A 56313-nucleotide genomic window follows, 5' to 3' on the forward strand; every position below is an offset into this window, starting at 1 on the left:
GCCATTTCACCGGCGCCAAGAGGCTGCCGGGCAAGGCCGAGGGCAACATCACCGTCTTCTGGTTCGACCATGGCTGGTTCTGGTTCATCCCGCTGGCGGACGGCACCACCAGCGTCGGCGCGGTCTGCTGGCCCTATTACTTCAAGACGCGCAAGACCGACCAGACCCGCTTCTTCCTGGACACGGTGGCGCTGTGCCCGGCGCTGGCGGAACGGCTGGAAGGGGCGGAGCTGACCGGCCCGGTGACGGGGACCGGCAACTTCTCCTATCAGGCGGACCGCATGTCGGGGCCGGGATACGTCATGCTGGGCGACGCCTTCGCCTTCATCGATCCGGTCTTTTCCACCGGCGTCTATCTGGCGATGACCAGCGCCTTCGAAGGGGCCGAGGCGGTCGACGCCTGCCTGCGCGAACCGGCGCGGCAGGAGCAGGTGCTGAAGCGCTTCGAGCAGACCGTCCGGCAGGGAATCGGCACCTTCTCCTGGTACATCTACCGGGTGACGACGCCGGCCTTGCGAAACCTGTTCATGGGGCCGCGCAACGTCTTCCGGGTGGAGGAGGCGCTGCTGTCGCTTCTGGCCGGCGACGTCTTCCGTCCGTCGCCGATCAAGGCCCGGCTGAAGATATTCAAGGCGATCTACTACATGAACGCCCTGCTGGACTTCAAAAGGAACTATATGGCATGGCGGAAACGGCGACAGAACGTGCGAACGCCGCTGGGCGACGCCGTCTGACCTTAACGGGTGCGCTCCGGCAGGTCTGGGAACATGTCCTGTTCTACGGCCTGCTGTTCCTGTTCGGGCTGATGTCGCTGGCCTGGAGCCTGACGGCGGCTCTGATCGGCCCGCTGCTGCCGCGCCGCTTCGCCGGTCCGCTCGGCCGGCTGGCGATCAAGACCGGCTTCCGCCTCTATCTCGGCACGCTGCGGGCCTGCGGGGTGCTCAAGACCGATCTGTCGGCGTTGGACGGGCTGAAGGGCGACGGCGGATTGCTGATCTGCCCGAATCATCCGTCGATCCTGGATGCCGTGCTGCTGATCTCGCACCTGCCGGACGTGGTCTGCATCGCCAAGGCCAAGGTCTACGACAATCTCTTCCTCGGCGGCGGGGCGCGGATGGCCGGCTACATCCGCAACGACGCGCCCAATTCGCTGGTCAAGTTGGCGGCGCAGCAGGTCCGCGCCGGCCACCATCTGCTGATCTTCCCCGAAGGCACCCGCACCGAACGCGCGCCGGTCAACGCGCTGAAGGGCGGCTTCGCGCTGATCGCCAAGACGGCGGAGGCGCCGGTGCAGGCCGTGTTCATCGACAGCAACACCAATTTCCTCGGCAAGGGCTGGCCACTGTTCCGCAAGCCCGAGTTTCCGCTGGTCTACACCGTCCGTCTCGGCCGCCGGTTCGATCCGGTCACGGACATGCGCGGCCTCGTCGCCGAACTGGAACACCACTACAGGTCCGAATTGTGATTACCGACGCGTCAACCAGCCATCTCGTCCTGATTCCCAGCTACAACACCGGGCCGAAACTGTTCGAGACGGTGCGGGCGGCGCGCCTGCATTGGGCCCCGGTCTGGGTCGTGGTGGACGGCAGCACCGACGGAACGGTGGAGGAGCTTCGGGCGATGGCCGCCGACGACCCCCATCTGCGCGTGCTGGAACTGCCGGCCAACCGCGGCAAGGGGGCCGCGGTGCTCCATGGGCTGGAGGAGGCGGAGCGCTGCGGCTTCACCCATGCGCTGACCATGGATGCCGACGGCCAGCACCCGGCCGACCGCATTCCGCAATTCCAGGGCGTTTCGCAGGCCAATCCCGACGCCCTGGTGCTGGGCAAGCCGGTGTTCGACGCCAGCGCCCCGCGGCTGCGTGTCGGTGGGCGCAGGATTTCCAACTGGTGGGCCAATCTGGAGACACTGTGGGGCGGGATCGGCGATTCGCTGTTCGGCTTCCGCGTCTATCCGATCAAGCCGCTGCGGAAGGTGATGCGGCGCAATCCCTGGATGCGCCGCTTCGACTTCGATCCTGAGGCGGCGGTGCGGCTGTGCTGGCTCGGCGTTCCCACCATCAACGTGGCGGCGCCCGTCCGCTACTTCAAACCGGAGGACGGCGGGGTTTCCCATTTCAACTATGTCCGGGACAACGCCCTGCTGACCTGGATGCATACGAGGTTGATGCTGGGCTTCATCGGCCGGTTGCCGATGCTGACGATCCGCCGGGTCCGCTCCCGGTCCCTCAGATCATCCCCCCATTGATCGAGATGATCTGGCCGGAGATGTAGGCGGCGCGGTCGGACGCCAGGAAGCCGACGAGGTCCGCCACTTCCTCCGGCCGGCCGGCGCGCTTCATCGGCACCATCCGCTTGACCATGTCGGCGTCGAAGGCGGCATCCGCCATCGGCGAGGCGATGATGCCCGGCGCCACCGCGTTGACGGTGATGCCGCGCGGCGCCAGTTCCAGCGCCAGCGACTTCGTCGCGCCATGCAGCCCGGCCTTGGCGGCGGCATAATTGGTCTGGCCGCGGTTGCCGGCGACGGCCGCCACCGACGACAGCGTGACGATGCGGCCCCAGCGCGTGCCGATCATCGGCATCAGCAGCGGTTGCGTCACGTTGAAGAAGCCGTTGAGCGAGACGTCCACCACGCGGCTCCACTGCTCCCGCCGCATCGCCGGCATCACTGCATCGTCATGGATGCCGGCATTGTTGACCAGGATCTGGATGGGACCGGCCTCCAGCACGCGTTCCAGCGCGGCAGAGGTCGCATCGGCGTCTGTGACGTCGAAGGCCAGCGGCTCCGCCGACCCGCCTGCCGCGGCGATCTCCGCCGCCAGCGCCGCGGCGCGGTCGGTCGCGCCATTGGCGTGGACCAGCACATGGCAGCCATCCGCCGCCAGCGTCCGGCAGATCGCAGCCCCCAGCGCCCCGCTGCCGCCGGTGACGAGTGCCCGTCTCATGCCGCCCCCAAATCCGCGATTCCGGCGTCGATCACCACCGCAGCCCGGCCGTTCAGCAATTCGCGGCCCGCCGCCGTGACGGAAAAGGCGTAGATCACGCGGCTGCCTTCGCCGGTCAGGTTCTCGGCCTCGATGATCAGGTCGTCCACCAGATCGTCCAGCCGTTCGACCCGGCAGGCGAGGTCGCGCAGGCTGGCGAGATACCCCGCAGCCGGGCGCGTTCCGCCGCCGGTCAGCCCGCCATGCACCGCCATGGCCTGTGACGCATATTCCACCCCGCACAAGGCGGCGAGCCGCCCGGCATGGCGCAGCGGATTGTCCGGATCGCGATGGCTGCGGGCGATGCAGCGGATGCGGTTTCGATCCCAGGACAGCACGCCGTCCAGCAGGCACATGGTGCCGGCATGGGGAATGAGGTCCGTCAGCGCCCCGCGCGTCATCAGCATGGCGCGGCAACCCGGATCACCAGCCGTCCGCCCGGCGGCAGATCCAGCACCACCGTCTCGGTGCCGCCGTCCGCACAGACGCGCGCCAGCGCCGACAGCAGCGGCAGGGCGCGGGCGGCCGGGTTGCCGGTCCGCAGCGCCTCCAGCCCGAGATCGGCCATGCGGGTGACCGGCTCGTCCCCCCGCGTGAGTTCGATGTCCAGCCAGGCGAGGCAGCGAGCGGTTGGGGCCGGCGTCAGGACCAGCGCGGTGCCGAAGCTCCCGGCGATGGGGCGGGCCTTGTTCAGCGGCTCCGGGTAGGGCAGGTCGTAGGCGATCAGCCCGACGGTCCAGCCGTCGGCCACGACCTCCGCCGCCGCCTCCAGCAGGCCGGCCTGGAAGCTCTCGTCATGGGCCGACAGGCTGGTTGAGGGTTCGCGCGAGCGGGTGGCGATGCTCCAATAGCCGGCCGGCGCATTGTGGACCGAGTTGTGGAAGCGCGTCGGTGAGATGTCGCGCTCCTCCGTCGCCAGCGTTTCCAGGATCTGGTGCAGGGTGTCGGGATCGCCGCTGGAGGAGGCGAAGACGGTGGCGATCGTCGCCGGATCGCGGCCGGCCTGCTCCATCGCCTCCGCGCCCACCGCCATGGCGAGCTTGACCGTCGGGACGCTGCGCCGCCGTTCGGCCGGCGGCAGAAGCGGGCTGGCGCTCAGCATGGTCGCCATGGCCACATAGGCGCTGTCGCCGGTGAGGATGGAGCGCGCCGCCGCCCAGCCGGCCAATCCGGGACCGAGCAGGCCGATGCCCTCGACATGGACCCGCATCAGGCGGCCCACCCGAAGATCAGGCTGCTGTTGCTGCCGCCGAAGCCGAAGGAATTGGTCATCACGCGGTCCATCCGTCCGGTTTCGTTGGCCTGGAGATAGCGGCTGCGCAGGGCGGGATCGAGAGTGCGGGTCTGCGGGCTGCCGGGGATCAGCCCGTTGCGCAGGGCCAGAACGCTGACGATCGCCTCGACGATGCCGGCGGCGCCCAGCGTGTGCCCGGTATAGCCCTTGGTCGAACTGACCGGGGTGCGGGTGCCGAGCAGCTCCGTGATGGCACGGTCCTCCGCCGCGTCGCCATAGGTGGTCGCGGTGCCGTGCAGGTTGACGTAGTCGATGTCTCGAGGCTGCAGGCCGGCATCGGCCAGCGCCCGCTCCATCGCCAGCCGCGCGCCCAGCCCCTCCGGGTGCGGGGTCGACATGTGGTGGGCGTCGTTGCTTTCGCCGGCCCCCAGCAGATGGACGCTCCCCGGCACCGGTCTGAACGCCGCGCGCTCCAGCAGGGCGAAGCCGGCGCCTTCACCCAGCGAGACGCCGCTGCGCTGCGCGTCGAACGGCCGGCAGGGGGTGGGAGAGACCAGTTCGAGCGAATGGAAACCATAGAGCGTGGTCAGGCACAGGCTGTCGGCCCCGCCGACCACCGCCGCATCGCACAGGCTGGCCGCGATCATGCGGGCGGCATTGGCGAAGACCTTCGACGTGGTGGCGCAGGCCGACGAGACGACGAAGGCCGGTCCCTCCAGCCCCAGGCGGCGGCGAACGAAATCGGCAAGGGAGCCGGTGCTGTGGGTGGTTGCGAAGCTGAAGTCGGCGGGGAGGGCGCCGGTCTGCGGGTCGCGCGCTCGGAAGGCCAGTTCCGCCGACAGGATGCCGGAGGTGCTGGTGCCGAGGAAGACGCCGATCCGGTGCGCGCCGTAGCGTTCCCGTGCCGCAGCGACCGCTTCGGCGAAGCCGTCCTGGCGTAACGCCAAGTCGGCCAGCCGGTTGTTGCGGCATTCATAGCCGGCAAGCTCCATCGGCAGACGGATATCGTCCAGCCCCTCCACCTCGCCGATGTGGGTGTCGAGCGTGACCGTCTCGAAACTGCAAGGCTTCAAGCCGCCACGGCCATTGCGCAGAGCATCCAGTGTGGCCTCCAGCCCGGCTCCGAGGCTGCTGACGATGCTCATATGGCTTACGGCAAGTGACTGCACGATGAAATTCTTATGAATGTTGAGCGGGTCTATGGTCGGGCTGCGGTTTCATTGTGGATCGAATGCTAACATCCGCAATTTAACGCGAGGAAGGGCAAAAATGGTCTGGATCGCTGCTTCGGCGGGCTATGAACAAGGTGTTGGCGAAGGGTGTGCCCTGGCTCATCGGCAGGGCCGTGGCGGTCAGACCCAGCCCGTTCAACAGCAATAGCCACTCAGCCGAAGGGCGGTAGGTCAGGATTTGCCGCCATTGGCCACGTGCGGTGCAGGCCGCCTGCTCGGCCCAGCGGGTGACATGGAAAGGCAGGCCGCCGCCGGCATCCGCCTCCCTCAACAGCAGAAGGCCGCCCGGCGCCAGCGCCTCGGCGCAGCGGGCCAGCACAGCCGCCTGCTCCGCCGGGTTCAGATAGAGAAGCACGTCCAGGATGACGATGGCGTCGCTGGGCGGCAGTTCGGTCTCGCGGATGTCACCGTGGCTGACGGCATCCGCGCCCAGCGCCGTGCTGGCGATCCGGACCCGCCGGGGCGACAGTTCCACCCCCCTCGTGGCGAGGTCGGTGGGCGGGGTCGGCCAGTCCGCCGGCCAGTCGCCGGAGGCGTGCCGCTCGGCCGCCGCGCGCAGCAGCGCCGTAAGCACCCCCTGTCCGCAGCCGAGGTCGAGCAGCCGGCCTTGGGCGGGGAGCAGCGGTCGGCTCAGGAGATGGCGGAAGACGGGGTCGCCTGCGAGCTTGCCCTTGGCGAAATGCCAGGCGTAGCGGTCACAGGCGCGGTAGGGCCGGGCGGCGGCGGTCACCAGTTCCCGGAAGACGGCGTCAGACATCTTCCCCTCCATCGGGGGCCACCCCCTCCAGCGATACGGCCGTCAATCCCTGCGCGGCCAGACGGGCGAGCAGGCGCGGCAGCACCGTCAGAACCACCGGCCGGCCGGCACGGTCGCGGGCGGCGGAGCCGTCATGCAGCATCAGCAGGTCGCCGGGCCCGAGCCCGCGGAGCAGGCGCCGTTCAACCGCCGCCGGATCGCGCCGCACCGCATCGAAGCCGCGCCGGGTCCAGGTCGCCAGACGCAGGCCGAACCCGGCGAGGACGGGGTCGAGCAGGGGATTGCGCAGCCCGGCCGGCGGCTTGAAGAAGCGTGGCGGCCGGCCGGCGAGACCGGTCAGGAGCCGCTGCGCCTCCCCCACCTCGCGGCGGATCCCGCGCATGCCCATGGCGGCGAAGCGGTGGGAATGGTGCCAGCTGTGGTTCTCCACCGTGTGGCCGCGACCGATGATGGCCTCGATCAGGGCGGGGTGGCGGGCGGCGCGGTCGGCGATGCAGAAGAAGCTGGCGCGGACGCCCGCACGGTCGAGCAGGTCGAGGACGGCGGGCGTCACTTCCGGGTCGGGGCCGTCGTCGAAGCAGAGGCCGACCTGACCAAGCCGGGCATTGGCCTCCGGCAGACGGCGCAGGTTGGGGCCTAGCAGGCTGCTGCGCGGCCAGAGCCCGATGGCTCCCAGCAGGGCGTGGTTGCCCGCCACCGCGCCCAGCGCCCAGGGCCAGGATGCCGGTGCCGCCGCGAAGCTGGCCGCGGCGGCGGCATGCAGAAGGGCGGAGGCCCGCAGCAAAGGGGCCGGGCGCCAGCGCATCCGGTCAGGCATGTCCCTCCGCCTCCCGTGCGGCGGCGGTGTCCTGCCGGCTCAGCACCGCGGCGAAGGCGAGGCTGAGGAAGGCGCCGATGGCGACGGTCATGCCGATGCCCTGCAGGACGGGGATGCCGGAAAAGGCGAGCGTACCGAAGCCGATTACGGTGCAGAGATTGGCGATCGCGACCGACGCGACCGTGCGCTCGCGCAAGGCCGCGGACGGTTCCCGCCGCTCGAAGAGCAGCGAATAATTGGACCCCACCCCGACCACCAGCAGCAGCCCGACCAGATGGAAGATCGACAGCGCCTGCCCCAACGCCGTCAGAATCGCCATGGTGACGACCACCGCCGCCGCCAGCGGCATCACCGCCATCACCAGCGACCGCAGGGAGCGGAGCGCCGCCGCCAGCAGCAGTGTGATGGCGGCCGCACCCAGCACCGCCAGTGTCAGCGCCTCCTGCCGGTAAGTGCGGTAAAGGTGGTCGGATTCCTCCTTCAGGTTCAGCAGGACGGCTCCGCGCGCTGCCACCTCGCCGGCGACCCGGGCGGCGAGGGCCTGCGGGTCGGACACGCCGCGCAAGGGCAGCATGGCCGTCCAGCCGTCTCCATTGCGGACCAGAAGGGAGTCGAGCTTCAGTTTCATGCTGGTGCCGTCCAGGCTGGCCGGGGTCAGCAGCGGCATGGTCCTGGCCTTTTCGACATCGGTCAGGAAGGGGGCGAAGGCGTCGGGACGGAAGGGCAGGCCCTGCAGCGCCTCGTTCAGCGCCGCGCGCAGGGTGTCGGGCGGCGGCAGGGCGGCTTGGCGCGCACGCTGGGTCGCCTGGCTCGGCAGCGTCAGTGCGGGAGAGTCGTAGCCGGCGATCAGACGGTCGCGGGCCAGGGCCTCCAGCGGGGCGGCCAGCCGCTCGGCGGCGACCAAGGCCTCGTCCGCCGTGGCGCCGCCGGTGACCAGCAGATGGCCGGCGTCGGGCGCGCCGAGATCGCGGCGCAGCGCCTCGTCCAGCGTCTGGTCGGCTTCCGCCACCGGGCTCAGGCTCGACAGCTCCGCCGACCAGACGGCCGGACCCTGGTGGACCAGCCACGCCAGCGAAAGCAGCGTTGCGGCGGCGAGGGGCAGGCGCAGGGCCGGGGCCGCGCCGGTCAGCGCGGTCAGTACCGGCGCCAGCCGCGCCGGCCGCTCCGTCGAATAGCCCTCCGGCAAGAGGGCCGGCAGCACCCAGCGGGTGACGGCCAGCGCCACCAGCAGCCCGGTGATGGAGAAGAGGCCGAGCTGCGCCAGCCCGCTGAAGCTGGAGACCAGCATCGCTCCGAAACCGACGATGGAGGTCGCCACCCCGAGCAGAAGCGTCGGCCAGATGCGCAGCAGCGTCCGCCGCGCCGGGCTGCCCGGCTGGGTCTGGGTGAAGAGATAGATGGCGTAATCGACGCTCTCGCCCAGCAGGGTGACGCCGAAGCCCAGCGTGATGCCATGCACCGTGCCGAAGCCCAGCCCGACCGCCGCCACGCCGGCCAGCGCGCCGGTCGCCGCCGGCAGCAGCGACAGCGCCAGCACGCGCAGGGACCGGTAGACCAGCAGCATCACCCCGGCGACCAGCAGCGTCGCGGTGATGGAGGCGCGGGTCGCATCCGCTTCGATCCGGTCGCGCGTCTGGACCGAGAACACGCCCGGCCCGGTCATCACCAGCCGCGCGGCGTCGTCGGTTCCCCGGACCTGATCGAACGCGCCCTGGATCAGGTCCAGCGTCTTCTGCTGGGCGTCGAGGTCGAAGCCGGGGGCGGTCGTCTGCACCAGCAGCAGGGCCCGCGCCCCGTCCGGCGAAACCCATACCCCGTCGCGGCTGGCCGGGCCGGCGGCGCCGTCCAGCATCCGGTCGGTCAGGCGCAGGATTTCGGCGGTGGGATCGGCGGGCAGGGCCTGCTTCAGGAACATCCCCGCAGGGGATTGCAGCAGGCGCAGGTCGTTCTCCAAGGCCTGCCGCAGCCCGTCGGCAGTGAAGCGGTCGGGGGTGACGGCGGGGCTGAGCAGATAGCGGTTGCTCCAGAGATAGGCGCCGTCGGCGCCGCGCCCGGTCCGCTCGCCGTTCTCCACCGTGGCTACCAGCGGGTTGCCGCGCAGCCGGGCGGCGAGGCCTCGGCTGAGGCCGGTCAGCCGGTCGGGGGCGTCGCCCTCTATCGCAACCAGGATCAGCCGCGAGACGACGCCGTCACGCAGCTGATCGACCAGCAATTGCTGGGCCGGGGACGGCGAGCGGGGCAGGAAGGCGGAAAGGTCGGCGGTGACGGGCGTGCGCGCCACCAGCAGCCCGCAGGCGATCAGCCCGGCCAGCCACAGCGCGATGCCCCATCCGGCGCCCCGCCCGGCCCACCATCGGCTCCGTCGCACCGCACCGGTCATGCGGGGCCCGGCTGGATGGTCATGACCGAGCGGTCGCCGTCGGCCTGCAGGATCTCGATCCGGCGGATCGCGGCCTCCCGCCCGGCGATGACGATGCGCTGCACCGTCGCGCGCGCCTCATCCGCCCGAGGGGTCAGCTGCATGCGCCAGTCCTGCGCCGTGCCCTCCAGCACCACCTCGTAGAAGCGCATGATGGTCGGCACGTCGCCGCGCAGGGTCGCGCGGATGCTCTCCACATAGGTTTGGATTTCCGGCATGGCGGATACCGCCAGCGTGCGCGACGCCCCGTCGGCCTGGGTCAGCGTCAGCCGGTCGCCGTCCAGCCGCAGGCTTTCCGCCTGGGGCTGCAGCGTGCGCTTTTCCAGAAAGTCCGGCCGCCGGTAGGTCAGCGTGCCGCTGCTCTCCATCGGGGCATTCAGCAGGCTGAACTCGCGCGTCTCGACGAAGCGGGCGTTGGAACTGCCGATGGCGGCGAAACGGGCGAACAGATCCTCCAGGCCCCAGGGCTCCGCCGCCATGGCGGAAAGGGCGGAGCCGGCAAGCAGGATCGCGGCCAGCCCTGCGGAGATCAGGCGCCGGCCCGCTCTATTTCCAGAAATCATAGAAGTTGAACCAGTTGTAGGGGGCGGAGCGGGCGTAATGCTCCAGCCGGTCGGCGAATCGGCCGGCGGCCCAGCGTACCAGACCCGGACGGTCCTGCACCGGCCAGTCCTGCACCCGCGTGTCGGAGAAATCGGCGACCCGCTCGAAATGGACGTCGTAGCGCCGGCCGCCCCGGTAGATGCCGACCATCAGCACCACCGGCCGTTTCAGCATCGCCGCCAGTTGGAACGGACCCAGGGCGAAGCCGGCCGGCTGGCCCAGGAAGGGCAGGCGGACCTCCTCCTCCCCATCCAGTGTGCGGTCGGCCAGCATGCCGACGAAATGGCCCTGGTCCAGCCGCTCGCGCACCCGCAGCATCGAATCCGGCCGGCCGAGCCCGATCACCTCCATCGACAGCGCCGGGTTGATGGCGTTGAGGACCGAATTGATCTTGCGCGCATTCTCCTCGTACATCACCAGACTGACGCGTAGGTTCTTCTGGCGGTGGCCCAGCATGCGGATCGCCTCGAAGCTGCCCATGTGGGCGCCGAGCAGCAGGCAGCCCTCGCCCCGCTCCATCAGGTCGATGAGGATGTCCTCGCCATGGACGCGGATGTCGAAACCGTCGGTCTGGTCGTTCAGGAAGAAGACCCGGTCGAGCAGGCAGGCGGCGAAGACGTGATAATGGCGGAACAGGTCGCCGAAGCCGGGTGGCCGTCCCAGCGCCTTGGACAGGAACAGCGCCGAGGCGACGCGCGGCTTGCGCGAGAACAGCACGAAATAGAGGCAGATCGGGTAGAGCAGCAGCCTTGCCGCCCGCCGGCCGAGCCGCAGGGCCACCCAGACGATGAACTTGATCGCCGCCGTCGTGCTGCGCTCCGGCCGGTTCATCCACTCCTTGCGGCGGCGCGGCGACGGCGGGGCGATGGGGGAGGCCGTGGCGTCCGCTGCCGGCTTCGCGCGCAGGGGAAGCTTCATGAGGCCACGCTTTCCAGTGCCTCGCTGCCCATCGCCACGCTGCCGGTCATGACAGGGCTGCCCGCGACGCAGCCGGTGAAGGCGATGCCGCCGGCGGTTGCGGCTTGCCATTCGACCAGCATCCGGTCGCCCGGCCGGACCGGGCGCAGGAACTTGGCCGAGCGCAGCCGGAAGGGGCCGGGCCGGCGTCCCTCCGCCGCCGCGATGGCGGTCAGGGCAGCGTCGAGTAGCACGGCGCCCGGAATGACCGGATTGCCGGGGAAATGCCCGGCGGCGGTGGGATGGTCGGCGGGGAAGCCGATGTCGGTCTGTCGAGGCACGGTGGCGGCACCTAGTCGCGTTGGGGGGTGGCGAGCATCCGCAGCAGCGCCTCCCGCGGCAGCTTGCCGGTCGGGTTGCGCGGCAGGGCGTCGACGAAGCGCAGCGGGCGCGGCAGGAAGACCGGGTCGATCCGCTCGCGCAGGCGGGCCAGCAGCGTCTCGGCGGTCAGACCCGGCGCCACCACCAGCGCGGCGAGGCGGGTGGTTCCGCTCCCCCCCTCGTTCGGCATGAAGAAGACGCCGTCCCTCACCCCCTCCACCGAGTTCAGATGGTGGTTGAGGAAGGCGAGCGAGCTGCGCTTGCCGGCGATGTTGACCTGATCGGCGGAGCGGCCGTGCAGGATGAAGCGGGTATCGCTCTTCAGCTCGATCACGTCGGCCAGCAGGGTCTCGCCGTCCAGGAAGTCGCCCGATGCCCAGCTGCCCTGTTCGTCCTGGCGCAGGCGGATGCCGTCGATGCACAACCACTCCGCCGTGGCGCTGGTGCGGCGGACGGCGACCTGGCCGGTTTCCGAGCAGCCGTAGATCTCGTGCAGCGGCGCGCCCAACCTGGCCTCCGCGTCGATGGCCAGCTGCGGGGCGAGCGGCGCGGTGGCGCAGAGGATCAGGTCGAGCGGCGGCAGGGCGGTGCCGTCGGCGAGCAGGGCCTGCAGATGCACCGGCGTGGTCACCAGGATGCGGCGGCCGGGGAAGTCGCCGAGGCAGGCGGCGATGTCGGCCGGGAACAGCGGGCGGTTGGCGTGGAGGACCAGCCCATGCTGCATGGCCAGCAGGGCGACCGATTCCAGCCCGTACATGTGCTGGTGCGGCACGGTGCCGACCAGACCGGCGGCGCCCAGCCCGGCGATCCCGAGCGCGGTGCCGGCGCCATGGACGCTGCGCACCAGCGTTCCCCAGCTCTTGACCTGGGGCATCGGCCGGCCGGTGGAACCGGAGGTGAAGGCGATGGCCGCAACCTGATCGGCCGGGAAGGCGAGATCCCCGTCGAAGGGCGAGACGGCGGCGGACAGGCGGTCGAGGCCGCCTTGCGGCAGCGCTTCGATGCAGGTCATGCCGGGATAGCCGGCCCCCGCATCGGTCAGGCAGACGAGGCCGGGATAGCTGTCCTCCAGCTGGCGCAGGGTGGCCGGCGTGTCGTTCGGCGGCAGCAGGCTGACCTGACGGCGCAGCAGCGCGGCCCCCAGCCCGACGGCGAAGCCCAGCCGGTCGGCGCACAGGTTCAGCACGAAGCCGCCCTCGGGCAGGCGCCGGGCCAGATCGCGCACCGCGGCGAGATAGCCCCGCACCGTCACCGGCCGGCCGTCGTGCCAGGCGAACAGGTCGTCGGGACCGCCGTGCCGGATCAGGGGCAGGCGGGTGGTGGTCAGCATCGTCATGGCAGGACCGTCATCATTGGGCCGTCATGGATTTGGCCGCTCCGAGAAGACGCGGACGACATCCGCGATGGAGCTGTGGGAATGGTGCCGGAATTTCCGCAGCCGGTAGGCGTATTCGGCCAGGAACATCGCGGCCACCAGCGGCAGGTCCAGCACGTTGATGAAGAAGGACCAGACGGTGTCGGGGGCGAGGCGGAACAGCAGGGCGGACATCGCCAGCTGTCCGGCGAAGAACAGGCACCAGGCGATGGTGACGCGGCGGGTGTAGACCAGCATCTCGTCGGTCAGGGTGCCGCGGATGCGCCGCGCGATCCAGGTGATCAGCGGTTCCCGCCCGGCCAGCAGGGTTCGGCCGAACAGGACCAGCAGGCCGACATAGATGGTGGCGTGGCTGACCGCCGAGGCCGCCAGCAGCCCATCGCGGGCGGAGCGCCAGGACAGGAAGAGCAGGGCGATGCCGGCGGCCAGCGCCAGCCAGCGGAAACGGGGTGCGGCGCGGCTGACCGCCACGCCGGTCACAGCGGCTTGGACCAGCGCCAGGGCCATGGCGGTTTCGGCGTCCAGCTCGGCGACGATGGCGCCATGGAGCAGCAGGGGGTAGAGGGCGACCAGCGACAGGACGGCACCGACCGCGAGCGTGCTTCTGGCACCTCTTCCGGCTCCTCTGCCGCCTCCCCTGGCCTCTGCCGCGACCTCCGGCATCAGGCGGCTTTGAGCTGTTGAATGTGATCGTTCAACGTGCGCAGCGAGGTGAAGATCCTGGTGTTGTTCTCGTCGTCCGCTCGGAGCTTCACCCCATAGGTCTTGGAAACGGCGAGCGCCACCTCCAGGATGTCGATCGAGTCGAGCCCCAGCCCTTCGCCGTAGAGGGCGGCGTCCGGGTCGATGTCCTCCGGGGCGGTTTCCAGCGTCAGGGTATTCACGATCAGGGTCGCCAGATCGAGTTCGGCGGGAGACATGGTCTTCAAGTCACTCATTATGCCTCGCTAAAGCAACGCCTGTGACTGTTGATGTATTCTACCCATTTCGATATAACCCGATGGTGTAGAAAACCGTATTCGAGTCCCAGGATTCGCATTTTCAGGAGTTACGATAGCTACGCGCCGGGGTCGATTCCATCATTATTTCGGAGTGATCAGTTTGTTTTGCTCAAGATTGGCTTTCTTTGCAGAGATATGATGCCGGAGCCGCCCGGTACGGTTGCCGGTGGCGGATCGGGGCTGCGGATGGAAAACGGGCCAATTGAACGTTTGAAACACCATGGAACGGTTTTCCCGCCCCTGTTCACTGTTTCATCCCGCGGGATGGCGATCCCCAGGCACGGACCTCACGGCAGGGCCGGCGGCAGGCCGGACGGAGGCGGGCCGGCTGCGGACGGAATTGTGGAGGGTGACGGCGAAGTCTAGTGCCGGGCGCCGCCGCCGGCCATGGAAAGCTTCAAAGAATGGTTCTCAGATCACGATGCCGGCAAGGGCGGGGCTTTGTTCCAGCGTGTCGGCCAGGATCTCCAGCATGTGGCGGCAGTCGGCGCGGGTGACCGGGGCGCCGAGGCAGATGCGCAGGGCCTCCGGGGCGGGGCCGGCGGTGAGGAAGGTGTCGCTGGCGGCGGCAGAGATGCCGCGGATGCGCAGATGGGCGGCGAACTCCCCGCGCGTCCAGGCCGGCGGCAGGCGGAGCCACAGGTGGAAGCCCTCCGGGTGGGCGGTCATCGCGGAGGACGGCAGCAGGTCGCGGGCCATGCGCTGGCGGAGCGTCGCCTCGGCCCGGATGGCGGCGAGAAGCGCGTCGGCGGTGCCGTCGGCGATCCATCGGCTGGCGACCGCGGTGGGAATCGGCGGGGTGCCGAGCATGGTCGCCCGCTGGGCGGCGGCCAGCCGCATCGCCTGACGGGTATCCGGTGCGGCGACATAGGTGACGCGCAGGCCCGGCGCCACGCATTTCGCCAGCCCGGTGACATGGAAGGTGATGTCCGGCGCCAGCGCCGCGATGGGCGGCGGCGCATCCTGCGGCAGCACGCCGTAGATGTCGTCCTCGATGACCGGGATGCCGTGTTCGCGGGCGATGGCGGCGATGGCGGCGCGCCGGTCCGCCGGCAGGGTCGCCGTCGTCGGGTTGTGCAGGGTGGGGATGCAGTAGAGCGCCTTCGGCGCATGAGTTTCGACGGCGGCGCGCAGGGCGTCGGGATCGAGCCCGTCTCCGTCCATCGCCACGCCGACCACCCGCAGCCCCAGCTGTCCGGCGATGGCCCTGAAGCCGGGATAGGTCAGCGCCTCCGTACAGATGGTATCGCCGGGGCGGGCCAGCATGCTGAGCAGGGCCAGCAGCGCGCTCTGCGTGCCGGGGCAGACGACGATCCGGCCGGCGTCCGGGGCGCCGAGCCGCCGGGACAGCCAATGCGCGCCTGCCGCGCGGTCCTCCTCCAACCCCCCGGCCGCCGTTGCGGTGTCGGGATAGCGCAGCAGCGATTGCGGGTCGAGCCGCAGCATCGCCTGGGCCAGACCCTGCCGTACGCGCTCCAGCAGCTCCGGCGCGTCGGGCAGGGGCGGCTGGTTCATCGTCATGTCGATGACCGCCGCGGCCTCCCGCCGGGCGGTGGGGGACGGCGGCTCGTTCGGGGCGAGGCCGGCTTTGGCGCTGATGCCGGCCTTGGCGCTGATGAAGGTGCCCTGGCCGACGCGGGCGTCGAGAAGCCCCCGGCGCCTCGCCTCGCCATAGGCCCGGCTGACCGTGGTCAGATCCACTTCCAGGCGGACGGCGAGCGCGCGTTGCGGCGGCAGCCGGTGCCCCGCCGCCAGCCGGCCGCTGCGCACATCGTCGGCGATGGCGTCGGCGATGGCCAGATAGACCGGCTTGCTGCGGTTCGCCAGATCGGGTTGCCAGAAGCCCGGGCCGGACTGCTCCGCCGGATCGGAGCCTTCGGCGGCATGGGCCGGGATATCGGATTGCATGGACTGTCCTGATCGTTTCCTTGGCCCGCACCCTGCGGCGTTGTCCGCATCATATGCGGGTTATGGGGCGAGGAACACGCTGTCGTGGCGGACCGGTTCACCGGCAGGCTCGGGCGTCAGCGTGAAGGCGAGCGGGGTGGAGGCGCCGGCCAGGGCCGACCGCGGCACGCGGACCTGGATGCGGTAGGTCTCCACCGCGTTGGCCCGGGCCGACAGCGCCAGTTCGCCGGCCTCGCCGCTCTCGCCCGACAGGCCGAGGCTGGCCTGCGGCGGGCCGGACAGGGTCAGCCGGTATTGCCGGTCCGTCAGAGACATGTTGGCGATCTTGATGGTGTAGGCGTTCTGGATGCGCCCGTCGCTGAGCGCCACGAACAGCGGCGCCCGGTCGCGCAGCACGGCGATGTCGTTGCTGGGCTTCAGCGCCAGAGCGATGGCCATCGCGCCGCCGACCACCACCAGCATCAGGCCGTAGACGATGGTGCGCGGCCGCAGCAGGCGGTAGCGGGGCGGCGGGACCGCCGTGGCTTTCGCCGTTTCAGTAGTGATGGCGGCTTTCGCCGTTTCAGTAATGGCGGCGGCTTTAGCCGCCTGGGCGGTCAGGGTGTCGAAGCGGATCAGGTCGCCGGGCCGGCCGATGCGCGCCATCACGTCGTTGCAGGCATCGACGCACAGGCCGCAGCCGATGCATTCCATCTGGATGCCGTCGCGGATGTCGATGCCGGTCGGGCAGACCTGGACGCACTGGCCGCAATCGATGCAGTCGCCGAACCCCATCCGGTTGCGGGTATCCCACCCCTCGCTCTTGCGCAGGGGCGCCCGGCCCTCGCCGCGCCAGTCCTGATAGGTGACGACGAGGCTGTCCTCGTCCAGCATGGCGGCCTGGATGCGCGGCCAGGGGCAGACGTAGAAGCACATCTGTTCGCGCATGAAACCGGCCATCAGATAGGTGCAGGCGGCCATGAACAACACGGAGCCGGCGGCGAGCGCCGAAGCGTCGAAGCGCAGCAGGTCGACCGCCAGCGTCGGCGCGTCGGTCAGATAGGCGATGCTGAGGAAGCCGGTGACGGCGGAGATCGCCAGCCACGCCGCATGCTTGACCGCCTTCTTCGCCAGCCACCGCGCGGTCCAGGGCTGCTTGTCCAGCCGGATGCGGTCGGTGCGGTCGCCCTCCACCCGCCGCTCGATCCAGACGAACAGGTCGGTCCACACCGTCTGCGGGCAGGTGAAGCCGCACCACACCCGGCCGCCCAGCGCCGTCGCCAGGAACAGGCCGATTGCGGCGATGATCATCACCCCGGTGATGTAGTAGACATGCTGCGGCCACAGCTGGACCGCGAAGATGTAGAAGCGCTGGCTGCCGAGATCGAACAGCACCGCCTGATCGGGCACGCCCGGCCCGCGGTCCCAGCGCAGGAAGGGCAGCAGGGCGAACAGCGCCAGCAGCACCGCGCCAAGCCCGGACTTCAGCCGCCGGAATCGCCCGCGCACCGCCTTGGGATGGATCTTGCGGTGGGAGGCGTAGGGGGATTGCGGCTCCTGCGGGACGGAAGAATGGTCCTTGGAGCCGCTTGGGCGGCGGGTGATGGTCGGCGCATCGCTGGGCATGGGGCACCTGGCACGAAGGTACCGTCAGGCCGCCGCTTTCAGGCAAAGCGTATGGAGAGGCGGCCATTCGGCGATGCGGTTCGTATGGATCATTGATCGGATTGCCGCAAGCGAATTGCCGGTATGCCATTCCCTGAATCGGGCATTTGCGCTGGTTTGTCGCAGTGGACGCGGGAAGTTGCGGATTGGGGATCCATACAATGCTTGGCGTTACGAGGCTGGCCGCTTCATTGTATGGATAGCTGGGATGCTTGGCAGGGCATTGTCGAACCGGCATGCCGATGCACATTGTGCTGGCAGGAAAGCGATCATGCGACAGGCGCGATGAGCAGCATCAAGTTGGGCGGCAGGAATTCGAAAGACGGCGCGGCGGCCAAGGACACCGGAAATCCCTGTATCGGACTCTGCCGCTTCGGCGGTCAGGAGGCCTGCCTGGGCTGCCACCGCACCAAGGCCGAGGTGAAGGGCTGGAAAAAGCTGAGCGACGCCGCCAAGGCGGCCATCAACCAGCGGATCAGGCAGGAGGCGGGGCAGGCCCCGCCGGTGAAGGGCGCCGACGGCAAGGCGCCGCGCAAGCGTCTGCGCAAGCTCGACCGGAAGATCGGCAAGCTGGAAGCGAAGCTCGCCGCCCTGCGGGCCGAGCGCGACGCCATTGCGGGGGCGGGCTGAGGCGCAGTGGTGTGGCGGGCTGTGATGCCGGCCCCGACGCAGGTCAGGTGCGGGCGAGGAAGCTGCCGATCGCCTCGACCACCGTGTCCTCGCGTTCCCGGTGCGGGACGTGGCCGGTGTCGGGCAGCATATGGACCGTTCCGCGCCCGGCGGCGATGCGGGCGGGGTGTTCCGCGGAGCCGTATTCGTCCCGGTCGCCATGCAGCGCCAGCACCGGGCAGCGGACCTCCGCCAGGGCGGCGTCGAGCGTCCAGCCGGCGAAGTCCGGCGACAGCCAGGCTCCGGTCCAGGCATCGACCGCCCAGCGGGCCTTGTCGCCCTGGTATTTCGCCAGCCGGGCGAGCTGGTCCGGATCCTGGAATCCCCGTTCGGCGACGCGGATGCCGGCCAGCGTCCGGTCCTCGACGAAGGCCTGGGCGGCGATGGTGACCAGCGCCCGGCAGCGCGACTGGAAATACGCCGCGGTTTCCACCGCCATGCCGCCGCCGACGCTGTGGCCGCAGGCGACGAAATCCCTAATTTCGAGCCGGTCCAGCAGGGTCGGCACGACGCTCCGCGCCTCCGCCGCCACGAAATCGAGGGCGAGGCGTCCCGGATGCGGATCGGAGCGGCCGAAGCCGAGCCGGTCATAGGCGACGACCCGCCTTGCCGTCGCCGCCGCCAGCCGGGCCGGGAAGCCGCGCCACAGATCGACGCAGCCGAGGGAATCGTGGAACAGCAGGATCGGGGGACGGGCGGTCCCGTCCGGACTGTCCGGCCGCCATTCCTTCACGAACAGGCGGCCGCCCTCGACCTGGATGAAATGCTCTGCGTCACGGACGGCGGCGGGCTGCGAAGGCGGCGTGGTCATGTCATCCATCGGCTGCGGTCAATGGCGGTCGTCAATGGCGCTCGCCTTTCGGCATCGGCGGGCCGGAGGCTGCGGCCCCGGCCGTCCGACATGCGGGTGAGCGGATTCGGCGTCAGCGAACCGAGACGTCGTAGCCGAAATGCTGCTGGCTCAGCTTGGCGATGGTGCCGTCCTTGGCGGCCTCGTCGATGGCCTTGTTGAAGCGGGCCTTCAGATCGGCATCGCTCTTGCGCAAGCCCACGCCCATGCCTTCGCCCAGCACGCCGCGCGACATGGTCGGGCCGACCAGCGTCATGTTGTCGTTGCCCGTGCTGCGGATGATCGCCTCGATGGGAGAGCGGTCGCCGAAGATGGCGTCCACCCGGCCGGAGGACAGGTCGATGGCGGCGTTGTCGATCTTGTCGTAGCTGCGCACCGTCACGTCCGGCAAATGCTTTTCCAGGAAATCGACCTGGATGGTGGAGGTCTGCACGCCCACCGTCTTGCCCTTCAGCAGCTCCGCCAGCTTGGCGAGCGCCGCCTTGCTGCCGGCCTCGTCGGAGAGGTCGATGCGCTCGGCGCCGAAATCGGCGCCGTTCAGCTTGGAGGACTTCATCACGGCGAAGGTCGACTGTTCGGTGCCGTAGGGGCCGGCGAAGTCGATGACCTTCTTGCGGTCGTCGGTGATGGTCATGCCGGCCATGATGGCGTCGATCCTGCCCTGCTGCAGCGACGGGATCATGCCGTCCCAATCCTGGGCGATCAACTCGCACTCCGCCTCCATGCGCTTGCACAGATCCCAGGCGAGGTCGATCTCGAAGCCGACCAGCTTGCCCGATGAATCCATGCCGTTCCACGGGGCGAAGGAGCCTTCCGAGGCGATGCGGATCTTCTTCGCGTCCTTGGCGGCGGCGGGGTGGTCCATGGCGACGCCGGCGGTCCCCGTCGCCAGCGCACCCAGCACCAGCGCCATAAGGATCTTCTTCATCGGCTTGTTCCTTCCATTCATTGTGCTGCCCGGCGCCGGCTGTCCGCCCCGCGCCGTCAGCGAAGTGACCGGACTTTGGCACAGGCGTCCGCCGGCCGTCATCCCCCGCGTTGCCATGACGCCGCCGGTCGAATCACCGGCAACCGTCCGTGACCGGGAAGGCCTAAAGGCGGGCGCGGGTGCTGCGCGGGGTGTTCAGCAGCAGGTTCGTCTCGCTGGTGGTGATGCCGGGGATCAGGCGGATGCGGCGCAGGATCGCATCGAATTCCGGCAGGCTTGCGGCGGACAGCTCCACGATCAGATCCCAGCGTCCGTTGGTGCTGTGGATCTCCATGATCTCGGGGAAGCCGCTGAGCGTGCGCACGACGCGGTCGGTCGCCTGCCCCTCCACCTCGATCAGCATGATGCCGCGCACCGGCGCCTCCACCGTGTCGGCGCGCAGGATGACGGTGTAGCCGATGATGATGCCGGACGCCTCCAGCCGCTCCATCCGCGTGCGCACCGTCGCCCGCGACACGCCCAGTTCGATGGCGAGGTCGGAAATGCTGCGGCGGCCGTCATGGCGCAGCAGGGTGATCAGCTTCTCGTCCAGCTGGTCGAGGGTCATTTTCGCCGGCATCCACCAAATTGGTAAGCTTGGCTGTTCGTTTTGGTAGGCCCGATGGCCGGTTTTGTCAAATTGCCCTGTCCGTTCCGCCACGCGCCTGTGATTTGCTGGTGAGGGGAACAGGCGAGAGGCCGAACAATGTCCTACCGGAAGACAAAGACGAAGCAGTGCCGGCTGGTCGGGGTGCCGGTGCAGGATGGGGCGGGGCGCCTCGGCTGCGAGATGGGGCCGAGCGCCTACCGCACCGCCGGGATCGCGCGGGCCTTGTCCGAGCTGGGGCACAGCGTCACCGACCTCGGCAACGTGGCGCCGCTGCCGCAACGGCCGATGAAGCAATGGCAATGCGGCGCTGAAGCTGCTGCCGGAGGTGGCGGGCTGGACCGCCGCGCTGTCGAAGGCGGCGTATGAGGCGAGCGCCGGGCAGGACGCCATGCCGATCTTCATGGGCGGCGACCACAGCCTTGCCGCCGGCACCCTGACCGGGCTGGCGCAGCGGGCCGCCGAGACGAAGCGCGAGCTGTTCGTCCTGTGGCTGGACGCGCATCCCGATCTTCACACGCTGGAGACGACGGAGAGCGGCAACCTGCATGGCGTGCCGATGGCCTATGCGACCGGCCGCGCCGGCTTCGACGGCTATTTCCCGCCGCCGCCGGGGCGGCTCGATCCCCACAATGTCTGCATGATGGGCATCCGCAGCGTCGATCCGGCCGAAAGGCGGGCGCTGGAGAATTCCGGCATCACCGTGCACGACATGCGCAAGATCGACGAGCACGGCATCGTCTCCCTCCTGCGTCCGTTCCTGGAGCGGGTGGCGGAGGCGGACGGGCTGCTGCATGTCAGCCTGGATGTCGATTTCCTCGATCCCGGCATCGCCCCCGGAGTCGGCACCACGGTTCCCGGTGGCGCGACCTTCCGCGAGGCACATCTTATCATGGAGATGCTGCACGACACCGGCCTGGTCAGCAGCATCGATCTGGTGGAACTGAACCCCTTCCTGGACGAGCGCGGGCGCACCGCGATCCTGATGGTGGAACTGCTGGCGAGCCTGATGGGACGCCGCGTTCTGGATTACCCGACCCGCAGCTTCTGACCGATTGGAGCGTTTGAGCCATGATCCCGAACCTGAACCTCGTTCCCTTCGTCAGCGTCGATCACATGATGAAGCTGGTGCTGCACATCGGCGTGGAACGCTTCCTGACCGAGCTGTCGGCCTATGTGGAGGAGGATTTCCGCCGCTGGGAGAGCTTCGACAAGACGCCGCGGCTGGCCTCGCACAGCGCGGAGGGCGTGATCGAGCTGATGCCGACCAGCGACGGCCGCACCTATGGCTTCAAATACGTGAACGGCCATCCGAAGAACACGCGGGAAGGGCGCCAGACCGTCACCGCCTTCGGCGTGCTGGCCGATGTCGGCACCGGCTATCCCGTGCTGATGACCGAGATGACCATCCTGACGGCGCTGCGCACCGCCGCAACCTCCGCCGTCGCGGCCAAGCATCTGGCGCCGAAGGATGCGCGATGCATGGCGATCATCGGCAACGGGGCGCAGTCGGAGTTCCAGGCGCTGGCCTTCAAGGCGCTGCTGGGCGTCGACAGGCTGCGGCTCTACGACATCGACCCGGCGGCGACGCAGAAATGCCTGCGCAACCTGCGCGGCCGGGGCTTCGAGATCACCGCCTGCAATTCGACCGAAGAGGCGGTTGAGGGCGCGCAGATCATCACCACCGTCACGGCGGACAAGCAGTACGCGACCATCCTGACCGACAACATGGTCGGGGCCGGCGTCCACATCAACGCGGTCGGCGGCGATTGCCCCGGCAAGACGGAGTTGCATCGGGACATCCTGCTGCGGTCGGACATCTTCGTGGAATATCCGCCGCAGACGCGGATCGAGGGCGAAATCCAGCAACTCGCCCCCGACCATCCGGTGACGGAGCTGTGGACGGTGATGACCGGACAGGCCGTCGGCCGGCGCGACGCGCGGCAGATCACCCTGTTCGATTCCGTCGGCTTCGCGACGGAGGACTTCTCCGCCCTGCGCTATGTCCGCGACAAGGTGGCGGGGACGGAGTTCTACGAGAACCTCGACATGCTGGCCGACCCGGACGAGCCGCGCGACCTGTTCGGCATGATCCTGCGCGCCGCGAAGCCGGCCCCGGCGGGGGACGCGACGCGAGGCGGGGGATGACGGCGGAGAAGTACCGCCCGACAGTTCTCCGCATTCCATACCAGTCCAGGGGAGGGGCGGCCCGGGGTCGGGGAGTATGCATGACTTTTGGCCTGGTCGCCGGGCCGCGGTTCCAAGTGAAGCTGTGGGCGGCCGGATCGGGAAAATCGTTCTGCCTTCTGAAATGTTGTCGATCCGCGAAGAGGGTCAGTGAACGAAGTTTGTCGACATCCGTAGCCCCTGCAATCAATCCGTATGGCTGACGCAAACGTCAGGAAAATAATCCGGGGATTTCCCTGACGTTTTTGCAACCGTTTCCACTCTTTTCCCTTGCCATGTCGGTTGCATTGCAGGCAGACGTTCAAAAAAAAGAAGAACAGGCAGTCGACAATCGGACCAAACGGGGTTGGGCATGAGGATGAAGGCTCTGTCGCTGGCGGGCAAAACGGTGGCGCTTTGCGGCGGCGGATTGCTGATGCTCGCCTTTGCAACGTTCGGTGTCAACGAGCTGCTGCTGACCCGCTATGCCGAAAGGGTGGCGGTCGAGCGGCAGGAAACCAACATGCGCGTGGCCTGGGACGTGCTGAACCAGTATGGGCAGGCGTTCGACATGCGCGACGGCACGCTGTATGCCGGCGACCGCGCCCTGAACGACTTCTTCGAACCGGTGGACCGGGTCAAGCGGCTGGTCGGCGGCACGGCGACCCTGTTCATGGGCGACCTGCGCGTTTCCACCAATGTGCTGAAGCCCGACGGCAGCCGCGCGGTCGGCACCACTCTGGCGAAGGGTCCGGTCCATGACGCGGTGCTGGGACGCGGCATGCCCTATCGCGGACAGGCGGACATCCTCGGCACGCCCTTCTACACCGCCTACGACCCGATCAAGGCGCCGGACGGGCGTGTGGTCGGCGTGCTCTATGTCGGCATTCCGAGGGCGGAGTTCTTCGCGACCATCCGCGACACCCAGACGATGATCGCCGCCATCAGCGGGGCCGTGACCCTGCTGGTCGCCGCCGTCTGCCTGCTGCTGGCCCGGCGGATGTTCCGGCCGCTGTCGGGCATTCGCGGCGCCATGGAGGATCTGGCGCGCGGCGACCTGTCGGTCGCCATTCCGGCGCTCGGCCGCAAGGACGAGATCGGCGGCATGGCGAAGGCGCTCAGCGTGTTCAAGGACAATGCGATCGAGGTCGCCAAGCTGCACGAGGCCCAGGCGGAGGAGCGCGCCCGCTCGGCGCAGGAGCGCCGCGAGGCGATGGAGGAGGTGGCGCAGTCCTTCGAAGGGTCGCTGCTGGGCGTCGTCGGCGTGCTGAGCGCCACCACCACGCAGTTGCAGGCCAATGCCCAGCGCCTGCACGACATCGCCGAAACCGGCAGCCTGCGCGCCGCTGCGGTCAGCACCGCCGCGGGCGACGCGAGCGACGACGTGCGCACCGTCGCGGGCGCTTCGGAAGAGTTGAGCCTTTCCATCGGCGAGGTCAGCCGGCAGGTCGAGGACTCGGCCCGCATGGTCCGCGCCGCGGTGGAGGAGGTGACGAACACCAACCGGACGATGGACGGGCTGGCGGCGGCGGCCGGCAGGATCGGCGAGGTGGTGACGCTGATCCAGGACATCGCCGCCCAGACCAACCTGCTGGCGCTGAACGCCACCATCGAGGCGGCGCGGGCGGGGGAGGCCGGCAAGGGCTTCGCCGTGGTGGCCGGCGAGGTGAAGACGCTGGCGAACCAGACCGCGCGCGCGACCGACGACATCGCCCGGCAGGTGGCGGAAATCCAGGCGGTGACCGGCCATGCCGTGGAGGCCATCGGGGGAGTCGGCCGCAAGGTGATGTCGGTCAGCGATCTGGTCGGGCGCATCGCCGTGTCGGCCGATCACCAGGGCGTCACCACCGCCGACATCGCCCGCTCGGTCCAGCGCGCCGCCGACCGCACGGCGGAGGTGACGCACAACATCCGCGAGGTCTCGCAATCCGCGCACGAGACGGGGACGATGGCGTCGGAGGTCCGCGCCGCCGCCGCCGACCTCGGCCGGCAGGCGATGGCGCTGCGCGATCAGGCGGAGGAGTTCCTCCGCCATGTGCGGACGGCTTGAGGGGGCTCCGTCACCACCCCATCCACTTGCCGTATTCGCGGACGAAATCCTGCCGGATGGCGTTGCGGTTCATCCGTTCCGGCGGAAGCTGCTTGTGCAGGCCGCCGCGCAGGATGACCTCGGCCCGCGTCTGCCAGGGCTCGTCATCCTTCTCGATGCCTGAGAAGGCGAAGCTCATCGGGTGATGGGCGCGGGCGCGGATCGCGTAGGAGAACTCCTCCTGGCCGTCCCGCAGCACGGCGATGCCGGCGCTGAAAGGACTGGCATCCATCTCCACGGCGCGGCCGTTGCGTTCAAGCTCCTCCGCGATGTCGCGCAACGCGGGAACCACGTCGTCGCTGATGAAGCGGGCCACGTTCCGCCGCGCGGCACCGGCGCCCGGCGGAGCCGCCGCCAGACCGCTCCTGCGGCCCAGCATCGCGGAAAGTCCTTGCCGCCAATCGCCGTCGCCGGCCGTTTCCGCCGCCGGAGCGGTGGCGCCCGTCGCCATGCGGGTGGCGCGCCGGCCGGGATCGATGCTCCGCTCGCTCCGCAGGCTGACGACGAGGCCCACGCACATCATCACCATGACGATCGCGAAGGGCAGCGCCGTGGCGATTGCCGCGGTTTGCAGGGCCTGGAGGCCGCCGACCAGCAGCAGCACCGCCGCCACCACTCCCGCCAGCAGCGCCCAGAAGAGGCGGGTGGTGATGGGCGTATCCTGGTTGCCGCCGGAACCGATGATGTCGATGACCATCGCGCCGGAATCGGCGGAGGTGACGAAGAAGGTGACGACCATCAGCGTGGCGATGGCGGAGCTGATGGTGCTGAGCGGCAGCTGATCCAGCATGACGAACAGCGCGGTCGGCACGCTCTCGGCCACCGCCGCGGCCATGCCGCCGCCTTGGAACATCTCGATATGGATCGCCGTCTCGCCGAACACGACGAACCACAGCATGGTCAGTGCGACCGGGGCGATCAGCACGCCGCCGATGAATTCGCGGATGGTTCGGCCGCGCGACACGCGGGCGATGAACATGCCGACGAAGGGAGCCCAGGAGATCCACCAGCCCCAATAGAACATCGTCCAGCTCGCCTGCCACTCCGCCCCGGCATAGGGCAGGGTGCGGAAGCTGGTATAGGGCAGCGTCCACAGGTAGCGGCCGATGCTCTCCACCAGCGTCGACAGCAGGAACACCGTCGGACCGAGCAGGAAGACGAAGGCCAGCAGCAGCAAGCCCGCCAGCATGTTCAGCTCGCTCAGGCGGCGGATGCCCCGCCCGACCCCGCTGGCGGCGGAGGCCGCGGCAATCACCGTGATGACGGCGATCAGCACCATCTGCTGCCACAGGCCGACGTCGAGCAGGCCGAGATAGGCGAAGCCGGCGTTGATCTGCATGACGCCGAGGCCCAGCGAAGTCGCGATCCCGAACAGCGTGCCGAAGATGGCGATGATGTCGACGATATGTCCGGGCCAGCCGCGGATCCGGTCGCCGAGCAGCGGATAGAGCGCCGACCGGATGGTCAGGGGAAGATCCTGGCGGTAGGCGAAATAGCCCAGGGACAGCCCGACGACGATGTAGATCGCCCAGGCATGGAGGCCCCAGTGCAGGAATGCGAGGTTCATCGCCTCGCGCGCGGCGTCGGGCGTGCCCGCCTCGCCCACGCGCGGATTTGAGAAATGCAGAATGGGTTCGGCGACGCCGTAGAACAGAAGCCCGATGCCCATCCCGGCGCTGAACAGCATGGCGAACCAGGACGGATAACTGAATTCCGGCTCGTCATCGTCGTGTCCCAGCTTGATCGCGCCGTAGGGGCTGAAGAACAGCCATAGGACGAACAACAGGAAGCCGGCGACGGCGAGCACGTAGAACCAGCCGAAGGTACCGACGACGAATGCTTGTATTTCCGATACGCGAGAACTGAAGGGTTCGGTGAACAACGCAGCCAGGGCGACAAACAGTAGAATCAAGCCGCCGGCCGTGAAGGAAACGGTCTTGTTTATCTGTTGCATGAGCATCCATCATCGTTGCTGATCGCAAGGATGATATGAAGCCTTCAAGCCCGAGATAAAGGGCTGCGGTGGGATGATCGCCGAGAGAATCCGCATGAAAGGAATGCATGGGTCGCCGGGTGCGTCACACGGAACATTGCCGGCCAATGGGCGGGCGCGGCCGGAGATTGCTGGATGATCTGTCGCCTCTGCTTCAATCCGGTCTGCGAACCGGGCGTTCGATCGCGGGTGGGGCGGGGCTGGATTTGGCAAGTCTGCCGTGATCTTGCCGGGAGGGGAGCGACGATCCGATCATGTAGCGCCGCTCCCCCTTCAGTCGTTTTCCTCAGCCGTGGGCGGCCAGTTCCTCGTGGCTGATGCGCTGGATCCCGCCGCCGGTGTTGACGACATAGACCTCGTCGGCGCTGCGGATGGTCGCCAGACGGTGGGCGATGATCAGGGTCGTCCGCCCTTCGGCCAGCTCCATCAGCGATTTCTGGATTTCCCGCTCCGTCTGGGTGTCGAGCGCCGAGGTCGCCTCGTCGAGGATGAGGATCGGCGGATTCTTCAGGAACATGCGGGCGATGGTCAGGCGCTGCTTCTGGCCGCCCGACAGCTTCACGCCGCGTTCGCCGATGACGGTGTCGAGCCCGTCCGGCAGCGAGGCGATCAGCCCGTCGAGATGGGCGCGCCGCGCCGCCTCGGCGATCTCGGCGTCGGACGCGCCAAGACGGCCATAGGCGATGTTCTCGCGGATGGTGCCGCCGAACAGGAAGACGTCCTGCTGGACGATGCCGATCTGCCGGCGCAGCGAGGCCAGCGTCATGCTGCGGATGTCGAGACCGTCGACGGTGATACGGCCGCCGGTGATCTCGTAGAAGCGGGGCAGGAGCGAGCAGATCGTCGTCTTGCCGGCGCCCGACGGGCCGATGAAGGCGACGGTGGAACCCGCCTTGATGCTGAGATCGACGCCGTTCAGGACCGGGCGGGCGGCGTCATAGCCGAAGGAAACGCCTTCGAAGCGGATATCGCCCTTCAGCGGCGGTGCCGGGACGGCGTCGGGGGCATCGGCGATGTCGGGCTGGGTGTCGAGAAGGGCGGTGTAGCGGCGGAATCCGGCGATGCCGCGCGGATAGGTCTCGATGACCGCGTTGATCTTCTCGATGGGGCGGAAGAAGGTGTTGACCAGCAGCAGGAAGGCGAAGAATCCACCCTGGGTCAGTTCCCCCACCAGGACGAAATGGGCGCCGGTCAGCATGACGACGATCAGGATCAGCCGCATGCTCATGTAGCTGAGCGTCGTCGACGCCGCCATGATCTTGTAGGCTTCGAGCTTGGTCTTGCGGTAGCGGTCGTTGTCCTCGGCGAACAGCTTGCGCTCGTGGTCCTCGTTGGTGAAGGCCTGGACGACGCGCATGCCGCCGACATTCTCCTCGATGCGGACGTTGAAGTCGCCGACGCGGGAATAGAGCGACTGCCAGTTGCGGGTCATGCGCCCGCCGTAGCGGCTGGTCAGCCAGGCGATGACGGGCACGATGGCGGCGGTGATCAGCGCCAGCGGCAGATGGACCACCGCCATCAGGGTGAAGGCGCCGACGAAGGTCATCACCGCGATCAGCAGGTCTTCGGGGCCGTGATGCGCCACCTCGCCGATCTCGTCCAGGTCGCGGGTGACGCGGCCGACGAGATGGCCGGTCTTGTTGTTGTCGTAGAAGCTGAAGGAGAGCTTTTGCAGATGGTCGAAGCTCTTGCGCCGCATCTCCGTCTCGATGTTGACGCCCAGCATGTGGCCCCAATAGGTCACGATGGCCATCAACCCGCCATTCGCCATGTAGACCGCCAGCAGCGCCGCCGTGGCGGCGACGATCAGCGCCCAGTCCTGGGTGGGCAGCAACTGGTCCACGAAGGCGCGCACCGCCATCGGAAAGCCCAGTTCCAGCAGTCCCGCCATGATCGCGCAGGAAATGTCGAGAATCAGCAGGCCCTTGTAGGGGCGGTAGTAGGCGAAGAAGCGGCGGAGCATGGCTCTTCTCATTCCGGAACTGAAAACGGGAATAGGCAAGGGAGGAACAGGACGGCCTAGCCGGCGCGCGGGCCGGCCCGGCTGAGCAACCAGATCAGGTAGGGGCCGGCCAGCAGCGCGGCGAACAATCCAAGCGGCAGTTGATAGGGGAAGGCGACCGTCCGCGCCAGCCAATCCGACACCACCATCAGGCCGGCGCCGATCAGGACGGCGCCGACCCCCTGCTCCAGCGGGCGGCCGAGGCCGGCGAGGCGGGCGAGGTGCGGGGCGATCAGGCCGACGAAGCTCAAGGGGCCGACGAAGAGGGCCGCCGCCGCCGTCAGCAGGCCGGCGAACAGCACGAGAAGGATGCGGCAGCGCTGCACCGGCAGCCCGACCGACCGGGCGGTGACGTCGCCGAGCGGCAGGATCTCCAGCCAGCGGGAGGCCAGCGGCAGGGCCGCCAGCAGCAGGACCACCGCAGCCGCGCAGAACCAGGCGTCGGCCGGGCCGGCGTCGTTGGTCGATCCGCTCAGCCAGCGCAGCAGGGTGAAGGCCTGCGGCGTGCCGGTGGCGATGACGGCGGTCAGGACGGCGCTGCACAGCGCGCTCATGGCGATGCCGGCCAGCAGCAGACGCTCCGGCCCGAAGCCGGCGCGCAGCGACAGGGCCAGCATGGCGGCCAGCACCAGCACCGCTCCCGCCGCGGAGGCGGTGAGCTGCAGGGCAATGCCGGGGGATGTGACAAGGAACAGCGCGGCGGTCAGGCCGACGCCGGCCCCGGTGCCGACGCCGAGGATTTCCGGGCTGGCCAGCGGGTTGGCGGTTATGCGCTGCAGCAGCATTCCGGCCGCCGCCAGCATGGCGCCCGCCGCCGCCGCGACCGCCACGCGCGGGCCGCGCCATTCCAGCAGCCGGTCGAAGAGGGAGCCGGTGGCCAGCGACCAGCCGTCGGGGCCGTGGCCGACGGTCAGCGCCAGGGCAACGGCGGCAAGGCCGCAGAGGGCGATCACGCCGATCAGCAGGCGGGGGCGGGGGCTGCGGCGCGACGGGGCGGGGCGGCTGTTCAGCGACGGCCATTCGAACATGCGCAGGCGCGGCAGCAGCCAGAGCAGCAGCGGGCCGCCCAGCAGGGCGGTGGCGGCGCCGGTCGGCACCCGCTCCCCATTGGCGCCGGCCAGCAGCTGCACCAGCCCGTCGGTGATCCAGAGCAGGACCGCGCCGATCAGCGGGGCGGCGATCAGCTTCTGCCTTTGGGTCCGCGCGCCGCTGAGATGGGCCAGGGCGGGGGCGGCCAGCCCGACGAAGCCGATCACGCCGACCTCCGCCGTCACGCTGGCGGCCAGCCAGACCGCGACGCCGATGACGGCGAAGCGCGTGGCGTTGAGGGCGACGCCCAGGCTGCGGGCGCTGGAATCGTCCAGGCCGAGGATGGACAGCGGGCGCATCAGCAGGATGGCGGCGGCGATGCCGGCCAGCAGGCGCAACGCGATGGTCAGGGTCGGATCCCAGCTTTGCTGCGCCAGCGCGCCGCCGCCCCAGATGAAGATCGAGAACAGATAGTCGCCGTTGGCGAGGATCAGCGCGGCGCTGGCCATGGTCGCGGTCAGCGCCACCATCATGCCGGCGAGGATCACGGCGACCGGCTCCAGCCCGCGCCGCCATGTCATGGCGAGGATCAGCCCGACCACGGTCAGCCCGCCGGCCAGCGCAACGGCCTCGCGCGCCTGTTCCATCAGCGCCGGCGCGTAGAGCAGCCCCACCGTCATGGCCAGCTGGGCGCCGGCCGACACGCCCAGCGTCGAGGGCTCGGCCAGCGGATTGCGCAGCACGCGCTGGAGCAGAAGTCCCGACAATCCCAGCGCCGCCCCGGCGACCAGCGAGACGGCGATGCGCGGCAGGATGCTGTGATGGAGGATGACCGCGTCGAGCCAGTCGGCGCCGGTGGCGGCGCCGCCGAGCGAGGGCGGCGAGGCGAGATGCCCGGCGACCTGGACCGTCGACAGGCAGGCGGCGACCAGGGCCAGCCCGCCCCAAAGCAGGATGCGGTTCATCGCGGCGCGCTCACCCATTGCCGTTTCCTTGCAGGAGGGCGGCGGCGGCGAGGCGGGCGAAACGCAGGGCGGCGGGGAGGCCGCCGAAATGGTTGACCGTCTCGATCACCGCGACACGTCCGTCCCGCACCATCGGCAGTGCCTGCCACAGGGCGCTGTCGGCCAGCGTCCGCATGGCCTCGGCGGGAGCCGGGGGAACGACGATGACGGCGGCGTCGGGGAAGCGGGCCAGCGCCTCGATGCCGACGGGTGCGGTGGCGCTGTAGCTCGACTGCGCCGCCCAGCCATTCTCCACCCCCAGCCGGCGCAGCACGTCGCCGAACATGCTGTCGGTGCCGAAGGCGCGGAAATGGCGGGCGTCGCCGAAATTGATCGCGAGCACCGGCCGTCGGACTATGCCCGCCAGCGTCCCGCGCAGGCGGGCGATTTCCGCATCCGTATCGGCGACGAGGGCTTTCGCCTGTGCCTCGCGGCCGAGCAGGCGGCCGAGGGCGAGGGCCGCGTCGGCGGCGGCCGGGTAGGGCTGCACCCCCGGCGCGTAGATCGACAGCGGCACGGTTTCCGCCACCCGCTCCAGGCTGGCGCGCTGGCCTTCGTAGTAGTTGGAGGTGAGGATCAGGTCCGGTTCCGCGAGGTTCAGCGCCTCGTAATTCGGCGTTCCGCGCAGGCCGATGTCGGCGACGGAGGCGGGCACCGCCGGCTCGACGATGGTCTTGCGGAACTGCAGAAGCTCGGTGGCGGCGACCGGGACCACGCCCAGCGCCAGCACCGTTTCCAGCAGCGCCCAGTCGATGACCGCCACCCGCTTCGCCGCCGCCGCCGCCCGGGCGAGGCGGGGCGTCAATGCGAACCCGGCGGTGAGGGCGAGCGCGTGCCGCCGCGATATCCTGCGTGCCGCAGCCGTCATAGCACGTAGCCGATGGGGGCGCCGGTGACGGGATGCGGGACGATGCCCATGCCGAGGCGGTAGATCGCGCCCAGCGTCTCGCCGGTCATGATGGCGTCCGGCGTGCCCTGGGCCACCAGCGCGCCGCCGCGCATCGCCAGGATTTCGTCGCAGACGCGGGCGGCCATGTTGATGTCGTGCAGGACGATGACAGCGCCGATGCCGCGGGCGCGGCTCAACCGGCGGACCAGCCCCAGCATCTCCACCTGGCTGGCGATGTCGAGCGCCGAGGTCGGTTCGTCCAGCAGCAGGCAGCGCGTGTCCTGCGCCAGCATCATGGCGAGCCAGACGCGCTGCCGCTCGCCGCCGGACAGGCTGTCGACCAGCCGGTCGGCGAAGGCGTCGAGATTGGTTTCCGCGATCGCCTCCGCCACCTTGGCGGCGTCCTCCGCCCCGAAGCGGCCGAGCGCGCCGTGCCAGGGGAAGCGGCCGAGCGCCACCAGCTCGCGCACCGTCATGCCCTCCGCCGGCGGGGTGAATTGCGGCATGTAGGCGACGGTGCGGGCGAAGTCGCGGTCGCCGATGCGGGCGATCTCGGCGCCGAGGCAGCGGATGCGGCCGGCCCCCGGCGGCTGCTGGCGGGCGAGCATGCGGATCAGCGTGCTCTTGCCCGATCCGTTGGGGCCGACCAGCCCGTAGATGCGCCCCTGCTCCAGCCGAAGCGACAGATCGGTCAGGATCGGCCGGCCGGCCGCCGAAAATCCGACGGCGTCGAGTTCGTAGAGGGCAGGGGTCTGGTCCGGGCCGGGCATCGGGCTACCAGGTCATGTTGAGGGTCAGCAGGGCGGTCCGCCCCTCGGCATAGCCGCAGGAATACTGGGTCTGGCAGCTGGCGACGTATTCCTTGTCGAACAGGTTGGTGACCGACAGGTTGGCGCCCCAGTTGTCGCGCTTGTAGCCGATCCGCGCGTCGAAGACGGTCGCCGCCGGAACCTTCAGCGTGTTCTCGTTGTCGGCCCAGGACGACCCGACATAGCGCACGCCGCCGCCGACCGACACCCCGTCCAGGACGCTTTCGCGGAAGGTGTAGTCGAGGAACGCCGAGCCCTGGATCTGCGGCACGATGTAGGGAGTCTTGCCGATCAGGGTCGGATCGGCGTCCTTCTTGATGTCGAGGTCGAGCGCGGTGAAAGAGGCTACGGCCTTCAGGCTGGGGGTGATGTTGGCCTTGGCCTCCAGCTCGACGCCGCGGGAGTTGACCTCGCCCAGCTGGGTCTCGGCGTTGAAGGGGCCGGTCACGACATTGGTGCGGGTCAGGTCGAACAGGGCGGCGGTGAAGATCGCGTCCATCCCGGTCGGGCGGTACTTGACGCCGACCTCGTACTGGCGGCCGCTTTCCGGCTTGAAGACGCCGACGGCGGGGGAGGAGCCCAGCACCGGGTTGAAGAAGGTGGAGGCGCTGACATAGGGGGTCAGGCCGTTGGCGAACTCATAGGCCAGCCCGGCGCGGCCGCTGAACTTGCCGGTCTTGCCGTCATAGGCGGGCGTCCCGTCGGCATCGGTCGAGGCGATGTCGTAGCGGCCGCTCAGCGTCACCAGGAAACCCTGGCCGAAGCGCATCTGGTCCTGCAGGTAGACGCCGAGCTGACGCATCGTCAGCGTCTGGTCGATGTAGGCGAAGCGCGGACCCTGGGGGGCGCCGTAGACCGGGTTGGTGGTGCTGATCGGCGTGGCCGAACCGGATGCCTGCACCTGATCCATGACGAAATACTTGTAGTCGACGCCGGCCAGCGCCGTGTGCTCGACCGCGCCGGTGCGCAGCCTGCCTTCCAGCTGGTTGTCGATCAGGAAGCTGTTGACCTTGCTGGTGTGCTCGAAATTGATGCGCGACAGCAGGTTGTCCGGGTCGGTCGGCGTGGCCGAGAAGCCGTCGTAGCCGTAGGGGTAGACCGTGACCTCGTGGACCTTGCTGTAATTGTAGCGCGCGTTCTGGCGGAAGATCAGGTCGTTGTCAAAGCGGTGTTCGAACTCGTAGCCGATCGAGGCCTGACGGCGGCGGTAGGTGTCGATGCCGGGTTCGGTGAAGTTGGCCTTGCGGTCGATCCGGCCGAAGGGCGCGTCCACCACGGTGCCGACATAGGGCAGGAAGGCGCCGCCGTTGTGCGTCTCGTCGATGTCGGTGTAGTTGGCCAGCACCGTCAGGGTGTTGGCGTCGTTCGGCGACCATTTGAAGCTGGGCGAGACGGTGCCGCGGAAGCCGTCGGCGAAGTCGGTGTAGGTGTCGCCGCCGACGATGCGGCCGGTCAGCCGGTAGCTCAGCTTCGGATCGCCTGAGTTCTGACCAATGGCTCCGCCGACGTCGAGGCCGAGGAAGGCGGTGCCATGCTGGTCGATGCCGGCCTCGACCGAGCGGACGGGGGTGTCGCCCGGCCGCTTGGAGACGTAGTTCAGCAGGCCGCCGGGGTTGCTGCCGCCGTAGAGCACGGAGGAGGCGCCGCGCAGGACCTCGATCCGCTCCAGAGTGTCGCTGTCGACGAACTGGCCGCCGAAACCGTAGGCATAGAGCTGCAGCCCGTCCTGATAGACGCCCGACTGCGTCGCCTGGAAGCCGCGGATGAAGACCCAGTTGGTGTCGCTGTCGCGGCCGAAGGGCTGGCTGAAGACGCCGGAGGTGTAGCGCAGCGCCTCGTCCACCTTCTGGGCGCCGCGGTCGTCCATCTCCTCGCGGCCGATCACCGACACCGACTGCGGGATCGCCTCCAGCGGCGTGTCGGTCTTGGAGCCGGTGGCCGAGCGGGTGGGCACATAGCCCTTGACCGGGCTGGTCGCCGTTTCGGCCGCCCTGCTGCCCTCGACGGTCACCGGACCGAGGATGGCGGGCGTGTTCCCGTCCGTCTGGGATGGCGCCTGGGGCTGCGTTTGCGCCTGGGCGAGTGCCGGCATCAGCAAGGCGGCGAGCGCCGTGCCGTTCAAGAGGAAACGGGTCATCTGCTTGATCGAAACGTGAACCATCGCAATCGGCCTCGGACTGAATGCACCACCCGCGAAAGCGCCACCGGACGAACCTGTCCGAAAGTGGAGCCGTTGTTGCGAATGATTAGCATATGCATGAAGGCCCGGATTGAACCGTCTTTGGATGGATTGGACGATCTTTCGACATTCTTCCGGCAACGGCAGTGGGGGTGGGATTGAGCATCGGCATCGGCTCACGCGGACTGGTTGCGCAGCCACGCGGCGGGCGTGGCGCCCACGATCTGGCGGAAGACGCGGGTCAGATGCGCCTGATCGGAGAATCCGGCCATCGCCGCCGCAGCGGCCAGCGTCGCGTCCGAGGTGGTCAGCAGCGTCTTGGCGCGCTCCACCCGCGCCCGCATCTGCCATTTGTGCGGCGGCACGCCGGTCGACGCCTTGAAGGCGGAGCAGAAATGGGAAGCCGACAGCCCGGTGAGATCGGCCAGTTCCTGCAGGCGGATCGTCTGGCTGCAATGTTCCTCGATATAGTCGATCACGCGCCGCAGCTGACGCGGCGGCAGTTGGCCGCGCTTGCGGTCGGCCGCCGGTTCGGTCTGGGCGAGGCCGATGAACAGGGCGGCCATCAGGCTCTCGCCGTAAAGGTCGTGCAGGGCGCCCGAGGTCCGGCATTCCGCCGCGATCAGCCGGGCCAGCGAGAACAGCCGCTCGTCGGAGAAGTTCAGCCGCGGCCGGTCCATCTCCCGGAGATCCGGCCCGTCCGGGAAGCGGTCTTCCAGCACCGACATGTCGAAATGCAGGTCCAGATGGGTCAGGCGGCGGACGCTCTCGGTGCGGGACCAGACCTTGAGGCCGGCGGGGACGAAGCTCATCGTCTGGCGGCGGCCGACGCGGCGGGACTTGCCGCGGTCGGGGGTGTCCATGACATGGAGCGCGCCCTCCCCGAGTTGGTCGAGCACGACGACGAGGCGCGGGGCCTCCGACACATATTCGCCGCCGGCATTCCGGTCGCAGGCCACGGTCCAGATATCGGCGATCATCCCGTTCCAGGCACGCCACTGCAGGTCGCCGAGAATGGTGATCCCTTCGGTATGGCTCTGCATTCTCGGGTGAAACAGCATCGATCGACCTTCTGGCCCCGGATTGCGTGGCCGTGAAATCCGTCCATTGACGATCACATGCTATAGGGCAAAGGATAGTTGCGAACAAGTCGCATTCTTATTTAGCATGCGCTCCATCGGTGCCGGCGCAAAGAGGCCTGTCTTGAGCAGCAGATATCCCTGTGATCTTCGGTGGGTGGAGGTGGTCGCGGTTTCCGCCCTGACGCCGCGCATGCGCCGCATCGTCCTCGGCGGGCCGGCGCTGGAGGGGTTCACGCTGAAACCCGGCGTCCTGGCTCCGCATATCGGTCTGGTGGTTCCGGCAGGGGATGGCGGCGGTTCTCCGCTGCGCATCTATTCGGTGCGGCGCTTCGATGCCGCCGCCGGAACGCTGGAGGTGAATTTCGTGCTTCACGGCGCCGGCGTGGCGTCGGGTTGGGCCGCCCGCGCCCGGCCGGGGGAGAGGGTGGGACTCTCCGTATCCGGCGGGATCGCGATGAAGCCGGCGGGCCGCTACGTGGTGGCCGGCGACCATGCGGCGTTGCCGGCCATCGCCCATCTTCTGGAAAACCTGCCGGCGGATGCCTCGGCCGAGGTGTTCATCGAGGTGCCGGGACCGGACGAACGGCAGGAACTGGCCTCGCCGGCCGCCACCTCCATCACCTGGTTCCACCGGGACCGTCATGCGGCGCCGGGCGCCTCGCCCTTGCCGGAGGCGGTGATGGCGGCGGCCCCGGCCGGAGCGGAGGGGCTTGCGGTGTGGAGCGGGACGGAGCATGGCACCGCCCAGCGCATCCGCGGCCATGTCCGCAAGACGCTGGGCCTTCCCGCCGATTCCTGTTCGGTCGTCGCCTACTGGAAGGCGAGCGTTGCCCAGGGCGGCTTCGAGCATTACGGCTGAGGCCGCCCTGTCTTGAGTTGGAAGGGGCTACCGCCGCCGGCCGAGCGTGAGTTGGAAGGTGCGCGGCACATGAATGCCCGCGCCTTCGCGGAAGCGCTCGTGGAAGGCGACGAAGTCCCGCTTCAGAGCGGCGCGGCGCTCCTCGTCGAGGCTGGCGGCCAGGGTACGCGTCGGGCCGTAGCCGGTCACGAAGGTGTTCCAGGCCGCCTCGCCGCCGGTTTCGACGTAATGGCTGGTCAGGGTGGTGACCGTCAGGTCGAAGGCGCCGCCGAGCAACTCCTCCAGCCGTTCGGGACGGCCCCAGGCGAAAGGCGACACCGCCGGAGGCGCCGCCATGTAGGGGCGCATCAGCGAAAACATCTCGGCAATGGCGCCGTCCGGCGTCCAGGTGGTCAGGGCCAGCCGGCCGCCGGGCCGGCAGACGCGGGCGAGTTCCTGCGCCGCCGCTTCCGGCTTGGCGGCGAACATGACGCCGAAGGTCGACACCACCGCGTCGAAGCTGGCATCGGCGCAGGGCAGCGCCTCGGCGTCGCCCAGCCGGTAGTCGATGGAAAGCCCGTCGGACAGCGAGCGTGCGGCGTCCAGCAATCCGGCGGCGATGTCGATGCCGGTGACCTGCGCACCGCGCCGGGCACAGGCGCGCGCCGTGATACCGGTGCCGGTCGCGACGTCGAGGATGCATTCGCCCGGCTGGGGCGCGAGCGCAGCGACGGCGGCGTCGATGCCGTCATAGACGCCGCGGATGATCTCCTCGTAATCCCGGCCGCCCGAACTCCACACGGCGGCAGCCCGCTCGTTGTGCGGCTGAATGGCGGGAGCGGTGGCGATCAGGTCGTCCATGTCGTTCTCCTTGGAGTGTGCGATTGCGCCCGGTGACGGCGGGCTTCGGCCGCGAGGATGGCCGTGTCGCGTCAGCCGGTCGTCGTCCGATCGTCAGCGCCTGCGTCAACCGATCGTCAAAATGCCGACCCGTCCTTCAGGGGTAGCCCCCTGGGCCGACGCGCGTCTGACAGGATTCGTCCCGCCTGCTATGATCGGGGCGGTAGGCAATTTCCGTTTTGGTGCGGCATGGCCGGGCCGACGCTTAGGCTGCTGGGCGGCTTCTCGCTCGCCGATGACGGCGGGCGTGCCCTCCCTCTGCGCGGGCGGAAAGCGCAGCTTCTGCTTGCCTATGTCGCGCTGACCGCACCGCGACCGATCTCCCGCGAACGGCTGGCCGCCCTGCTGTGGGAGGACTGCGAGGAGAGGCGGGCGCTGCACAGCCTGCGCCAGTGCCTGATGGAACTGCGGCACCTCGGTGAGCAGGCGGGTGTCGATCTGATCCGCACGGACAGGAACGACGTGTCGCTGGCCCTGCCGCCCGAATGCGTCGACGGCGTGATGGCCGAACGGCTGGCGCGGGAGGGCACGCCTGAGAGTCTGCGCGCCGCCGCCGCCCTGTGCGCCGGCCCCCTTCTTCCCGAGGCCGAGGCCTGCTCCGACGGGGTCGATGATTGGCTGGCCGGTGAGCGCGCCCGCTTCGCCCGCTTGGCGGCCGGAATCCTCGCGCGCCTGACGGCATGGTGCGAGGCGGAGGGGGACCGGGATGGCGTCGCGTCCACGGCGGAGCACTGGCTGGCGCTCGATCCCGCCTGCGAGGAGGCGCACCGCGCGCTGATGCGGCTGCATGCACGCAACGGCAGGCGGTCGGATGCCGTTCGGCAGTACCGGATCTGTGCCGACGCCGTGCGCCGCTGCCTCGATGCCGAGCCGGAGGAGGAGACGGTCGAACTGCTGCACGGCATCCGCGACCGCCACCCGGCCGAAGCCGAAACCGTGGCGGAGCAGCCTGCCGGACTGCTGCCCGACCTCTCCCGGTCAAGCCGTCCGGTGCTGCCGGATCGGCCCTCGCTGGCGGTTCTGCCCTTCGGCACGCTCGGCGGACCGTCCGAAGGCGGCGGCTTCGCCGACGGGGTGGCCGCCGACGTGCTGGTGAGGCTTTCGCGGCTGCGCTCGCTGTTCGTCATTGCCCGCGGATCCTCCTTCCGCTTTCGCGGGGCCCAGATCGACCCGTGCACGGTCGGCAGGGCGCTCGGCGTGCGCTATCTGGCCAGCGGGGCGATCCGCACCGACGGGCGCCGGCTTCGGCTGACCGTCGAACTGGTGGAGGCCGAAACCGGCGCCGTGATGTGGAGCGACATCTACGACAGGCGCCTTGACGGCGTATTCGACCTGCAGGACGAGCTTGCCACCCGCATCGCCGCCGCTCTCGACGACGAGATCGAAGCGGCCGAGATGCGGCGTGCCCTGACGGTTCCGCCGTCTTCGCTGGATGGCTGGAGCGCCTATCATCGCGGCCTGTGGCACATGTACCGCTTCACCCGCGACGACAACGAGACGGCGCGCGGCCTTTTCCAACAAGCACTTCGCACCGACCCGCTGAGCGCGCGGCTGTATGCCGGCCTGTCCTTCACCCATTTTCAGGATGCCTTTCTGCATCGCACCGGACAGCGCGGCATCGAGGCGGAGCACGCCTATCGCTTCGCCGAGCAGAGCGTCGGTTTGGACGAGCGCGACCCGACGAGCCATCTGGCTCTCGGCCGTGCGCTATGGCTGTTGGGGAGGCAGGACGATGCGGTGGAGGAGCTGAGCCTTGCGGTGGGTTTCAACCCCAACTTCGCGCTCGGCCATTACTCCCTCGCCTTCGTCCAGGCGCAGGGTGGCGATGCGCGGGCCGCGCTGGGTGCCGCCGACGTCGCGCAGCGGCTGAGTCCGTTCGACCCGCTGCTGTTCGGCATGCTTGGCGCGCGGGCGCTCGCCTGCCTCAATCTGAAGGAGCACGCCCAGGCCGCGCTGTGGGGCGACCGGGCCGCGCGGCGGCCGAACGCCCATGTCCACATCCAGGCCATCGCTGCCTTTTCCAACGCCTTGGCGGATCGGCGGGAGGAGGCCGGGGGGTATGCCCGGCGGATCAGGGAGACGGCGCCGTCCTACCGGTGCGACGACTTCCTGGCCGCCTTCCACACGCTGACTCCGTCCGTGGTCGACCTCATCCGGCGTGTCGGGCCGAGCATCGGGCTTCAATCCTGATCGTTGCCATCCTGATCACGGCTCGCCGGTAAGGACGACCTTGCCCGGATTCATGATCCCCTGCGGGTCGAACAGCCGCTTGATGCCGCGCATCAACGCCATTTCCGCCGGACCCTTGTAGGCGGCCAGGGCATCGCGCACGCTCTGGCCGATGCCGTGCTCGGCGCTGATGGTGCCGTCTAGGTCGATTGCGACGCGGTGGACGGCGGCGCTGACCGCATGGGCGGTGGCTTCCAACGGTTGGCTTTCCGTCCTCGCGCTGTCCGGCAGGATGACGACCAGATGGATGTTGCCGTCGCCGATATGACCGACCGCCACCACGCGGGCATCCGGGCGCAGCGCCTCGACGGCGGCGGTGGCGCGGGCGACGAAATCGGGGATGCGGGCGACCGGCACCGCCGTGTCGTGGCCGATGACGATGCCGCTCTTGCGGTTGGCCTCCGATACGCTGTGGCGCAGCTTCCACAGGGCTTCCGCCTGGGCATGGCTGCGGGCGACGGTCGCGTCGGCGACGCTGCCGTCCTCCAGCCCTTCGGCCAGCAGATCCTCCAGCGCGGCGGCGAGGTCCAGCCCGGCCATCGGGTCGGTCACTTCGGCCAGCAGATACCAGGGCATGGCGGCGGCGAGCGGACGGACGGTGCCCGGCACATGGGCGAGCACGGCGGCGAGCTGCGAGTCCGACAGGATTTCCGCGGTGGTCACCCGGTCGCCCAACGCCCCGCGCAGCCGGGCGAACACCCGCAGCGCGGCCTCCAGCGATGGCAGGGCGAGGAAGGCGGTGGCGGTGCTGCGCGGACGCGGGAACAGTTTCAGCGTCGCCGCGGTGACGATGCCCAGCGTCCCTTCCGCGCCGATGAACAGATGCTTCAGGGCATAGCCGGTGTTGTCCTTGCGCAGCGCCCGCAGGCCGTTCAGCAGGGTGCCGTCGGGCAGCACCACCTCCAGCCCGAGCACGAGGTCGCGCATCGGGCCGTAGCGCAGGACGGCGGTGCCGCCGGCATTGGTGGCGATGGTGCCGCCGATCTGGCAGCTGCCCTCGCTGCCCAGGCTCATCGGGAACAGCCGGCCGGCCTCTTCGGCGGCGGCCTGCACGGCGGCCAGCGTGCAGCCGGCCTCCACCGTCAGGCTGTCGCCGATGGGATCGACCGCGCGGATGCGGTTCAGCCGCGACAGGCAGAGCACGAGGCTGCGGCCCGACGCGTCGGGAATGGCGCCGCCGACCACGCCGGTGTTGCCGCCCTGGGGAATCAGCGGCGTGCCGGTCTCCGCGCAGAGCCGGACGAGCGCGGCCACCTGCGCCGCATCGGCCGGGCGGACGACGCCCAGCGCCTCCCCCCGGTAGCGGCCGCGCCAATCCGCCAGGAAGGGCGCGGTGTCCGCCGGCTCCGACAGCACATGGGACGGCCCGACGATGGCGCGCGCCCGGTCGAGGACCTCACTGCCCGCCATGCCCCTACAGCCCCAGATAGGCGGTCTTGATGCGCGGATCGGCCAGCAGGGTCTGCGCCGAATCCTCCATCACCACCCGTCCGGTTTCCAGCACATAGGCGCGGTCGGCCAGCCGCAGGGCCAGATCGACCCGCTGTTCCACCAGCAGGACGGTGATGCCGGATTTGTGCAGGCTCTTGATGGTGTCGGCCAGCGTGTCGACGATGATCGGCGCCAGCCCCAGCGTCGGCTCGTCCAGCATCAGGCATTTCGGGTTGGCCATCAGGCCGCGCCCGAAGGCGACGAGCTGCTGCTGCCCGCCGCTCATGGTGCCGGCGCGCTGGGTGCGGCGTTCGGCCAGGATGGGGAACAGGTCGTAGACCCAGCGCAGCCGCTCGGCGAAGCCCATGCTGCCGGGCCGGCCGCGCAGGGCGCCGAGTTCCAGATGCTCCAGCACCGTCATGTCGGGGAAGAGCTGGCGGCCTTCCGGCACATGGACCAGCCCGCGTTCGATCACCTGATGCGGCGCCATGCGGTCGATGCGCTCTCCGTCGAAGGTGATGGTTCCGCCGCTCGGCCGCAGCAGGGACGAGATCGCCTTCAGCGTCGTCGTCTTGCCGGCGCCGTTGGAGCCGACCAGCGTGACCAGCTCCCCTTCCTCCACGGTCAGGGAGACGTTGTGGACCGCCTCGCGGTGGCCGTAGCTGACCTTCAGACCTTCGACCTTAAGCATCGACCGGCTCCCGTCCCAGATACACGCGGATCACCTCGGGGTCGTTCAGCACCTGCGCCGGCGGCCCCTCGGCGATCTTCACCCCATGGTCCAGCACCACCAGCCGGTCGCAGACGCTGGCGACCACGCGCATGTGGTGCTCCACCAGCAGCACGGTGACGCCGCGGGCGCGGATGCGGCGGATCATCTCGACCAGCCGCTGGCCCTCCTCCGGGTTCATGCCGGCGGCGGGCTCGTCCAGCAGCAGCAGGCGCGGTTCGGCGGCCAGCGCGATGGCGATCTCCAGACGGCGCTGCTCGCCGTAGGACATGGCGTCGGCCAGCGTGTCGGCGCGGTGGTCGAGATCGCAGAAGGCCAGGATCTCCAGCGCCTTGCGCCGCAGCTCCTCCTCTTCCCGGCGGTAGGCGGCGCTGCGCAGGATGGCGGCGCCCCAGCCGGCCCGCGTGGTGCGGTAGGCGGCGCTGCGCACATTGTCGAGCGCGGTCAGGCTGGGAAACAGGCTGGTGATCTGGAAGGTGCGCGACACGCCGCGCTGGCCCATGACATGAGACGGCGCGCCGGTGCAGTCGGTGCCGTCGAAGCGGACGCTTCCCGACGACGGCGGCAGCGAGCCGCCCAGCATGTTGAACAGCGTCGTCTTCCCGGCGCCGTTCGGCCCGATCAGCCCGACCACCTCGCCGGCCTGCACCGACATGGTGACGTCGCGCACCGCGGTCAGTCCGCCGAAGATGCGGGTCAGGTTGCTGACGGAGAGGATTTCTTGACCGGCGGGGTTCATTTGGCGCCTCCCTCGGCGCTGGGATAACTGGTGGCGGCGGCCGGCTGGATGGCCTCCGGCTTGCGGGACGTGCGCCAGCGCTGCCACAGGCTGACCAGACCGCCCGGCAGGAACACGACGGTGCCGGTGAGCAGGGCCGCGAAGATGACCATGCGCAGCGGGCCGGCGACGCGCAGCGATTCCAGGAGGCCGATATAGACCAGCGCCCCCAGGATCGGCCCCAGGATGGTGCCGCGCCCGCCGATGATGACGACGATGATCAGCGCGGCCACATTGTGGACGCCCATGATGTCGGGGGTGATGACGCGGATGTAGTGGGCGTAGATGGCGCCGCCGATGCCGGCGATGGCGGTGGCGGCGACGAAGCCCAGCAGCTTGGTGTGGAAGACGTTGATGCCGAGCGAGGCGGCGAGCGGCGCGTTCTCCCGCACCGCGAGGAAGGCGCGGCCGGTGCGGCTGGTGACCAGCGCGTGGCAGAGCCAGGCCGTCGCCAGCACCAGCGCCAGCACCAGATAATAGGTCTCGCGCGCGGCGGTGAAGGTAAGCGGGCCGATCGCCATCGGCGGAATGTCGGTGATGCCCATCGGGCCGCGCGTCAGATCCACCCAATGGTTGGTGATGGTGAACAGGATGGCGCCGAAGCCCAGCGTCAGGATGGCGAATTGCGGCCCGACCACCCGCAGGGCGGCATAGCCGATCACCAGCCCGAACGACGCCGCCACCAGCGCCGCCAGCGGCAGCCCCAGCAGCGGAGGCAGGCCGAACTGGGTGGAGAGGATGGCGGAGGTGTAGGCGCCGACGCCGACGAAGGCGGCATGGCCGAAGGTGAGTTCGCCGAGATAGCCGATGACGATGTTGAGGCTGAGCGCCAGCAGCGCGTACAGCATCCACAGCACCAGCAGATGTTCCAGATAGGCGTTGCCGGACAGGAAGGGCAGGACGGCCAGCGCCGCCAGGCCGGCCGCGATCGCCAGGGTCTGGCCGTTGGAGTTGATGTTCATCGCAGACCCCTTGCCGTGCTGAACAGGCCGTTGGGGCGCCACAGCAGGACCGCGATGATCATCGCGTAGCCGATCGCCTCCATGAAGCCGAGGGAGATGTAGCCGCCGCCCAGCGATTCGATGACGCCCAGCAGCAGGCCGGCGAACAGGGCGCCGGTGACGCTGCCCAGGCCGCCCATGATGACGACGATGAAGCCCTTCAGCACCGCCCAGTTGCCGATGGTCGGGAAGATCATCACGGTGGGGCCGACCAGGGCGCCCGACAGCGCCGCCAGCCCGCAGGCCAGGGCGAAGGTGTAGGCGTGGACCAGCTTGATGTTGATCCCGGTCAGCGCCGCACCGTTGGGGTTCTGCGCCGTCGCCCGCATCATCTTGCCGAAGCGCGAATAGCGGATGAACAGGTAGACCGCGACCAGCGCCACCACCGCGGCGGCGAAGACCAGCACGCGCTGCTCGGTCAGCGTCACCGTGCCGATGTCCAGCACCTCGTCGGCGAAGGGGCTTTCGATATATTTCGGATCGGCCCCGAACAGCAGCTCGCCGCCGTTGGCGATCAGCAGGGCGAGGCCGAGGCTGGACAGCAGGATGGTGAACTCATGGTCGCGGCGCAGCGGCCAGAAGATCAGCTTGTTGGCGGCGATGCCGAGCCCCGCCACCACGATGGCCGCGATGGCCGCAGCCGCGATGTAGTCGAGCCCGAGCAGGGTGCCGATGAAGTAGGTGATGTAGGCGCCGAGCATGTAGAACTCGCCATGGGCGAAATTCACGATGCGCAGCACCCCGAAGACCAGCGTCAGCCCGGTGGCGATGAGCACATAGGCCATCCCGTTGACCAGGCCGTTCGCGATCTGCTGGGCGAAGACGGTGAAATCCATGAGGGTCGAACCTTCCTGTCGGGGGGCTTGCCGGAGCGATGGCCCTCTCCCGCCCCGGGAGAGGGCTTTTCGCTATCCGCCGTTCAGTCCCGGACGCTGACGATCTGCTTCTTCTGGATCTGCACCAGATGGATCGCCTGGTTCGCCTGCCCCTTGTCGGAGAAGCGCAAATCGCCCATCACGGTCGGGACTTCCTGCGACTTCAGGGCCGCCGCGATCTTGTCGTAGGCGCGCGGGTCGCCGCCGGCGGCCTCGACGCCGAAGGCTATGGCCTGGACCGCCTGGGCGCCGAGCGCGGCGATGAAGGACGGCTCGTTCTTGTAGGACTTGCGGTACTGCTCCAGCCACGGCTTCAGCGACGGGGCGCTGCCGTCCTCGGTGAAGGGCGAGGCCGAATAGACCTGCTCCAGCGAGTTGCCGGACAGCTCCACCAGCTTCGGGTTCATGTTGCCGGCGGATGCGATGACCTTGCCGCGGTAGCCGGTCTGCTTGATCTGCCGGTAGATGGTCGCGCCCTGCGAGGTGTTGATCGCCGCGACATAGATCGCGTCGGCGTTCAGCGACTTCAGCTTGGTCAGCGCGGTGGTGAAGTCCGTGTCGGTGCGGTTGTAGAACTCGTGCCCCTTCACCTCGATGCCGCAGCCGGTCAGCAGCTTGGTGTAGTTCTCAAGCTCCAGGCGGCCCCAGTCGTCGTTGACGTTTATGAAGGCGATGGACTTGGGCTTGATGCGCTCGCAGATCGCCTTGGAATAGAACTCCGACATCATGGCCGAGGTGGCGTTGAGGCGGAACAGGTACTTGTGCCCCTCTTCCGTCACCTTCGGATGCTGGGAGCTGGTCATCACGGTGATGATCTTGTCGCGCGTCACTTCCTTCATCGACAGGGCGACGGCGCTGAACCAGCCGCCGACGATCATGTCGACGTTGTCCTGCTCCATCGCCCGCTTGGCGGCGCTGACGCCGTCCTCGGGGGAGCCCTTGTCGTCGTAGGTCAGCAGTTCCAGCTTGCGGCCGCCGGCGATGCCGCCGTTGGCGTTGATGACCGCGGCCATGGCCTGCGCGCCTTCAAGGCCGAGCTGGCCCTCGAAGGCGCCGGTGCCGCTCATCGGGCCGATCAGGGCGATGCGGAGCGGGGGCTGCTGCGCCTGCGCCGGAGAGCCGGTGCCGGCGACGGGAATGGCCAGGGCCAGGGCCGCCGCGGCGGCAAGGAGAGTGCGCCTACCGAACATGGGGTTCCTCCGTTGATTGGTCGTCTTTTGATTGGCCATTGCATCCGGCGGGTGGTGCTCGCCGGCAAAGGATCGTCAGGCTGTCTTCAGGTAGCGTTTCTGCAGCTCCTCGATCTCCGGGAAGCCGATGAAGTCGATGAAGCTGTTGTGGTCGGTGACCGGGCGCGGCAGGCCGCGGGTGGAGCGGCGTTCCGCCAGCGCCGCCAGATTCTCCTTCAGCGCCGAGGCGACGGTCATCAGCGGCACCAGCGCGTAGGTCGCCATGCCGGCCACTTCCTCCACCTCGTCCGCCGACAGCGTTTCCAGCCAGCCGAGCAGCTGCAGCGACAGCGGCACGCCGACCGCTTCGCGCATGGCGCGCAGACCGTCGATGTTTTGGAAGCACTTGCTGATCGGCTGGATCATGTCGGCGCCGGCCGCGACATAGGCGCGCCCGCGTTCCATCGCCGCGGCGGGATCGGTCACGTCGGTGCGGGCGATGATCAGCATGTTGGGATCGCGCCGGGCCTCGACCGCCGCCTGGATCTTGGCGACGCCCTCGTCCATCGGGATCACCTCGACCCCGCCGACGCAGATCGGGCAACGCTTGGGCGCCACCTGATCCTCCATGATGACGGCGGAGACGCCCGACGCCTCGAACTCGCGGATCGTGCGCATCACGTTGATGGCGTTGCCGTATCCGGTGTCGATGTCGGCGATGACCGGCACCTTGACCGCCGACACCACATTGCGGACCACCGTCAGGTTTTCCGACATGGTGTAGAGCTCGGCATCCGGCTGGCCGAGGAAGGAAGCGGAGACGCCGAAGCCCGAGGTCATCAGCGCGTCGAAGCCGGCCGCCTCGATGAAGCGGGCGGACAGGGCGTCATAGGCGCCGGCCGACCAGACGGTCTTCTGCGCCAGGACGCGGTTGCGGAACTCAGAGCCCCGAGACATTGGCATGGTCCTTCTGTTCGCGTTGCTGGGCCGCCTGCCGCTTCAGGAAGGGGACGAGGCCGCCGGCCCCGATCATCTCGGCATCCGCCTGCGGCAGCGGCTCATAGGGAATTTCGGTGCCCTGCGTGTGATTGCGGACCACGCCCGCCGCCCAATCCACCTCGATCTCGTCCCAGCGCCGGACGAAGCCGAGGATCCCGGGGCAGCTCACCTGCGGGAACCCCATGCTGACCTCGCCGCGCCAGTAGCCGGGCGAGAAGGACTCCGCGATCACCCCGGCGATGCCGAGATGGCGCATCGCCTTCATCGGCGGGTAGTGCGGGTGGCCGTAGCCGAAATTGTCCGCGCCGATCAGCAGGTCGCCCGGCCGCACCGATTTGGCGAAGTCCGGGTCGTAGCTCTGCATGGCGAGCTGCGCCAGTTCGGCCACGTCGGTGATCTTGATGTTCTTGACCCCGACGATCTGGTCGACGTCGAAATTCACCTCGTCGAAGATGAAGGCGACGCGGCCCTTCATCGCCGGCATGGGGAGTGCGGTTTCGCTCATCCTCGGCCTCACAGATACGGGCGCGGATCGGCGATCCGGCCTTCGATGGCGGAGGCGGCGACCACCGCGGCGTTGCACAGGTAGATTTCCGAATCCGGGCTGCCCATCCGGCCGCGGACGTTCAGCGTGCCGGTGGACACCGCGCGCTGGCCCGCCGTCATCGTCGCGATGCGGCCGAAGCAGTAGTCGCAGCTGGGCGAGGAGACGAAGGCCCCGGCCTCCACCAGCGTGGACACCAGCCCCTCGCGCGCCGCCGCCGCCATCAGCTCCTGGCTGGTCGGCACGATGTGCAGGGACACGCCGGTCTTGACCCGGCGGCCCTCCAGAACCTTGGCCGCGGCCCGCAGATCCTCCAGCCGTCCCGAGGCGCAGGATCCGAGATAGCCGGCATTGATCTCCAGCCCCAGGAACTCCGTCAGGTCGCGGGTGTCGGCCGGGGTCGGCGGGACGACGACGATCGGCTCCAGATCCGACAGGTCGATGTCGTGGACGGCGGAATACCGCGCGTCCGGGTCGCTCGACACCGGCTCCAGCTTTTTGCGGGCGCGCGGCAGGGCGTAGTCGAGCCGCACCGGATCGGGGTTGACGATGGCGGTCAGCGCGCCGGTGAACATGGCGAGGCCGGTGATGGTCTGCAGCCCCTCCGTCGACATCGCCGCCACCGACGGCCCGCCCAGCTCCAGCACCTGGAAACGGCAGGAGCTCGGCCCCAGGCGGCGCACCAGATGATGGAAGACGTCGCGCGCCATCACGCCGGGCCGCAACGACCCGCGGAGGTTCACCCGCACGGTGTCCGGCACGCGGATCGACACGGTGTCGCTGACGAAGGCTTCCATCACGTTGCGGCGCAGCCCGATGGCGAGCGTGCCGAAGGTTCCGAGCTGGCTGACATGGCCGTCGAAATGGACGACGAAGGCGCCCGGCGTCGCATAGCCGACCTCCGCCGCCACCTGATGGCCGATGCCGTGCCGTTCGAACAGCGGCACACCGTTCTCCGCGCACCAGTTGCGCGTGTTGATGTGAAGCTCTTCCTCCTTGGCGGTGGCGGTCGGCACCATGTGGTCGATGAAGATGCCGAAGCGTTCCGGCTCGGCCACCCGCTCGATGCCGAAATCCTCCTTCATCGTCTTGAAATAGACGTCGGTGTAGCCGGGGAAGTCGTAGGCCAGCACGAAGTCCGGCTTCGCCTTGATGTCCTGTCCGGCGCGCACCGCGGGCAGCCCCGCCGCTCGCGCCAGGATCTTCTCGGTGATGGTGTAGCCCATGGCGTGGATGTCTCCGCTCCCGCCCGTCAGCCGTCGAGGCCGAGGGAGCCGGGATTCATCAGCCCCTGCGGATCGACGGCGCGCTTGACGCCTTCCAGCAGCGACCAGGTTTCGGGGGTCATGATCTCGCGGAACGGATAGTCGCGGGCGACCTGCCAGCTGACGCCGCCCAGGCTGCAATACAGCTCCTGCGTCGCGCGGCGCAGTTCCGCCACCGCGTTGCGCGCCTCCGGGTTGGCCGGGCGGTCGCGCCAGGGCTTCACCACCTCGTCGCCCAGGCTGGCGGCGTGCAGCGGCGTGATCTCGTCGTTCCAGTAGAAGGCCGGCTCCAGGAAGAAGTCGTTGCCGACCGTCATGGTCATCACCGAATAGATGATGCCGTGCTTTTCCATGAAGCCGCGCTTCTCCGCGAAGAAGGCGTCGTTGGCGGCGACCACCTTGTCGGCGTCGCCCAGCGGGAAGATGGCGTGGATCGGCACCCAGCGCTGGCCCTCGCGCCCCAGCATGCCGCGCACCGGGCCGAAGGGCTTGGAGCGCATGACCTTCGGCACGCTGTTCTCGATCTCCTTGCCGTGGCGGGCGCCGATCTCGCGCACCGTCTGCATGGCTTCGCGCAGCTGCGTCTCGCTGCGCCCCTCGACAACCAGATGGAGGGTGAAATTGTGGTCCTTGAGGAAGGCGGTGCCGGCGGTGGCGACGCTCAACGCCTCCTTGGCGCCCTGGAACAGAGACTTGCCGGCCTTCGCCACGTTGCCCAGCGTCTTCAGCCCGTCCGACAGCTTGTTGACGCTGGCCGAATGCTCGACCTTGGTGCGGTCGATGCCGAAGCCTTCCGACACGCAGCGCGCCCGCGCCATCTCCACCTGGGCGGCGGCCATCGCCTGCATGGTGGTGAAGCCGAAGGACAGGAAATCGCTGTGTTCCGGCCGGCGGTGGAGCCGCAGCGTCGCCGCCACCTTGAAGCCCATGGCGCCGTTGTCGCCCAGGAACAGGCCGGTCAGGTCGGGGCCGCCCGACCGCGTGAAGGGCTTGGTTCCGACGCGCCCGCCCGATCCGGTGGTGACGACGCGCCCGTCGGCCAGCACCACGGTGACGCCCAGCACGCTTTCCGCCACGGTGCCGTGCAGGGCGGAGCCGAAGAAGGCGCTGTTCTGCGACAGGGCGCCGCCGATGGTGGCGTTGATGCCCGACAGCGGCCCCCAATAACCGGTGCGCAGCCCGGTGCCCTCCAGCGCCTCGTTCAGCGCGGCCCAGGTGCAGCCGGTCTCCACCGTGACGTAGAGGCTGTCGGTGTCGAGATCGAGGATGCGGTTCAGCCGGCGGCTGTCGATGACGACCGAATCCGGCCGCTTCGGCAGGTAGCCCTTGGTGTAGGACATGCCGCCGCCGCGCGGCACCACCGCCACGCCGGCGTCATGGGCGGCGCGGATCGTGGCGGCGACCTGATCGCGGTCGCGCGGCAGGGCGATGGCGAGCGGCGGAATGCCCGGCTGCCAGAACACGTCGTTGGCGTAGAAGTTGCGGCTCTTCTCGTCATCCAGCAGGCCGTCGGCGCCGAGGGCGGCGCGCAGGGCGTCAAGCAGGGTGGCCGTGCCTTCGAGGGCGGCGATGCTCATGGAATGTCCCTATGGGTAAGGTCGGGCGGCGTTGGTAAGGCGGAGCCGGTCAGGCGGCGTCCTTCAGCGGCTCGAACCGGAAATCCTCGCCGGAGCGGCGCACGTATCCGGTGTGGGGAGCGCCGAAATGGGCGGGGAACACCAGGGCGTTGCGGTCGGCGGCGTGGTCCAGCAGCCGGCGGCGCGTCGCCACCGCCTGCGCCTGGTCCTCGCAGAAGCGGCTGTTCCAGTCGGGACGGCACACCTGCATCGGCTGGTGCAGGCAGTCGCCGGTGAAGTAGGCGGCGTGACGGCCGGACTCCAGCCGGACGAACATCTGCCCCGCCGTGTGGCCGGGCGCCAGTTCCACCGACAGGCCGTCGAGGATGCGGTCGCCGTCCTCGATCAGATCGACCTGACCGGCTTCCCACACCGGCATGACGCTGTCCTCCATCACCGGGCCGTTGCCGGGCATGCCGACCAGACCGCCTTCGGGGCTGCGCCAGTGCTTGAACTCCTGCGCGCCGTAGATGTAGCGGGCGTTCGGGAAGGTCGGCACCCAGCGCCCGTCGACCAGCCGGGTGTTCCAGCCGACATGGTCGATGTGCAGGTGGGTGTTGATGACCAGCGTCACGTCCTCCGGCCGCACGCCGGCGTCGGCGAGATGGCGCAGATAGGGCTTGTCCAGCATGTGGAAGCGCTCGAAGCCCGGCGTGTGGCGTTCCTTGTGGTTGCCGCAGCCGGTGTCGACCAGGATCACATGGCGGTCGGTGCGGATCAGCCAGCTGTGCATGCTCGACATCAGGCGCCGCGACGCCGGATCGAGGAAGTTCGGCTCGGCCAGATCGGGGTTCCGGGTCAGGATCGCCTCGTCATAGGCGGGAAACAGGAAGCCGGGGTCGAAACCCGGCGTCAGCATTTCCTCGATCCGCGTGACCGTGAACGCACCCAGGGCGATGGTTTGCATTGTCCTCCCCTCGTGCAGGGTGCCGGCGGCCGTGTCTCAAGAAGCCGGGAGACCGCGGCGGGCCGGTGCATGGGGCGCCAACCATCTGCCGGAGCGATGGCGGCGCGCTTGTTCTGTTTGTTGGGGAATGAAACCATTTGCCCTTCTCAGTGTCAACAGGCAAAAATGGTGTCATGGTTTGACACGGATGGCGGCCTGCGTCGGGTATTGTGGAAAGGGGTTGCGCAACCGCGCAGGCGCCTTCAATTCTACCGGCGCACTGCACCTGGAGCGGGATCAGCGCGACCGCGACGCCATCCACCGGCTGTGCCGAATACCGGGGTATTCTCCTGGCACCGGGGCACGCGATATCCATAAGGGGCTTAAACGTATGGACACCGAACAGGACGACAACCAAGGCGCGGAAAAGAACGGTCTTAGCGTTCGCGCCGTGTCGCGCGCTCTCGCCGTGCTGCGCAGCTTTTATCAGGAAGGGCCGACGCTGACCCTCACGGAGGTCGCGAGTGCCGCGAAGCTCGACAAGGGAACGGCGCGTCGCATCCTGCTGACGCTGGTGCAGGACGGCTTCGCCGCCTTCGACGCGCAGAGCCAGAAATACAGCCTGGGGCTGGAGATCCTGAAGCTGGCGGGGGCGGTGCCGGAACGCCGCGACCTGCGCCAGATCGCCTCCACCATCCTGTCGCGGCTGGCGAAAACCACGGGGAGCACGGTGTTCCTGTCGGTCTACCATGACGGATCCGCCGTGTGCCTGGACCAGTTCCACAGCGACCGGTCGGTGGAGGTGCGCTGGTGGATCGTCGGCGGGCAGCTGCCGATGAATTGCGGCGCCGCGCCGCGCGTGATGCTGGCCTATCTGCCGGAGGCGGAGGTGGAGCGCGTGCTGGCGCGCGGGACCACCCGCCTCACCCCCCACACCACCACCGATCCCCACCAATTGGCGAAGGAGCTGGAGGAGGTGCGGGAGCGCGGCTGGTCGATGGCGGTCGACGATGTGATCGAAGGGCTGGCGGCCATCGCCATGCCGTTGTTCGACCCGGACGGCCGGCTGATCGCGGCGGTCAGCCTGACCGGCCTGACCCCCCACATCATCCGCAACGGTCAGCCCAATTTCCTGGACGACATGCGCGGCGCGGTGCGGGAGATCTCGTCCAATCTCAATTCGCTGTCGGCCCCGCCCCTGCACCGGGCCGCGCGCGCCCAATCGGTGCTCGGGGGATGATGGCGGGGCCGCTGGCGTAGGGCGCTCGCTGTGTCGCTCTATGACATGCGGTGCGAATCGGCGGCGGTATCCCCGCCCAGGAAGGCGGCATAGCGGGCGATCGTCGCCTCCACGGCGGCGGGGGCCTGGCCGGGATACCAGACGGTGGCCGGGGTCGGCGTGACCTCCGTTCCGGCCGGGGCCAGCCGCTCCGCCTCCGCCAGCCCTTCCACCAGCATGTCGGCGGGTCCGGCGCAGATCAGCGCCGGCCGGGTCAGGCGCGGCAGGCGGGCGCGGGTGTCGTAGTGGAAGGCGGCGCGGTAGGAGCGGTCGTAATGGGCGCCGCTCGCCAGCAGGCCCATGGTCCAGTCATGCAGCACCGCCGCGTCGGGAACGCCGATGGCGCGGGCGGCGGCACGCTCCTGCCTGTACCACGGCCAGAACAGGAACATGTCGCGCCGCATGTTCCAGGCCTGGAGCAGATGCAGGCCCCAGCGGTCGGCCACCAGCGGCGGGAAATAGTGGGTCAGGATGTCGGCGCTGAAGTCGGGCGGGATCAGCACCGGCGCCTCCAGCACCGCGCGGCCGACGCGGTCGGGGTGGCGGACCGTCAGTTCCAGCGCCACCAGCGCGCCCGTGTGGGTGCCCCACAGGTCGAAGCGGTCGAGGCCGAGCGCATCGGCGACGGCCAGCGCATCCTCGGCCAGCATGCCGATATCGACACTGCGGTCGGGCTTGTCGGATTCGCCGTTGCCGAGATAGTCGGGGGCGATGATCTCCCATCCCGGCGCCAGTCCGTGCAGCAGCGGCAGCAGCGGCTTGGAGGAGCCGGGGGCCGATTGCAGCGCCAGCAGGGGCCGGCCGCGACCGGCCCGGCGCAGATGGACGCGGCCCTGCGGCGTGTCGGCATAGTCGTGCCAGACCCGCAGCGGATCGGCGAACGGTTGCGTCGGCGGCAACGCTCGGGCATCGGACCGGCCGGACGCCATGACCGATAGGACGCCCGCAGCTTCTTGCAAATCCTCGAAGCGGAGGATGCCGGATTGGCCGGGAAGTCGCGGCATGGCGTCGAGGCACAGGCTCCACAGCGCCTCATAACGGTGCGGGGCCGCCGCGGCGGTGCGCAGCATCGCGTCCAACGCGGCGGCGTCGGGCAGGGGCGCGCCCCGTGCGGCCGGATGCCGGGCGTCGCGCGGCTCCAGCACATGGGCATCGCGCAGATGCGCCCACAGCACGGCCAGATGGGTGCCGTCGTCGCGCGGCGCCAGCGGGGCGGGGGTCAAGCCGCGCTCCGCCCAGCCTTCCGCGACCGTCGAATCGGCGAGCAGGATGGCGTCGGGTTGCCAATTCGGTCCGCTGTCCCGCAGCGCGACGGCCAGCGGCGCCGCAAGGTCGAAGGCGAGCAGCGGGCAGGGAGGAAGGCCGAGCGTGCTTGCGGCCTCCGCGATGATGCGGGCCAAGCCGGCGATGTCGTCGGCCCACACCCCGCCCGACCCGCCGGTTCCCGGAAGATCGAGCGCGGTGACGGTCCAGCCGGGCAGGGCGCGGGCCAGCTGGTCGGCGCGGGTGGAGGCGGCGGCGATCAGGCCGGGCAGCACCAGCAGGTCGGGGCCGGACCCGCTGCGCCACACGCGCAACTGGCCCTGTCCGATGGTCACGTAATGGGGTGTCGACATGGATGTCCTCCCGGTCGGCAGGCGGTGAATGCCTGCATTTCTTTGTACGAAGGGGGTGCCGAGTGCCGCTGTGCCGGTCGCGGCCATATTGTTGCCGCTACGGACTGTGCCGCTGTTTGACACTCAGTTCATAGAATGACATAGTCGAACGTAGATCGACAAGGGCGGCGCCGGTTCAAGCGCGGAACTCCGCGGCTGGGGCGCCGGCCCGTTCTTGGAATCCAACGAAATTGTCAGGGAGGAACGGCATGGCCTGGCCGGAAGGAACGGGCGTTCCCAAACGGCGCGAGCTGCTTTTCGGCACGCGTCTCGTACCATGCTACAGCGAGCGTCCGGCGACCATCGACGCCATGTTCCGCGACGCCGTGTCCCGCCGGCCCGATGGCGAGGCTCTGGTGGATGGCGGACGGCGCTACAGCTATGCCCAGCTTGACGGATTGGTGACGCGCGCCGTTGCCGGGCTGGCGGCGCGGGGCGCGCGGCCGGGCGAGCGCATGGCCCTGGTGCTGAGCAACCGGGCGGAGTTCCTGATCGCGCTGCTGGCGGCGGCGCGCGCCGGCATCGTCGCGGTGCCGATCAGCGCGCGCGAACAGCGGCCGGGCATCGCCGGCATCCTGAACGATTGCGGCGCCTCCATCCTCGTCCACGACGCCGCGCTCGCCGACCGCATGCCGATTGCCGGGGAGGTGCCGTCACTGACCCTGCGGCTGTCGGCCGGCGGCGCGGTGGAGGGCTGCCAACCGTTCGAGGAACTGCTGGAGACCGACGTCTCCCGCCCGAGCCCGGCGGCGGAGCAGGGGGAGGAGGACACCGCCGTCATCCTCTACACCTCCGGCACAACGGGGAAGCCGAAGGGCGCGCTGCTGGCGCATGTGAACATCATCCACTCCGCCATGCATTTCGAGGAATGCTGGGACTATCGCGAGGGGGAGAGGGCGGTGCTGGCTGTGCCGGCCTCGCATGTCACCGGGCTGGTCGCCGTGGTGATGTCGATGATCCGGGTCGCCGGCTGCACGGTGATGATGCCCGCCTTCGACGTCGCCGGCTTCCTCGATCTGGCGAGCCGGGAGCGGATGACCACGACGGTGCTGGTGCCGGCGATGTACAATCTCTGCCTGCTGCGCGCCGATTTCAGCCGCTACGACCTGTCGTCCTGGCGGATCGGCGGCTTCGGCGGTGCGCCGATGCCCGAAGCGACGGTGGAGGCGATGGCGGAGCGGCTGCCGGATCTTCATCTGCTGAACGCCTACGGCTCCACCGAATGCGCCACCATCATCAGCGTGGTCCCCATCGGCCACACCCGCGCCTGCCTGGATTCGGTCGGCCTGCGCGTGCCCTGCGGCGACCTGCGGATCATCGACGAACAGGGGCGTGAATGCCCGCCGGGGGTGAGCGGGGAGGTGTGGATCCGCGGGCCGATGACCATCCGCGGCTATTGGAACCGCGAGGACGCCACCCGCGACAGCTTCGTCGACGGCTATTGGCGGTCGGGCGACATCGGGGCGCTGGATGCGCAGGGCTATCTGCGGCTCTATGACCGCAAGAACGACGTCATCAACCGCGGCGGCCACAAGATCTATAGTGTGGAGGTCGAAAACCTGCTGGTCCGCCATGCCGACGTGGTGGAGGCGGCGGTGGTCGCCCATCCCGATCCCGTGCTGGGCGAGAAGATCCACGTCTTCGTCATCTCCAAATCCGGCGGGCTGACCGAGGAGGAGGTGCGCGACTTCTGCCGAGCCAACCTCGCCGACTACAAGGTGCCCGATTACGTGACCCTGCTGGGCGACGCGCTGCCGCGCAACGCCAATGGCAAGGTGACGAAGCGCGTGCTGCGCGATCAGGTCTCCGCCGCGTGAGCCCGGCTCAGCCGGACGGGTAGATCACCGAACGGTCGATCTCGGCCAGGGTCGCGCGGCCGGTCAGCGCCATGGCGACCTCCAGCTCGGTCTGGAGAAGCGTCAGCATATGGGCGACGCCGGCCAGCCCGCCGACGGCCAGCGCGTGCAGCACCGGCTGGCCGACCAGCACGGCATCGGCGCCGAGGGCCAGCGCCTTCAGGATGTCGGTGCCGCGGCGGATGCCGCCGTCCATCAGCACCGGCAGGCGGCGGGCGGTCCTGGCGGCGACCGCCGGCAGCGCGTCGATGGTGGCGGGTAGGGTGTCCAGCGTCCGGCCGCCATGGTTGGAGACGATGATGCCGCCGGCTCCCGCCGCGATGGCGGGTTCCACATCGTCAGGGTTGAGGATGCCCTTGAGCAGGACGGGCAGGGCGGCTTCCGCGCACAGCCACGCCACCGTCTCCCAGGTCGGGGCGGCGTGGAGCATGCCCTGGAACACCGGGCTGCCGGGTCGGGCCGGCCTGAAGCCGTCGGGAGCGAGGCCGGCGAGATTGACCGGGGCGATGGTGGGCGGCAGACGGAAGCCGGCGCGCTGCTCCATGTTGCGCATGCCGTTGACCGGCGCATCCACCGTCAGCACCAGCGCCCGGCACCCGGCATCCTCGGCCCGCCGCACCAGGGTCAGCGTGTCCTCGCGCCGGGGCTGGGTGTAGAGTTGGAACCACAGGGG

General features: G+C 69.3%; 49 protein-coding genes and 1 pseudogene (2 of these 50 running past the window's edge). 11 read left to right on the forward strand and 39 right to left on the reverse strand.

Going from position 1 to position 56313, the window contains the following annotated elements; all coding sequences use genetic code 11:
* The 3 genes in view from DM194_RS19685 to DM194_RS19695 are tightly spaced (each overlapping or abutting the next) and all read left to right on the forward strand, a layout consistent with a single transcriptional unit that may run on beyond the window.
* A protein-coding gene (locus DM194_RS19685) for an NAD(P)/FAD-dependent oxidoreductase (RefSeq protein WP_111069282.1) crosses the window boundary here: on the forward strand, positions 1–734 show its 3' portion. The gene continues 580 nt to the left of window position 1, outside the view; only the last 734 of its 1314 coding nucleotides appear in the window; its start codon lies beyond the left edge, outside the window; its stop codon occupies positions 732–734.
* The gene (locus tag DM194_RS19690) at positions 683–1465 is read left to right on the forward strand and encodes a lysophospholipid acyltransferase family protein (protein ID WP_111069283.1); all 783 of its coding nucleotides are present in this window, start codon (positions 683–685) and stop codon (positions 1463–1465) included. The genes DM194_RS19685 and DM194_RS19690 overlap by 52 nt, the downstream gene beginning before the upstream one ends.
* Complete coding sequence (locus DM194_RS19695) at positions 1465–2247, forward strand: glycosyltransferase family 2 protein (RefSeq protein ID WP_111069710.1); 783 nt, start codon at positions 1465–1467, stop codon at positions 2245–2247. The genes DM194_RS19690 and DM194_RS19695 overlap by 1 nt, the downstream gene beginning before the upstream one ends.
* Here DM194_RS19695 and fabG read toward each other — a convergent pair.
* From fabG to ccoG, 15 genes are all read right to left on the reverse strand, one after another.
* Positions 2228–2947: a 3-oxoacyl-ACP reductase FabG gene (fabG, locus tag DM194_RS19700; RefSeq protein WP_111069284.1), complete on the reverse strand. Its 720-nt coding sequence runs from the start codon at positions 2945–2947 to the stop codon at positions 2228–2230. The genes DM194_RS19695 and fabG overlap by 20 nt on opposite strands.
* The gene (locus DM194_RS19705; protein ID WP_111069285.1) at positions 2944–3393 is read right to left on the reverse strand and encodes a hotdog family protein; all 450 of its coding nucleotides are present in this window, start codon (positions 3391–3393) and stop codon (positions 2944–2946) included. The genes fabG and DM194_RS19705 overlap by 4 nt, the downstream gene beginning before the upstream one ends.
* Positions 3387–4196 (reverse strand): beta-ketoacyl synthase chain length factor, encoded by an 810-nt coding sequence (locus DM194_RS19710; protein ID WP_246024517.1) that lies wholly within the window; start codon positions 4194–4196, stop codon positions 3387–3389. Before DM194_RS19710 ends, DM194_RS19705 begins: the two co-directional genes overlap by 7 nt.
* Positions 4196–5365: a beta-ketoacyl-[acyl-carrier-protein] synthase family protein gene (locus DM194_RS19715; protein ID WP_246024518.1), complete on the reverse strand. Its 1170-nt coding sequence runs from the start codon at positions 5363–5365 to the stop codon at positions 4196–4198. Before DM194_RS19715 ends, DM194_RS19710 begins: the two co-directional genes overlap by 1 nt.
* Before the next feature lie 103 nt (positions 5366–5468).
* Positions 5469–6209 carry a methyltransferase domain-containing protein gene (locus DM194_RS19720; protein WP_246024519.1) on the reverse strand — a complete coding sequence of 247 codons (741 nt, stop codon included), beginning with the start codon at positions 6207–6209 and terminating at the stop codon, positions 5469–5471.
* Positions 6202–7026, reverse strand: a complete 825-nt coding sequence (locus DM194_RS19725) for a polysaccharide deacetylase family protein (RefSeq protein ID WP_111069288.1) — start codon at positions 7024–7026, stop codon at positions 6202–6204. Before DM194_RS19725 ends, DM194_RS19720 begins: the two co-directional genes overlap by 8 nt.
* Positions 7019–9394, reverse strand: coding sequence for an MMPL family transporter (locus DM194_RS19730; RefSeq protein ID WP_246024520.1), 2376 nt, complete (start codon positions 9392–9394; stop codon positions 7019–7021). The genes DM194_RS19725 and DM194_RS19730 overlap by 8 nt, the downstream gene beginning before the upstream one ends.
* Before the next feature lie 8 nt (positions 9395–9402).
* Positions 9403–10008 carry a LolA family protein gene (locus DM194_RS19735; protein WP_111069290.1) on the reverse strand — a complete coding sequence of 202 codons (606 nt, stop codon included), beginning with the start codon at positions 10006–10008 and terminating at the stop codon, positions 9403–9405.
* On the reverse strand, positions 9992–10966 hold the full coding sequence (locus tag DM194_RS19740) for a lysophospholipid acyltransferase family protein (protein WP_111069291.1): 975 nt from the start codon (positions 10964–10966) through the stop codon (positions 9992–9994). The genes DM194_RS19735 and DM194_RS19740 overlap by 17 nt, the downstream gene beginning before the upstream one ends.
* On the reverse strand, positions 10963–11286 hold the full coding sequence (locus DM194_RS19745) for an ApeI family dehydratase (protein ID WP_111069292.1): 324 nt from the start codon (positions 11284–11286) through the stop codon (positions 10963–10965). Before DM194_RS19745 ends, DM194_RS19740 begins: the two co-directional genes overlap by 4 nt.
* Before the next feature lie 11 nt (positions 11287–11297).
* Positions 11298–12662, reverse strand: coding sequence for an AMP-binding protein (locus DM194_RS19750; protein ID WP_111069293.1), 1365 nt, complete (start codon positions 12660–12662; stop codon positions 11298–11300).
* 24 nt (positions 12663–12686) lie between these two features.
* Positions 12687–13364, reverse strand: a complete 678-nt coding sequence (locus tag DM194_RS19755; RefSeq protein WP_111069294.1) for a COG4648 family protein — start codon at positions 13362–13364, stop codon at positions 12687–12689.
* Complete coding sequence (locus tag DM194_RS19760) at positions 13364–13639, reverse strand: phosphopantetheine-binding protein (RefSeq protein WP_111069295.1); 276 nt, start codon at positions 13637–13639, stop codon at positions 13364–13366. Before DM194_RS19760 ends, DM194_RS19755 begins: the two co-directional genes overlap by 1 nt.
* Positions 13640–14113: 474 nt before the next feature.
* On the reverse strand, positions 14114–15610 hold the full coding sequence (locus tag DM194_RS19765; RefSeq protein ID WP_111069296.1) for an aminotransferase-like domain-containing protein: 1497 nt from the start codon (positions 15608–15610) through the stop codon (positions 14114–14116).
* Between the two features lie 60 nt (positions 15611–15670).
* A complete protein-coding gene (gene ccoG, locus DM194_RS19770) occupies positions 15671–17215 on the reverse strand; it encodes a cytochrome c oxidase accessory protein CcoG (protein WP_111069297.1) in 1545 nt (514 codons plus the stop codon).
* A 324-nt stretch (positions 17216–17539) separates the two neighbouring features.
* Between ccoG and DM194_RS19775 the strand changes: the two genes are divergently transcribed.
* Entirely contained in the window at positions 17540–17884 is a 345-nt protein-coding gene (locus DM194_RS19775) for a DUF1289 domain-containing protein (RefSeq protein WP_111069298.1), read from the forward strand.
* 43 nt (positions 17885–17927) lie between these two features.
* On the opposite strand, the gene DM194_RS19780 is transcribed toward DM194_RS19775, so the two are convergent.
* From DM194_RS19780 to DM194_RS19790, 3 genes are all read right to left on the reverse strand, one after another.
* Positions 17928–18734 carry an alpha/beta fold hydrolase gene (locus tag DM194_RS19780; RefSeq protein WP_111069712.1) on the reverse strand — a complete coding sequence of 269 codons (807 nt, stop codon included), beginning with the start codon at positions 18732–18734 and terminating at the stop codon, positions 17928–17930.
* A 112-nt stretch (positions 18735–18846) separates the two neighbouring features.
* Positions 18847–19701 (reverse strand): transporter substrate-binding domain-containing protein, encoded by an 855-nt coding sequence (locus DM194_RS19785; RefSeq protein ID WP_111069299.1) that lies wholly within the window; start codon positions 19699–19701, stop codon positions 18847–18849.
* A 163-nt stretch (positions 19702–19864) separates the two neighbouring features.
* The gene (locus tag DM194_RS19790) at positions 19865–20308 is read right to left on the reverse strand and encodes an Lrp/AsnC family transcriptional regulator (RefSeq protein ID WP_111069300.1); all 444 of its coding nucleotides are present in this window, start codon (positions 20306–20308) and stop codon (positions 19865–19867) included.
* Positions 20309–20446: 138 nt separating this feature from the next.
* Between DM194_RS19790 and rocF the strand changes: the two are divergent.
* From rocF to DM194_RS19805, 3 genes and pseudogenes are all read left to right on the forward strand, one after another.
* A pseudogene (rocF, locus tag DM194_RS19795) lies at positions 20447–21398 on the forward strand (arginase).
* 20 nt (positions 21399–21418) lie between these two features.
* On the forward strand, positions 21419–22495 hold the full coding sequence (locus tag DM194_RS19800) for an ornithine cyclodeaminase (protein WP_111069301.1): 1077 nt from the start codon (positions 21419–21421) through the stop codon (positions 22493–22495).
* A gap of 391 nt (positions 22496–22886) precedes the next feature.
* The gene (locus DM194_RS19805) at positions 22887–24563 is read left to right on the forward strand and encodes a methyl-accepting chemotaxis protein (RefSeq protein ID WP_246024521.1); all 1677 of its coding nucleotides are present in this window, start codon (positions 22887–22889) and stop codon (positions 24561–24563) included.
* Positions 24564–24573: 10 nt separating this feature from the next.
* Here DM194_RS19805 and DM194_RS19810 read toward each other — a convergent pair whose 3' ends face one another.
* The 7 genes from DM194_RS19810 to DM194_RS19840 form a co-directional block, all read right to left on the reverse strand.
* Positions 24574–26562 carry a BCCT family transporter gene (locus tag DM194_RS19810; RefSeq protein WP_342792458.1) on the reverse strand — a complete coding sequence of 663 codons (1989 nt, stop codon included), beginning with the start codon at positions 26560–26562 and terminating at the stop codon, positions 24574–24576.
* Positions 26563–26881: 319 nt separating this feature from the next.
* Positions 26882–28558 carry an ABC transporter ATP-binding protein gene (locus DM194_RS19815; RefSeq protein WP_111069302.1) on the reverse strand — a complete coding sequence of 559 codons (1677 nt, stop codon included), beginning with the start codon at positions 28556–28558 and terminating at the stop codon, positions 26882–26884.
* Between the two features lie 56 nt (positions 28559–28614).
* Positions 28615–30609 carry a Fe(3+)-hydroxamate ABC transporter permease FhuB gene (gene fhuB, locus DM194_RS19820; RefSeq protein WP_246024522.1) on the reverse strand — a complete coding sequence of 665 codons (1995 nt, stop codon included), beginning with the start codon at positions 30607–30609 and terminating at the stop codon, positions 28615–28617.
* Positions 30602–31498, reverse strand: coding sequence for an ABC transporter substrate-binding protein (locus DM194_RS19825; protein ID WP_111069303.1), 897 nt, complete (start codon positions 31496–31498; stop codon positions 30602–30604). The genes fhuB and DM194_RS19825 overlap by 8 nt, the downstream gene beginning before the upstream one ends.
* A complete protein-coding gene (locus DM194_RS19830) occupies positions 31495–32289 on the reverse strand; it encodes an ABC transporter ATP-binding protein (RefSeq protein WP_111069304.1) in 795 nt (264 codons plus the stop codon). Before DM194_RS19830 ends, DM194_RS19825 begins: the two co-directional genes overlap by 4 nt.
* A gap of 4 nt (positions 32290–32293) precedes the next feature.
* A complete protein-coding gene (locus DM194_RS19835) occupies positions 32294–34465 on the reverse strand; it encodes a TonB-dependent siderophore receptor (RefSeq protein ID WP_111069716.1) in 2172 nt (723 codons plus the stop codon).
* 218 nt (positions 34466–34683) lie between these two features.
* The gene (locus DM194_RS19840) at positions 34684–35568 is read right to left on the reverse strand and encodes an AraC family transcriptional regulator (protein ID WP_162630131.1); all 885 of its coding nucleotides are present in this window, start codon (positions 35566–35568) and stop codon (positions 34684–34686) included.
* 142 nt (positions 35569–35710) lie between these two features.
* On the opposite strand from DM194_RS19840, the gene DM194_RS19845 reads away from it, so the two are divergent.
* Positions 35711–36448, forward strand: coding sequence for a siderophore-interacting protein (locus tag DM194_RS19845; RefSeq protein WP_246024523.1), 738 nt, complete (start codon positions 35711–35713; stop codon positions 36446–36448).
* Positions 36449–36475: 27 nt separating this feature from the next.
* Here the strand turns inward: DM194_RS19845 and DM194_RS19850 are convergent, their stop codons facing one another.
* Positions 36476–37288, reverse strand: a complete 813-nt coding sequence (locus DM194_RS19850; protein WP_111069307.1) for a class I SAM-dependent methyltransferase — start codon at positions 37286–37288, stop codon at positions 36476–36478.
* Positions 37289–37516: 228 nt separating this feature from the next.
* Between DM194_RS19850 and DM194_RS19855 the strand changes: the two genes are divergently transcribed.
* Positions 37517–39517 (forward strand): BTAD domain-containing putative transcriptional regulator, encoded by a 2001-nt coding sequence (locus DM194_RS19855; RefSeq protein WP_162630132.1) that lies wholly within the window; start codon positions 37517–37519, stop codon positions 39515–39517.
* A gap of 15 nt (positions 39518–39532) precedes the next feature.
* Here DM194_RS19855 and DM194_RS19860 read toward each other — a convergent pair whose 3' ends face one another.
* From DM194_RS19860 to DM194_RS19910, 11 genes are all read right to left on the reverse strand, one after another.
* Positions 39533–40966 carry an FAD-binding oxidoreductase gene (locus tag DM194_RS19860; protein ID WP_111069309.1) on the reverse strand — a complete coding sequence of 478 codons (1434 nt, stop codon included), beginning with the start codon at positions 40964–40966 and terminating at the stop codon, positions 39533–39535.
* Positions 40967–40970: 4 nt separating this feature from the next.
* Entirely contained in the window at positions 40971–41678 is a 708-nt protein-coding gene (locus DM194_RS19865; RefSeq protein WP_111069310.1) for an ABC transporter ATP-binding protein, read from the reverse strand.
* Entirely contained in the window at positions 41671–42456 is a 786-nt protein-coding gene (locus DM194_RS19870) for an ABC transporter ATP-binding protein (RefSeq protein ID WP_111069311.1), read from the reverse strand. The genes DM194_RS19865 and DM194_RS19870 overlap by 8 nt, the downstream gene beginning before the upstream one ends.
* Positions 42453–43457, reverse strand: a complete 1005-nt coding sequence (locus DM194_RS19875) for a branched-chain amino acid ABC transporter permease (RefSeq protein ID WP_111069312.1) — start codon at positions 43455–43457, stop codon at positions 42453–42455. The genes DM194_RS19870 and DM194_RS19875 overlap by 4 nt, the downstream gene beginning before the upstream one ends.
* On the reverse strand, positions 43454–44332 hold the full coding sequence (locus tag DM194_RS19880) for a branched-chain amino acid ABC transporter permease (protein ID WP_111069313.1): 879 nt from the start codon (positions 44330–44332) through the stop codon (positions 43454–43456). Before DM194_RS19880 ends, DM194_RS19875 begins: the two co-directional genes overlap by 4 nt.
* 83 nt (positions 44333–44415) lie before the next feature.
* Positions 44416–45561: an ABC transporter substrate-binding protein gene (locus DM194_RS19885; protein WP_111069314.1), complete on the reverse strand. Its 1146-nt coding sequence runs from the start codon at positions 45559–45561 to the stop codon at positions 44416–44418.
* A 75-nt stretch (positions 45562–45636) separates the two neighbouring features.
* The gene (locus DM194_RS19890) at positions 45637–46497 is read right to left on the reverse strand and encodes an isocitrate lyase/PEP mutase family protein (protein ID WP_246024524.1); all 861 of its coding nucleotides are present in this window, start codon (positions 46495–46497) and stop codon (positions 45637–45639) included.
* Positions 46481–47044 carry a 3-isopropylmalate dehydratase small subunit gene (locus tag DM194_RS19895; RefSeq protein ID WP_246024525.1) on the reverse strand — a complete coding sequence of 188 codons (564 nt, stop codon included), beginning with the start codon at positions 47042–47044 and terminating at the stop codon, positions 46481–46483. The genes DM194_RS19890 and DM194_RS19895 overlap by 17 nt, the downstream gene beginning before the upstream one ends.
* A gap of 8 nt (positions 47045–47052) precedes the next feature.
* A complete protein-coding gene (locus DM194_RS19900; RefSeq protein ID WP_111069317.1) occupies positions 47053–48309 on the reverse strand; it encodes a 3-isopropylmalate dehydratase large subunit in 1257 nt (418 codons plus the stop codon).
* 26 nt (positions 48310–48335) lie between these two features.
* The gene (locus tag DM194_RS19905; protein ID WP_111069318.1) at positions 48336–49925 is read right to left on the reverse strand and encodes an FAD-binding oxidoreductase; all 1590 of its coding nucleotides are present in this window, start codon (positions 49923–49925) and stop codon (positions 48336–48338) included.
* A 49-nt stretch (positions 49926–49974) separates the two neighbouring features.
* Entirely contained in the window at positions 49975–50871 is an 897-nt protein-coding gene (locus DM194_RS19910; RefSeq protein ID WP_111069319.1) for an MBL fold metallo-hydrolase, read from the reverse strand.
* A gap of 370 nt (positions 50872–51241) precedes the next feature.
* Here DM194_RS19910 and DM194_RS19915 point away from each other — a divergent pair, with 370 nt between their 5' ends.
* On the forward strand, positions 51242–52090 hold the full coding sequence (locus DM194_RS19915) for an IclR family transcriptional regulator (RefSeq protein WP_111069320.1): 849 nt from the start codon (positions 51242–51244) through the stop codon (positions 52088–52090).
* Positions 52091–52128: 38 nt separating this feature from the next.
* Here DM194_RS19915 and DM194_RS19920 read toward each other — a convergent pair whose 3' ends face one another.
* A complete protein-coding gene (locus DM194_RS19920; RefSeq protein WP_111069321.1) occupies positions 52129–53745 on the reverse strand; it encodes an alpha/beta hydrolase in 1617 nt (538 codons plus the stop codon).
* A gap of 248 nt (positions 53746–53993) precedes the next feature.
* On the opposite strand from DM194_RS19920, the gene DM194_RS19925 reads away from it, so the two are divergent.
* A complete protein-coding gene (locus tag DM194_RS19925) occupies positions 53994–55601 on the forward strand; it encodes a class I adenylate-forming enzyme family protein (RefSeq protein WP_111069322.1) in 1608 nt (535 codons plus the stop codon).
* 7 nt (positions 55602–55608) lie between these two features.
* Here the strand turns inward: DM194_RS19925 and DM194_RS19930 are convergent, their stop codons facing one another.
* Positions 55609–56313, reverse strand: partial view of an alpha-hydroxy acid oxidase gene (locus tag DM194_RS19930; protein WP_111069323.1) — the 3' portion only. Its footprint extends 378 nt past the window's final position; the window shows 705 of its 1083 coding nt (coding positions 379–1083); the start codon falls outside the window, past its right edge; it ends in the stop codon at positions 55609–55611.

This window comes from Azospirillum ramasamyi, assembly GCF_003233655.1.
GTDB lineage: Bacteria > Pseudomonadota > Alphaproteobacteria > Azospirillales > Azospirillaceae > Azospirillum > Azospirillum ramasamyi.

Bases quoted from the DNA above. Each gene is read 5' to 3' on its own strand.
- DM194_RS19905 (WP_111069318.1), bottom strand. From the start codon at position 49,925: ATGAGCATCGCCGCCCTCGAAGGCACGGCCACCCTGCTTGACGCCCTG.
- DM194_RS19870 (WP_111069311.1), bottom strand. From the start codon at position 42,456: ATGAACCCCGCCGGTCAAGAAATCCTCTCCGTCAGCAACCTGACCCGC.
- DM194_RS19840 (WP_162630131.1), bottom strand. From the start codon at position 35,568: ATGCTGTTTCACCCGAGAATGCAGAGCCATACCGAAGGGATCACCATT.
- DM194_RS19705 (WP_111069285.1), bottom strand. From the start codon at position 3,393: ATGCTGATGACGCGCGGGGCGCTGACGGACCTCATTCCCCATGCCGGC.
- DM194_RS19825 (WP_111069303.1), bottom strand. From the start codon at position 31,498: ATGACGGCTGCGGCACGCAGGATATCGCGGCGGCACGCGCTCGCCCTC.
- DM194_RS19775 (WP_111069298.1), top strand. From the start codon at position 17,540: ATGAGCAGCATCAAGTTGGGCGGCAGGAATTCGAAAGACGGCGCGGCG.
- DM194_RS19920 (WP_111069321.1), bottom strand. From the start codon at position 53,745: ATGTCGACACCCCATTACGTGACCATCGGACAGGGCCAGTTGCGCGTG.
- DM194_RS19865 (WP_111069310.1), bottom strand. From the start codon at position 41,678: ATGCTTAAGGTCGAAGGTCTGAAGGTCAGCTACGGCCACCGCGAGGCG.
- DM194_RS19890 (WP_246024524.1), bottom strand. From the start codon at position 46,497: ATGTCTCGGGGCTCTGAGTTCCGCAACCGCGTCCTGGCGCAGAAGACC.
- DM194_RS19780 (WP_111069712.1), bottom strand. From the start codon at position 18,734: ATGACCACGCCGCCTTCGCAGCCCGCCGCCGTCCGTGACGCAGAGCAT.
- DM194_RS19710 (WP_246024517.1), bottom strand. From the start codon at position 4,196: ATGCGGGTCCATGTCGAGGGCATCGGCCTGCTCGGTCCCGGATTGGCC.
- DM194_RS19925 (WP_111069322.1), top strand. From the start codon at position 53,994: ATGGCCTGGCCGGAAGGAACGGGCGTTCCCAAACGGCGCGAGCTGCTT.
- DM194_RS19895 (WP_246024525.1), bottom strand. From the start codon at position 47,044: ATGAGCGAAACCGCACTCCCCATGCCGGCGATGAAGGGCCGCGTCGCC.
- DM194_RS19750 (WP_111069293.1), bottom strand. From the start codon at position 12,662: ATGACGATGCTGACCACCACCCGCCTGCCCCTGATCCGGCACGGCGGT.
- DM194_RS19810 (WP_342792458.1), bottom strand. From the start codon at position 26,562: ATGCTCATGCAACAGATAAACAAGACCGTTTCCTTCACGGCCGGCGGC.
- DM194_RS19900 (WP_111069317.1), bottom strand. From the start codon at position 48,309: ATGGGCTACACCATCACCGAGAAGATCCTGGCGCGAGCGGCGGGGCTG.
- DM194_RS19830 (WP_111069304.1), bottom strand. From the start codon at position 32,289: ATGCCCGGCCCGGACCAGACCCCTGCCCTCTACGAACTCGACGCCGTC.
- DM194_RS19855 (WP_162630132.1), top strand. From the start codon at position 37,517: ATGGCCGGGCCGACGCTTAGGCTGCTGGGCGGCTTCTCGCTCGCCGAT.
- DM194_RS19725 (WP_111069288.1), bottom strand. From the start codon at position 7,026: ATGCCTGACCGGATGCGCTGGCGCCCGGCCCCTTTGCTGCGGGCCTCC.
- DM194_RS19760 (WP_111069295.1), bottom strand. From the start codon at position 13,639: ATGAGTGACTTGAAGACCATGTCTCCCGCCGAACTCGATCTGGCGACC.
- DM194_RS19875 (WP_111069312.1), bottom strand. From the start codon at position 43,457: ATGAACATCAACTCCAACGGCCAGACCCTGGCGATCGCGGCCGGCCTG.
- DM194_RS19915 (WP_111069320.1), top strand. From the start codon at position 51,242: ATGGACACCGAACAGGACGACAACCAAGGCGCGGAAAAGAACGGTCTT.
- DM194_RS19850 (WP_111069307.1), bottom strand. From the start codon at position 37,288: ATGGACGACCTGATCGCCACCGCTCCCGCCATTCAGCCGCACAACGAG.
- DM194_RS19690 (WP_111069283.1), top strand. From the start codon at position 683: ATGGCGGAAACGGCGACAGAACGTGCGAACGCCGCTGGGCGACGCCGT.
- ccoG (WP_111069297.1), bottom strand. From the start codon at position 17,215: ATGCCCAGCGATGCGCCGACCATCACCCGCCGCCCAAGCGGCTCCAAG.
- DM194_RS19910 (WP_111069319.1), bottom strand. From the start codon at position 50,871: ATGCAAACCATCGCCCTGGGTGCGTTCACGGTCACGCGGATCGAGGAA.
- DM194_RS19720 (WP_246024519.1), bottom strand. From the start codon at position 6,209: ATGTCTGACGCCGTCTTCCGGGAACTGGTGACCGCCGCCGCCCGGCCC.
- fabG (WP_111069284.1), bottom strand. From the start codon at position 2,947: ATGAGACGGGCACTCGTCACCGGCGGCAGCGGGGCGCTGGGGGCTGCG.
- DM194_RS19735 (WP_111069290.1), bottom strand. From the start codon at position 10,008: ATGATTTCTGGAAATAGAGCGGGCCGGCGCCTGATCTCCGCAGGGCTG.
- DM194_RS19790 (WP_111069300.1), bottom strand. From the start codon at position 20,308: ATGACCCTCGACCAGCTGGACGAGAAGCTGATCACCCTGCTGCGCCAT.
- DM194_RS19755 (WP_111069294.1), bottom strand. From the start codon at position 13,364: ATGCCGGAGGTCGCGGCAGAGGCCAGGGGAGGCGGCAGAGGAGCCGGA.
- DM194_RS19740 (WP_111069291.1), bottom strand. From the start codon at position 10,966: ATGAAGCTTCCCCTGCGCGCGAAGCCGGCAGCGGACGCCACGGCCTCC.
- DM194_RS19880 (WP_111069313.1), bottom strand. From the start codon at position 44,332: ATGGATTTCACCGTCTTCGCCCAGCAGATCGCGAACGGCCTGGTCAAC.
- DM194_RS19800 (WP_111069301.1), top strand. From the start codon at position 21,419: ATGATCCCGAACCTGAACCTCGTTCCCTTCGTCAGCGTCGATCACATG.
- DM194_RS19715 (WP_246024518.1), bottom strand. From the start codon at position 5,365: ATGAGCATCGTCAGCAGCCTCGGAGCCGGGCTGGAGGCCACACTGGAT.
- DM194_RS19765 (WP_111069296.1), bottom strand. From the start codon at position 15,610: ATGCAATCCGATATCCCGGCCCATGCCGCCGAAGGCTCCGATCCGGCG.
- DM194_RS19805 (WP_246024521.1), top strand. From the start codon at position 22,887: ATGAGGATGAAGGCTCTGTCGCTGGCGGGCAAAACGGTGGCGCTTTGC.
- DM194_RS19885 (WP_111069314.1), bottom strand. From the start codon at position 45,561: ATGTTCGGTAGGCGCACTCTCCTTGCCGCCGCGGCGGCCCTGGCCCTG.
- DM194_RS19860 (WP_111069309.1), bottom strand. From the start codon at position 40,966: ATGGCGGGCAGTGAGGTCCTCGACCGGGCGCGCGCCATCGTCGGGCCG.
- fhuB (WP_246024522.1), bottom strand. From the start codon at position 30,609: ATGGGTGAGCGCGCCGCGATGAACCGCATCCTGCTTTGGGGCGGGCTG.
- DM194_RS19835 (WP_111069716.1), bottom strand. From the start codon at position 34,465: ATGACCCGTTTCCTCTTGAACGGCACGGCGCTCGCCGCCTTGCTGATG.
- DM194_RS19785 (WP_111069299.1), bottom strand. From the start codon at position 19,701: ATGAAGAAGATCCTTATGGCGCTGGTGCTGGGTGCGCTGGCGACGGGG.
- DM194_RS19815 (WP_111069302.1), bottom strand. From the start codon at position 28,558: ATGCTCCGCCGCTTCTTCGCCTACTACCGCCCCTACAAGGGCCTGCTG.